This is a genomic window from Kineococcus rubinsiae (genome assembly GCF_011839805.1).
In the GTDB taxonomy this organism is placed as follows: domain Bacteria; phylum Actinomycetota; class Actinomycetes; order Actinomycetales; family Kineococcaceae; genus Kineococcus; species Kineococcus rubinsiae.
The window spans coordinates 1-44,896 of sequence record NZ_VWPY01000036.1; the positions used below are offsets into that span (position 1 = coordinate 1).

A 44,896-nucleotide genomic window follows, 5' to 3' on the forward strand; every position below is an offset into this window, starting at 1 on the left:
CGCCCACCCCGAGCGGCTCGCGCGCCGCCGCGGGGCCGGGGCCTTCACCAGCGCGGGCGGCACGGGCCTCGAGCTCGCGCCGGGCTCGGCCCTGCAGGGCGCGGGCTGGCTGGCCGTGGCCGTCGCGTCCCGGGCGCCGGGGCAGGCGTCCGCTCTGGTCCGCTCGGCGGTCGCCGTCACGGAGGAGCTGGCCCGCGACGTGGCCGCGGCCGACGTCGTCGTCGCCGACGAGGTCGTGTGGCGCGAGGGGGACGTGCGGGCCCGCCGCGTCGAGCGGCTCGGGTCCCTCGTGCTGTCCGAGCGCCCGCTGCGGCAGCCGCCCGCGGCCGCCGTGCAGGCCGCGCTGGCCGACGGCGTGCGCCGCGAGGGGCTCGCCCTCCTGACGTGGACGCCGGCCGCGGAGTCCCTGCGTCGCAGGGTGGCGTGCTGCCGGGGCGCGCTCGGGCCGCAGTGGCCCGACCTCGGCGACGAGGCGCTGCTGGCGCGGCTGCCGGAGTGGCTGGGCCCGGACCTCGCGGCGGCGACCGCGCGCCGCGACCTGGCCCGCGTCGACGTGGCCGCCGCGCTGCGGCGGCTGCTGCCGTGGGAGCTCGCCGGCCGCCTCGCCGAGCTGGCCCCCGAGCACGTGGACGTCCCCACGGGCCGCCGCGCCCGTCTGGACTACGCCGACCCGGCCGCGCCCGTGCTCGCCCTGAAGCTGCAGGAGGCCTTCGGGTGGCGGACGTCCCCGCGCGTCGCCGAGGGCCGGGTGGCCGTCGTCGTGCACCTGCTCTCACCCGCCGGGCGGCCGCTCGCGGTCACCGCGGACCTGGAGTCGTTCTGGCGCGGCGTCTACCCGCAGGTGCGCGGGGAGATGCGCGGGCGCTACCCCCGGCACCCGTGGCCGGAGGACCCGCTCGCCGCCGCGCCGACGGCCCGCCTGAAGCCGAAGCCCCCGCGCTGAAGTCCCGCGCTGAGGCCCCCGCGCTGAGGAGGGCTAGGCGGTTCCGCGCGGCTCCTCGCGCGCGGGGAGGTTCGGCACGGGGCCCTCGGCGGACCACGGGAAGTCGATCCAGCGGTCGGTGCTGCGCCAGGCGTACTCGGGGCTGACCCGGGTCGAGGACTTCTCGTAGACGACGGCCGTGCGGGTGTCGGCGCCCGTCGCGCGGACGAGGGCGACGACCACGGCCAGCGTGCGGCCCGTGTCGGCGACGTCGTCGACCACGAGGACGCGGCGGCCCGCGAGGTCGGCCAGGTCCACCGACGGCGGCAGCACCACGGGCTCGGGCAGCCGGCTGTCGACGCCCGTGTAGAACTCGACGTTGATGGTCGCCGTCGTCTTCACGTCGAGGGCGTAGGCGAGGCCCGCGACCAGGGGCAGGCCGCCGCGCGCGATCCCCAGCAGCACCTCCGGCTCGTAGCCGTCGTCGGCGATGGAGGTGGCGAGCTCGCGCACCGCGGTGCCGAACAGCGACCAGGTGAGGACCTCGCGGGGAGGGGTGTCCGGCGTCACGCGAGGACGGTACCGGCCGCGGTCTCGCCATCGGCGCGCGCCGCGAGCCTCCGGCGACCTACCATCACTGACTGTGACGTCTTGTGCGCGCGGCCGGGAGTGCGGATGAGCCCTGCCCTGACCACGGTCGACGTCGTCGTCATCGGCGCCGGGCAGGCCGGCCTGTCCAGCGCGCACTTCCTGGAGCGCGGCGGGCTCGCGCCCGACCGCGGCTTCGTCGTGCTGGACGCGGGCGACGCCCCGGGCGGGGCCTGGTCGCACCGCTGGCGCACGCTGCGGATGGCCGACGTCAACGGCGTGCACGACCTGCCGGGCTTCCCGCTGGGCGACGTCGACCCGCAGGCGCCGGCGTCGGAGGTCGTGCCCGCCTACTTCGCGGCCTACGAGGAGCGCCTCGGCTTCCCCGTGCGCCGGCCGGTCGCCGTGAGCGCCGTGCGCCGCGCGGGCGGTCGCCTGCTCGTGGACTCCGACGCGGGGACCTTCGCGGCGCGCGCGGTCGTCAACGCGACGGGGACGTGGACGCGGCCGTTCTGGCCGCGCTACCCGGGGCAGGACGAGTTCCGGGGCCGCCAGCTGCACACGGCCGACTACGACGGGCCCGAGGAGTTCCGCGACCAGCACGTCGTGGTGGTCGGGGGCGGCATCTCGGCCGTGCAGCTGCTGGGGGAGGTCTCCGAGGTCGCCGCCACGACCTGGGTGACGCGCCGCGAACCGGAGTTCCGCGAGGACGACTTCGGCGAGGAGCAGCGCCGCGCGGCCGTCGCCCTCGTCGAGCAGCGGGTGGCGGCGGGGCTGCCCCCGGGCAGCGTCGTGTCGGTGACGGGCCTGCCGCTGACGCCCGCGATCGCGGCGCTGCGCGACCGCGGGGTGCTCAAGCGGCACCCGATGTTCGCCCGCCTCGTGCCCGACGGCGTGCAGTGGGCCGACGGCAGCACCCAGCCCGCGGACGCGGTCCTGTGGTCGACGGGGTTCCGCCCGGCGCTGGACCACCTGCGGCCCCTGAAGCTGCGCGAACCCGGCGGCGGCATCCGCGTCGAGGGCTCGCTGGTCGTGCGGGAGCCGCGGCTGCACCTCGTCGGCTACGGCCCCTCGGCGAGCACCATCGGCGCGAGTCGCGCTGCGCGGCAGGCGGTCCGCGAGGTGCTCGCCGGGCGCTGACCGCTGCCTGTCCCACGTGGTGAGACGGCCGTCCCGTATCGTGGACGCCGTGGCAGCGTCGGGCCATGATCGCCGCATGCCCCCGAACCCCGCTCCCGAGGCCGGCTACCTGCACGGCTACGCCCCCGCGGTGCGCGCCTCGCACGGCCGCCGCACCGTCGCGAACTCCGCGCCGCACCTGCTGCCGCACCTGGCCCCCGGGACCACGGTGCTCGACCTGGGCTGCGGCGTCGGCAGCATCACGGCCGACCTCGCGGCGCGCGTGGCGCCGGGCCGGGTCGTCGGGGTCGACGTGTCGGCGGAGGTCCTGGCCACGGCCCGGGCCGCCGCGGACGAGCGCGGGGTCGAGGTCGAGCTCGTCGTCGCCGACGCCCTCGCGCTGCCCTTCGCCGACGGGGAGTTCGACGTCGTGCACGCCCACCAGGTGCTGCAGCACCTGCCCGACCCGGTGGGCGCGCTGCGCGAGGCGCGCCGCGTGACCCGCCCGGGCGGGGTCGTGGCCGTGCGCGACGTCGACTGGGCGACCGTCCACGCGTTCCCGGACCTGCCCGGCCTGCACGCCTGGCGCGAGGCCTACCGCCGCACCGCCCGCGCCACCGGCGGCGACCCCGACGCCGGGTCCCGGCTGCCCGCCTGGGCCCGCGCGGCGGGCTTCACCGACGTGGTGCCCTCGGCCTCGGTGTGGCTGTTCGCGACCCGCGAGGACCGCGACTGGTGGGGCGGCACGTGGGCCGAGCGCACGGGCGCCTCCGGCCTCACGGGGCGGATGCTGGCCACCGGCGCGGCCGACGAGGACGGCGTCGCCGCCATGGTCGGCGCCTGGCGGGAGTGGACCGCCCACCCCGACGGCTGGATGGCCATGACCCACGGCGAGGTGCTCTGCCGGGTCGCCGGGGCGCCGGGTAGCGTCGCGCCATGACCCTCTTCGACGCGCCCCTGCCCGCGCTCACCGGCGGCACCCTCGACCCCGCTGCGCTGCAGGGCAAGGCCGTCCTCGTCGTCAACGTCGCCTCGCGCTGCGGCTTCACCCGGCAGTACGAGGGGCTGCAGGCGCTCCAGGCGCGCTACGCCGACCGCGGCTTCACCGTCCTCGGCGTGCCCTGCAACCAGTTCAAGGGCCAGGAGCCGGGCTCGGCCGAGGAGATCGCCGAGTTCTGCTCGGCCACGTGGGGCACGACGTTCCCCATGACGGAGAAGTCCGACGTCAACGGCGAGGGCCGCACCCCGCTGTTCGCCGAGCTCACCGCGCAGACCGACGGGGCGGGCGAGGCCGGCGACGTGGCCTGGAACTTCGAGAAGTTCCTCGTCTCCCCGGCGGGGGACGTCGTCGCGCGGTTCCGCTCGCGCACCGAGCCCGAGGCCCCGGAGCTCGTCAGCGCGCTGGAGGCGCAGCTGCCGCGCTGACGGGAGCCGCCTCGACCAGCGCGAAGGGCGCCGCGAGCACGCCCCGCGCGGTCGCGACGTGGTACTTCGTCCGGCCCCGCTTGACGATGCGCCCCACCGTGCCGGCGAAGCGGCCCGCGCCGCGCACCCGCACGAGCGTGCCGACGGCCAGCCGGCTGGCCGTCGGCGCGTCCGCCCCGGCGAGGCGCGCCAGCTCGGAGCGGTAGGCCTCGCCGAGGTCGACGAGCCGGCCGTGGTGTCGCCACGTCAGCACGTGCGCGACGTCGAAGGCCGTCCCGCAGACCCCGCAGGCCGTGACGCGCTCGGGCCGGCGGTGCCGGTCGGCGGTGTGCCCGGCGGGGCAGGTCCCCACCCAGGGTGCGGGCGCCCGCGGCGCCGTCACCGCGACCAGCCGCTCGCCTGTGCTGCCGATGCGCCGGGCCGTGGCCCGCCAGCGGGCGTCGTGGCCGTGGCCCGGCCCGGTGAGCGCGTGGGCGACCTCGTGCAGGACGGTCTCGCGGACCTCGGCCTCGGAGTGCAGCGCGGTCAGCTCCCGGCTCAGCCCGATCTGGCGCCGGTCGAAGCGGCAGACGCCCGCGCGCTTCTTCGCGCGGTCCAGCACGACGGTCCAGCCCCGCAGCCCGTGCTGCGCGAGCACCCCCTCGGCCATCGCCACGGCCGCCCCGACGTCCACCCCTGCACGCTCCCGCACTCCGCCACCCCGGCGCTCCCGCACCCGCCGGACGTCCCGGCGAGGGCATCCCACCACCCGCCCCCGACAGCCGGGTCGCAGGGCCGTGCGAGGCTCGGCGCATGGTCGATGCCGTCGTCGTGGGGTCCGGTCCGAACGGCCTGGCCGCCGCGGTCGTGCTGGCCCGCGCCGGTCTCGAGGTCGAGGTCCACGAGCAGGCCGCGACCGCGGGGGGCGGGGCCCGCACCCAGGAGGTCACGCTGCCGGGGTTCCGGCACGACACGGGTTCCGCGGTGCACCCGCTGGCGCTGGCGTCGCCGTTCCTGGCGGCCTTCGACCTGCCCGCGCACGGCGTCGACCTGCTGCAGCCCGACGTCGCCTACGGCCACCCGCTGGACGGGGGCCGCGCCGCGCTCGCGCTGCGCGACCTGGACGCCACGGCGGACGGGCTCGGCCGCGACGGCGAGGCCTGGCGCCGCCTGTTCCTGCCCCTGGTCGAGCGCTGGCGCGACGTCGTCGGCGTGGCGCTGTCGGACTGGCGGACCGTGCCGAGCGACCTGACGGCCACGCTGCGCCTCGGCCTGGCCGTGCTGGAGCAGGCGTCGCCCGCCTGGGGCGCCCGCTTCCGCGGCGAGGAGGCCCCGGCGCTGTTCACGGGCGTCGCGGCCCACGCCATCGCCCCGCCCCGCGCCATCGGCCCCGCCGGGGCCGGGGTGATGCTCGCGACGCTCGCCCACGCCGTCGGCTGGCCCGTGCCGCGCGGCGGCTCGCAGTCGATCACGGACGCGCTGGTCGCCGAGGTCCGTGCGCTGGGCGGGCGGGTCGTCACGTCCTCGCCGGTCGCCTCGCTGCGCGACCTGCCGCGCGCCCGCGCCGTCCTGCTCGACGTGGTGCCGCGCGGCCTGCTGGCGCTCGCGGGCGACGACCTCCCGGCCGGCTACGCCGCCTGGCTGCGCCGCTACCGCCACGTCTCCGCGGCCGCGCCCGTGCACTTCGCGCTGTCCGGTCCCGTGCCCTGGAGCGCGCCGGGGCTCGCGGCCGCGGGCACCGTCCACGTCGGCGGCACCCGGGCGCAGATCGTCGCCGCCGAGGCGGACGTCGCGGCGGGCCGGCACGCCGAGCGGCCCTACGTGCTCCTCGCCCAGCCCGGGGTGGTGGACCCCGACCGCGCGCCGGGCGGGGCGCAGACGCTGTGGACCTACGCGCACGTGCCGCTCGGCTCGACGGTCGACGTGGGCGACGCCGTGCAGGCGCAGGTCGAGCGGTTCGCGCCGGGCTTCTCCGACCTGGTGCTGGCCCGGACCGTGCGCCGCGCGGTCGACCTGGCGGCGGAGAACCCGAACCAGGTCGGCGGGGACATCGCCTCGGGCGCCGTCACCCCGTGGCAGCTGCTGTTCCGGCCCGTGCCGCGCTGGGACCCCTACCGGACGCCGCTGCCCGGCGTGTACCTGTGCTCGGCGGCGACCTCGCCCGGGGCGGGCGTGCACGGGATGTCGGGCGTGCACGCGGCCCGGCGCGCGCTGCGGCACCGCTTCGGCATCCGCGTCGGCGCCGACGGGCTCACGCCAGCAGGGTCGACACCAGCAGCCCCACGATGACGGTGTTGAACACGAAGGCGACGAGCGCGTGGCCCGTGACGACGCGGCGCAGCGCGCGCGTCGTGACCGTCACGTCCGTCGTGCCGAACGTCGTGGACACCGCGGCGGAGAAGTACAGGTAGTCGCCGAAGCCCGTGGGCGGCTCACCCGGGAACTCCAGCCCCGGCGACACCGCCTGCCGGCGGGCGTAGTCGGCCGCGTAGGTCACGACCATGGTCGCCCAGGCGGCGAGCACGAGCAGCGCCGTCATCACGCCCGAGGCGGGCAGGCCGACGTCGCTGCCGCGGGACAGGGCCAGCCACACCGCGGCGGCCATGGCGATGACGGCGTAGCTGGCGGCCATGGACGCGCCGGGCTGCAGCGCCGTGCGGGAGCCGCCGGGGCGCGGGGGGTCCGCGGCGACGGCCGCGCCCAGGTCGGTGCCGAAGGCGACGAGGGTCAGCACGACGTAGGTGAGCAGGGCCAGGCCGTAGACGACGACCAGCGTCACGGCCAGCACCACGGGCAGCGACAGCTCGACCCGCAGCTGCAGGACGGCGGAGACCGCGACGGCCAGGGGGAGGGCGACGGCGAAGGCGCCGTAGTAGCGGCCGGTCTCGGTGCGCAGGACGGACCGGAGACGGCGGGGAGCGCCCGCGGAGCTGGCCACGCGGGGAGCCTAGGTGAGAGGAGGTGCCCCCGGCAGGATTCGAACCTGCGCACACGCCTCCGGAGGGCGATGCTCTATCCCCTGAGCTACGGGGGCTCGGGTGGGCCAACCGTACCAGCGCGTCCCGGTGCCTCCCGACCGCCCGGTGCCCCCCGACCGCCCGGGCCGTCCCGCCGCTGCGCGCGGGGGAGGTGGGGCGCGCGCCGGTAAGCTCGTGCCTCGTGACCCCCGCCGAGCTGTCCCGCGCCCTGACGGACGCCCTGACCGCGGCTGCCGCGGCCGGTGAGCTGACCGTCGACCCCGCCGACGTCCCGGCCGAGGTCCGCGTGGAGCGCCCGAAGAACCGCGACCACGGCGACTGGGCCACGAGCGTCGCGCTGCAGCTGGCCAAGAAGGTCGGCCGGCCCCCGCGCGAGGTCGCCGCGGTGCTCGCCGGGCGCCTCGCGCAGGTCCCCGGCATCGCCGCCGTCGACGTCGCCGGGCCGGGGTTCCTCAACGTCACGCTCGACGCCGCGGCCGCGGGCGGCCTGGCCCGCGACGTCGTCGAGGCCGGCCCCGCCTACGGGCGCGGCACGGCGATCGCGGGCGAGCGCATCGACCTCGAGTTCGTCTCCGCCAACCCCACGGGCCCCATCCACCTGGGCGGGACCCGCTGGGCCGCCGTGGGCGACTCGCTGGCCCGGGTCCTGGAGGCGGCCGGCGCCGAGGTCACCCGCGAGTACTACTTCAACGACCACGGCGCCCAGATCGACCGGTTCGCCCGGTCGCTGCTGGCCCGCGCGCACGACGAGCCGGCCCCCGAGGACGGCTACGGCGGCGACTACATCTCCGAGATCGCGGGCGCGGTGATCGCCAAGGTGCCCGGCCTGCTCGAGGAGCCCCGCGAGGTCCAGCAGGAGACGTTCCGCCGCGAGGGCGTCGAGCTGATGTTCGCCGAGATCCGCCAGAGCCTCGGCGAGTTCGGGGTCCACTTCGACGTCTACTTCCACGAGGACTCCCTGCACGCCTCCGGGGCCGTCGACCGGGCGCTCGCGCGCCTGCGCGAGCTCGGCAACGTCTACGAGGCCGACGGCGCGACCTGGCTGCGCACCAGCGCGTTCGGCGACGACAAGGACCGGGTGGTCGTCAAGAGCGACGGCAACGCGGCCTACATCTCGGGCGACCTGGCCTACTACCTGGACAAGCGCGAGCGCGGGTTCGACCGCGCCGTCATCATGCTGGGCGCCGACCACCACGGGTACGTGGCCCGGATGATGGCGATGTGCGCGGCCTTCGGCGACGTGCCGGGGAAGAACCTCGAGATCCTCATCGGGCAGATGGTGAACCTCGTCAAGGACGGCGTCCCCGTCCGGATGAGCAAGCGGGCCGGCACGGTCGTGACGATGGAGGACCTCGTCGAGCAGGTCGGCGTCGACGCGGCCCGGTACTCGCTCGTGCGCTCCTCCGTCGACACCTCCATCGACATCGACCTCGACCTGCTCGTCAAGCGCAGCAACGACAACCCCGTGTTCTACGTGCAGTACGCGCACGCCCGCACGGTCAACGTGGGCGTGAACGCGGCCGCCGCGGGCGTGCGGCGCGAGGACGCCTTCGACCCCTCCCTGCTCGTGGAGGAGACCGAGTCGCTGCTGCTCGCGGCGCTGGCGGAGTTCCCCGCCGTCGTGGCCCGCGCGGCCGAGCTGCGCGAGCCGCACCGCGTCGCGCGCTACCTCGAGGAGCTGGCGGGCAAGTACCACAAGTTCTACGACGCCTGCCGGATCTCCCCGCGCGCCGACGAGGACGTCACCGACGTGCACCGCACCCGCCTGTGGGTCAACGACGCGACCCGCCAGGTGCTCGCCAACGGCCTCCGGCTGCTCGGCGTCAGCGCCCCGGAGCGCATGTAGTGGCGCGCACCCACGAGGCCGGCTCGATGCACTCCCCGGGGGCGGGCGTCACCGCCATCGTCCCGTCGTGGCTGCAGGCGCCCGCCGACGTTAACGAGCTGCTGCCGCAGCTGTGGTCGAGGACCGTGGGCCGCGACGCCGACGGCGTCCTCACGGTCGGCGGCCTGAGCGCCGCCGAGATCGCCGCGACCCACGGCACCCCCGTGTTCGTGCTGGACGAGGAGGACTTCCGCGCCCGCGCGGTGGCCTACCGCGACGCGTTCGCGGACGCCTTCGCCGACCTGTGCGACGGCGCCGACGTCTACTACGCGGGCAAGTCGTTCCTGGCCACGGGCGTCGCCCGCTGGATCGCCGAGGACGGCCTGCACCTGGACACCTGCAGCAGCGGCGAGTTCACCCTCGGCCTGCGCGGCGGGGTCCGTCCCGACTGGATCGCCTTGCACGGCAACAACAAGAGCCGCGGCGAGATCCGCGCCGCGCTGCAGGCCGGCCTCGGCCGGATCGTCGTGGACTCCCTCGAGGAGATCGAGGTCGTCGCCTCGATCGCCCGCGAGCTGGGCGTCGTCGCGCCGGTCATGCTGCGCGTCACGGTCGGCGTCGAGGCCCACACGCACTCCTACATCGCCACGGCGCACGAGGACCAGAAGTTCGGCCTGTCGCTCGCGGGCGGCCAGGCCGAGCTCGCGGTGGCGCGGGTCGTCGGGCACCCGGAGCTCCAGCTGCGGGGGCTGCACAGCCACATCGGCTCGCAGATCTTCGACATGGGCGCCTTCGAGGTCTCCGCGCGCCGGCTGCTCGGCCTGCACCACGGCGTGCAGCGCGAGCACGGCGTCGAGCTGCCGGAGATCGACCTCGGCGGCGGCTTCGGCATGGCCTACACCTCCGAGCACCAGCCGCTGGGGCCCGCGGAGATCGCGGGCCGCCTCGCCGAGATCGTCGCGCGCGAGTGCCTCTCGCAGGGCATCGCGGTGCCCAAGGTCTCCGTCGAGCCGGGCCGCTCGATCTCCGGGCCGAGCACCTTCACGCTCTACGAGGTCGGCACCACGAAGGACGTGGCCCTCGACGGGGGTGCGCGCCGCCGCTACGTGTCGGTCGACGGCGGGATGAGCGACAACATCCGCACGGCCCTCTACGACGCGGACTACTCCGCGACGCTGGCCTCGCGGGCCTCCACCGCGCCCGGCGTCCTCAGCCGCGTCGTCGGCAAGCACTGCGAGAGCGGGGACGTCGTCGTCAAGGACGAGTTCCTGCCCGCCGACGCGGCGGCCGGGGACCTGCTGGCCGTGCCCGGCACGGGCGCCTACTGCCGCAGCATGGCGAGCAACTACAACCAGCTCCCGCGGCCCGGCGTCGTCTCGGTGCGCGACGGGGCCTCGCGCGTGCTGGTGCGCCGCGAGACGCCCGAGGACCTGCTGGCCCTCGACGCGGGGTGACGCGAACCGGTCGGAGCGGCCGGGACGCGGGTGAGAGGGTGGACGGGGTGTGCAGGTGGACGAGAGGACAGGCCAGGTGGAGCCGGTGAGGGTCGCACTGCTCGGGTGCGGGGTGGTCGGCACCGAGGTGGCCCGGCTGCTGACGAGCCAGGCCGACGAGCTGGCCGCGCGCGTGGGCGCGCCGCTGGAGCTCGTCGGCATCGCCGTGCGCCGGCTCGGCCGCGACCGCGGGCTGGGTCTGGACCCGTCGCTGTTCACGACCGACGCCGAGGAGCTCGTCACGCGGGCCGACGTCGTCATCGAGGTCATCGGCGGCATCGAGCCCGCCCGCGGGCTGATCCTGCGCGCCATGGCGCACGGTGCGGGCGTCGTGACGGCCAACAAGGCGCTGCTGGCCGCCGACGGCCCGACGCTGTACGAGGCCGCCGCCAAGAACAGCGTCGACCTGTACTACGAGGCCTCCGTCGCGGGCGCGATCCCGCTGCTGCGCCCGCTGCGGGAGTCGCTGGCGGGCGACCGGGTCACGCGCGTGCTGGGCATCGTCAACGGCACCACGAACTACGTGCTCGACAAGATGGACTCGACGGGCATGGGCTTCGCCGAGGCCGTCGAGCAGGCGCAGTCGCTGGGCTACGCCGAGGCGGACCCGACGGCCGACGTCGAGGGCTTCGACGCCGCGGCCAAGGCCGCGATCCTCGCCTCGCTGGCCTTCCACACCCGCGTGAGCCTCGACGACGTGCACCGCGAGGGGATCACCGAGGTCAGCGCGGCCGACGTGCGCGCCGCGCAGCTGCAGGGCTGCGTCGTGAAGCTGCTCGCGATCTGCGAGCGCGTCGCCGGCACCGACGCCGAGGGCCGGCCCACCGAGGCCGTGTCCGTGCGCGTGCACCCGGCGATGCTGCCGCTGGGCCACCAGCTCGCGGGCGTGCGCGGCGCCTACAACGCCGTCTACGTCGAGGCCGAGGCCGCGGGCCAGCTGATGTTCTACGGCCCCGGCGCCGGTGGGCTGCCCACGGCGAGCGCCGTGCTGGGCGACGCCGTCGCCGTGGCCCGCCACCGCCTGCTGGGCGGGCGCGGGCCGGGGGAGTCGGCCTACGCCGAGCTCCCCGTCCTGCCCATGGACGACACCATCACGCGCTACCACGTGCGCCTCGACGTGGCCGACAAGCCGGGGGTGCTCGCGCAGGTCGCGGGCGTCTTCGCGGGTCACGGCGTCTCGATCGAGGCGGTGCAGCAGCGCCAGGACGACGCGGGCCGCGCCGTGCTGGTCGTCGTGACGCACACCGCGACGGACGCGGCGCTGTCGGCCACGGTCGACGAGCTCGAGGGCCTCGACATCGTGGACTCGGTGGCGGGCGTGCTGCGCGTGGAGGGCAACAACGACACCGACGGGGGAGCGGACGCCTGATGGCGCACGTGTGGCGAGGACTGATCGAGGAGTACCGCGACCGGCTGCCGGTGACGGCGGCCACCCCGGTGGTGACGCTGGGGGAGGGCGGCACGCCGCTCGTGCGGGCGCCGCACCTGTCGGAGCTGACGGGCTGCGAGGTCTGGCTCAAGGTGGACGGCTGCAACCCGACCGCGTCCTTCAAGGACCGGGGCATGACGATGGCGATGTCGAAGGCCAAGGAGGCCGGGGCCGAGGTCGTCATCTGCGCCTCCACCGGCAACACCTCCGCCTCGGCCGCGGCGTACGCGACGGCGGCGGGCATCCGCTGCGCCGTCCTCGTGCCCGACGGCAAGATCGCCATGGGCAAGCTCAGCCAGGCCGTCGCGCACGGCGCGACGCTGCTGCAGGTCGACGGCAACTTCGACGACTGCCTCACCCAGGCGCGCAAGCTCGCCGAGGCCTACCCCGTCGAGCTCGTGAACTCCGTCAACCCCTTCCGCATCGAGGGCCAGAAGACCGGCGCCTTCGAGGTCGTCGACGTCCTGGGCGACGCCCCGGACATCCACTGCCTGCCCGTCGGCAACGCGGGCAACATCACGGCCTACTGGAAGGGCTACAGCGAGTACGCGGCCGACGGCACCGCCGCGCACCGCCCCCGCATGTGGGGCTTCCAGGCCGAGGGCGCCTCGCCGCTGGTCAAGGGCCACCCCGTCGACGAGCCCGAGACGATCGCCACGGCCATCCGCATCGGCCGGCCCGCCTCGTGGACGGGCGCGACGACCGCGCGCGACGAGTCCGGCGGGCGCATCGACGCGGTCACCGACGAGCAGATCCTCGCGGCGCACCGCTGGCTCTCCGCCAAGGAGGGCGTCTTCGTCGAGCCGGCCAGCGCCGCCGGGGCGGCCGGGCTCATCGCCGCGGCCGAGGCCGGCGAGGTCGACCGGGGCCAGCGCATCGTCATCACGGTGACGGGCCACGGCCTGAAGGACCCGCAGTGGGCCCTCGAGCTGGGCGGGGAGGGCGCCGACGGCGTCCGCCGCGCCGTGCAGCCCGTGCGCGTGCAGCCCGACGCCGTGACCATCGCCCGCGCCCTGCAGCTGGAGGTCTGAGGCCGGGTGACGCTGACGCAGCTGCCCCCCGGCACGTCCGTCGCGGTGCGCGTCCCGGCGACCAGCGCGAACCTCGGGCCCGGCTTCGACGCCTTCGGCCTCGCGCTCGAGCTGCGCGACGAGGTCCGCGCCGAGGTCGTCGCCGCCGGCCTCGAGGTGGAGGTCGAGGGCGAGGGGGCCGGGCGGGTCCCGCTGGACGAGCGGCACCTCGTCGTGCGCGTCCTGCGCGAGGAGCTGACGGCGGCGGGCTTCGCCGCGCCGGGTCTGCACCTGCTGTGCCGCAACGTGATCCCGCACGGACGCGGGCTCGGGTCCTCGGCGTCGGCGATCGTCGCGGGGCTCGCGGCGGCGCGCGGGCTGCTCGCCGCGGCGGGCGTGGTCGATGAGTCCGACGAGGCCCTGCGCCAGCGGGTGCTCGTCGAGGCGACGCGCCACGAGGGTCACCCCGACAACGCCGCACCGGCCGTCGTCGGCGGGTTCACGATCGCGTGGACGCGCGGCGACGATCCGGCCCACCCGGCCGGGGTGCGGACCGTGCGGCTGGAGGTGCACCCGCGGGTGCGCGCGGTCGTGTGCCTGCCGCAGGAGGAGCTCGCGACGTCGCGGGCCCGGGCGCTGCTGCCCGCGACCGTGCCGCACGCCGACGCCGCCCTCACGGCCGGGCGCGCGGGGCTGCTCGTGCACGCCCTGACGAGCGACCCGGACCTGCTGCTGGACGCGACCGTCGACAAGCTGCACCAGGCGCAGCGCGCCCCCGCGATGCCGCGCACCGCCCGGCTGCTGGCCGGGCTGCGCGCCGAGGGGCTCGCCGCCGTGGTCTCGGGCGCCGGGCCGAGCGCCCTGGTGCTCACCACCCCGGAGCGCGTGGCCGACGTCGAGGCGCTCGCGGCCGCGGACGGGGGGTGGCGCGTGCTCGCGTGCCCCGTCGCCGACACGGGCGTGAGCTGGAGTCCCGCAGCGCCTTGAGCGCCGGCGACGCGCCGCGGTGCGCCGAACGGGCGTCCCGGACTGCACCACCGCCCGCGGGTGTTAGCATCGTCAGCAGCACCTCACCGACGGGACCGCGGTCGAGGACCACGGAGTACCGACACCGTCCCGTCACCAGGCGCCTCCCACGACAATCTTGCGCTCCTCCGCGCGCTTCGTGGATCCAGTTCACCTGCCCTCGCTGGGTAGACATCGCGACCGTGCCGCCATCTGCCGGCCGTCGCTGACGAGGGGGAAGGACCTTCGTGACCAACACCACCGAACTCGCTGCCACCGACAGCCCGACCGCCGCTGCGACGGCGGCGCGCGCCGCCGGCAGCCTCTCCGCGCTACGCCTGCCTCAGCTGCAGTCGCTCGCCGCGGAGCTCGGCATCCCGGGCACCGGGCGCATGCGCAAGGTGGACCTGCTCGCGGCCATCCGCGACCACCAGTCCGGCCTGCCCCAGCGGGGCGGGGCGGCCGCGGCACCGGCGCCGCAGTCCGAGACCGTGCAGGACGGCGCCGCCCAGAACGGTGCGGCCCAGAACGGCAGCGCCCAGAACGGTGCGGCCCAGAACGGCAGCGCCCCGAACGGCGCCGCTCAGAACGGTGCGGCCCAGAACGGCACGTCCCACGACGCCCCGGCGCAGGACGCGTCCGCGAGTGTGCAGCCGGAGACCGCGTCGTCCCCGGCCGCCGAGCCCGTCGCCGCGCCGGTCGAGGGGCGCGCGCCCCGCTCGCGCTCCCGCCGCGCCGGTGCTCCCGCGGGGGCCCCGGCCACCTCGGCCCCCGCCGCCGAGTCGGCTCGCGCCGAGTCCTCGCCCACGGAGTCTGCGCCCACCGAGTCCTCGCCCGCCGAGTCCGCCTCCGACGTGCTGGACGGCCTCGCCGCCCCGGCGTCGCCCGCGGCCGAGCCGGTCCGCGAGGACGGCGCGTCGCTCGTGCCGACGCTCGAGGAGTTCACGGGCGGGCGGCCGCCGCGCACCGACCGCTCCGAGCCGCGCACCGACGGCCGGCCCGAGGGCCGCGCCGACGGTGAGCGCCCCTCGCGCCGCGAGCGGGCCCGCCGCGAGCGCGTGCGCGAGCCCGACCAGCAGGTCGAGCTCCCCGTGATGCCCGTCCGCGAGGACGCGGCCGAGCGGACCGAGGCGCGCGGCGACGCGCGTCCCGACCGCCAGCCCGAGGCCCGCGACGACCGCGGCCGCACCGAGCGTCCCGACCGGGGCGAGCGCGGCGACCGGACCGAGCGCGCCGACCGCGGGGACCGCACCGAGCGGGCCGACCGCGGTGACCGGGCCGAGCGCCCGGCCGCCGCGGCCCCGAGCGCCGGCCCCGACGACTTCGACGGCGACGGCAGCCGTCGCGGCCGCCGCAACCGCTACCGCGACCGCAAGGGCCGCCGCGGGACCCGTCCCGACGGTGCCCCCGAGGTCGACGTCGAGGTCAGCGAGGACGACGTCCTGTCGCCCGTCGCGGGCATCCTCGACGTGCTCGACAACTACGCGTTCATCCGCACGTCGGGCTACCTCGCCGGTGCCGGGGACGTCTACGTGTCGCTGGGCCAGGTGAAGAAGAACAACCTGCGCCCCGGTGACGCCGTGACCGGTGCCGTCCGCCAGCCCCGCGAGGGCGAGCAGACGGGGCAGCGCTCGAAGTTCAACGCGCTGGTCCGCGTCGACACCATCAACGGCGCACCGCCGGAGCAGGCCAGGAACCGGCCCGACTTCACCAAGCTGACGCCGCTGTACCCGCAGGACCGCCTGCGGCTCGAGACCGAGCCGAACATCATGACGACGCGGATCATCGACCTGATGTCCCCGCTCGGCAAGGGTCAGCGCGGGCTCATCGTGGCGCCGCCGAAGGCCGGCAAGACGATGGTCATGCAGGCCATCGCCAACGCGATCTCGACGAACAACCCCGAGTGCCACCTCATGGTCGTGCTCGTGGACGAGCGTCCCGAAGAGGTCACGGACATGCAGCGCACGGTGAAGGGCGAGGTCATCGCCTCGACCTTCGACCGGCCGGCGTCGGACCACACGGCGGTCGCCGAGCTCGCCATCGAGCGGGCCAAGCGCCTCGTGGAGCTCGGCAACGACGTCGTCGTGCTGCTGGACTCCCTGACCCGCCTGTCGCGGGCCTACAACATCTCCGCCCCCGCCAGCGGCCGGATCCTCTCCGGTGGTGTCGACGCCTCGGCGCTGTACCCGCCGAAGCGCTTCTTCGGCGCCGCCCGCAACATCGAGAACGGCGGCTCGCTGACGATCCTGGCCTCCGCCCTGGTGGAGACGGGCTCGAAGGCCGACGAGGTCATCTTCGAGGAGTTCAAGGGCACCGGGAACATGGAGGTGCGGCTGTCGCGCCAGCTGGCCGACAAGCGCATCTTCCCGGCCGTCGACGTCCCGGCCTCGGGCACGCGGCGCGAGGAGATCCTCATGTCCCGCGAGGAGCTCGCGACGGTGTGGAAGCTCCGCCGCGTCGTCACCGCGCTCGACGCCCAGGCGTCCATCGAGCTGCTGCTCGACCGCCTGAAGAAGACCCGCAACAACCTGGAGTTCCTGCACCAGGTGCAGTCGTCCACCCCGCTCGTCGAGCGGGACTGACGACCTCGACCCGAGCGACGGACGCCCACGCCCCTGCGGCGTGGGCGTCCGTCGTCCCGCCCCCGGGCGGGGAACACCCGGCCCCGGCGCCGGGTTGAGACCGACGAGCAGCTCCTGTGGGAGACTGCCCCGACCGCAGGTCCCGGCTCACGTCCCGTCAGGGACGACCCGGGGCCGACGACGCGACGAGGAGATCACCATGAAGGCCGGAATCCACCCGGAGTACGTCGAGACCCAGGTCACCTGCACCTGCGGCTCCACGTTCACGACGCGCAGCACCTCGACGACCGGCGAGCTCAAGGCCGACGTCTGCAGCGCCTGCCACCCGTTCTACACGGGCAAGCAGAAGATCCTGGACACGGGCGGCCGCGTCGCCCGCTTCCAGGCGCGCTACGGCAAGAAGACCGCCGACAAGTAGCTCGTCCCAGGCGCCGGTCCTGCTGCCCCTCGAGGGTGGCGGGGCCGGCGTTCTGCTTTCCCCCACCCTTCCCGCGGTGGTCGCGCAGCCCGCCTGCGCGAGCGCCGGCGCCGTCGAGGAGCCCCCGAGTGTTCGAGTCCGTCCTGCCGCTGCTCGCCGAGCACGCCGAGCTGGAGCGCCGCCTGGCCGACCCGTCGGTGCACGCCGACGCGGGGCTGGCGCGCTCGCTGGGCCGGCGCTACGCCGAGCTGGGCCGGGTCGTCGACGCGCACGCGACCTGGACCGCGGCCGTGGACGACGCGGCCGCCGCGGCGGAGCTCGCCGCGGAGGACGAGGGGTTCGCGGCCGAGCTGCCCGGTCTGCGGGCCGCCGCCGACGAGGCCGGCGAGCGCCTGCGCCGCCTGCTCCTGCCGAAGGACCCGGACGACGCCCGCGACGTGATCCTCGAGATCAAGGCGGGGGAGGGGGGCGAGGAGTCGGCCCTCTTCGCCGGCGACCTGCTGCGCATGTACCTGCGCTACGCGGAGCGCCACGGCTGGGGCACGGAGGTCCTGGAGAGCACCGACAGCGACCTCGGCGGGTTCAAGGACGTGTCCGTCGCCGTGAAGACGCGCGGGGCGGCGGCCGAGGGCGTCTGGCACCGGCTGAAGTACGAGGCCGGGGTGCACCGCGTGCAGCGCGTGCCCGTCACCGAGTCCCAGGGCCGGGTGCACACCTCCGCGGTCGGGGTCCTCGTGCTGCCCGAGGTCGAGGAGGTCGAGGTGGCGGTCGACGCGAACGACCTGCGCATCGACGTCTTCCGCTCCTCCGGTCCCGGCGGGCAGAGCGTCAACACGACCGACTCGGCCGTGCGCATCACGCACCTGCCCACGGGCATCGTCGTGTCCTGCCAGAACGAGAAGTCGCAGCTGCAGAACAAGGAGCAGGCCCTGCGGATCCTGCGGGCCCGGCTGCACGCCGCCGCCCAGGAGGCCGCGGACGCGCAGGCCTCGGCGGCCCGCCGCTCGCAGGTCCGCACGGTCGACCGCTCCGAGCGGATCCGCACCTACAACTACGGCGAGAACCGCATCGCCGACCACCGCACGGGCTTCAAGGCGTACAACCTCGACGCCGTCCTGGACGGCGACCTCGACCCGGTCGTGCAGTCGTGCATCGACGCCGACGAGGCCGCCCTGCTCGCGGCGGTCGGCGCCCCCGCCTGACGGAGGCACTACGTCGACCTTACACGAACTACGGATCTGCGTAGTCTCTACGCATGGACGACGAACGCTGGCGACTGTTGGAGAAGCGGCTCGACGCCCTCGAGGCGCGCGTCGCCGACGGTGAGGACCCCCGGCTGCGCGACGACTTCTGGGCGCTGACGGAGCTGCGGCGCCGCGCGGAGGACCGCTCCGCCGTGCTCTTCACGGGGTCCGTGACGCTGCCGGCCGGGGGGCACTACGAGTGGCAGGAGACCGTCCCGACGGCCCCGATGCTGGACGCCGACCTCACCGACGTCGTCGGCGCGCTGTCCGCGCTCGCCCACCCCGTGCGCCTGCAGCTGCTGCGCGGCGTCCTCGCCGGCCGGCACACCGTCGCGGAGCTCTCCGAGGGCCTCGGCACGTCGGGGCAGCTCTACCACCACCTGCGCCAGCTGGTCGCCGAGGGCTGGCTCACGGCGTCCGGGCGCGGCCTCTACGCCGTCCCGCCGGAGCGCGTCGTCCCGCTCCTGACCCTGCTCGCCGCCGCCGGACTGAGGTGACCCGTGACCCTGCCTGAGACGTCCTCCGGCACCCGCACGACGCCGCCCCCCGGCCGACCGCCGCGGCTCCGGCTGCCCCGGCCGACGCGGCGCGCCTGGGTGGTGTCCGCGCTGGTGGCGCTGCTCGCCGCCGCCCTCGCCGTCCCCGCGCTCCCACACGCACCGGCCCTCAGCGCCGACAGCACCGGGGACCCGGCCCTGGTCCAGCGGCTGCGGGCCGCGGCGGGCGACGGCCCCGTGCAGGGCCTCGCGGCGGTGACGGGCCGCGGGGGCGAGACGACCGCGGCCGCCGCGGTCGGTCGCGCCGACGCCCGCCCGGGCCGCGAGCGGCCCCTGACGACCGCCACGCCGCAGGAGATCGGCTCGGTCACCAAGTCCCTCACCGGCCTCCTCCTCGCCGACGCCGTCGAGCGCGGCGAGGTGCAGCCCTCCACCACGCTGGGCGAGGTCCACCCGGACGCGGGCCTGCCCCCCGAGGTCGCGGCCCTCACCCTGGACCAGCTCGCCACCCACACCTCGGGGCTGCCGTCGCTCACCGGCGGTCGCCTCGTGCGGGGCCTGCTGGCCAACGTGACCCACGGCAACCCCTACGCGGGCCAGACGCCGGACGGCGTCCTCGACGAGGCCGCCTCCACGCGGCTCCGGAAGGACCCGGGGGAGTACCGCTACTCCAACCTCGGCGCCTCCGTCCTGGGCCACGCCCTCGCGACGCGCGTCGGGGTGCCCTACCCCGAGCTGCTGCGCTCGCGCGTCCTCGAACCCCTGGGGATGGCGGACACCGCGGCCGCCCCGTCCCGGCCGCCCGCGGGCGCGGCCCACGAGGTCGCCGCCAACGGCGCCGCCGCGACGCCCTGGCTCTCCGCGGGCGGCGCACCCGCGGGGACGGGCGTCTGGTCCACGGCCGACGACCTCGGCCGCCTGCTCGCCGCCGTCGCGGACGGCACCGCGCCCGGTCTCGCGGCCACCGGCCCCCGCACGGGCGCGGGCCAGGAGGACCTGCGCACGGGCTGGGGCTGGCTGACCTACGAGCGCGACGGCCGGACGCTGCTGCTGTTCAACGGCCGCACCGGCGGCGGGGTCTCCTCGATCGCCCTCGACACGGGTTCGCGCGAGTGGGCCGCGGTCACGGCCCCCTCCACCGCCGAGACCCAGACCGTCGCGCTGGGCCTGCTCGGGGTGCGGATGAGCCAGCCGGTCGCGGACCGCTCGTGGCGGAGCCTGCCGGTGCTCGTGACCGTGCTCCTCCTCCTGCTGCCCCTGTCGAGCCTGGCGACCGCGCTGCGCCGCAGCGTGTCCCGGTCCGGGAAGCTCCCCGACCGGCTCGGGGTGCCCACCGAGGCGCTGTCGCTCGCGGCCGTGCTGGTGCTGGCGCGCGCCCTCGGCGCCTGGCAGGTCGTGCCCGCGTCGACGTGGCTGCTCGCGGTGGCCGTCGCGGCGCTGGCGCTCGCCCTGGCGGCGGCGCGCTGGCGCTCGCTGGCGTGGCCCGGCGAGCACGCCGCCCGCCGCTGGCTGGGGGCCGGGGCGGGGGCGGCCGTGAGCGTCGCCGTCGTGGCCGCGGTGCTCACGGGGGCGTCCTGAGTCGGCTCCCCGCCGGCCTGCCGTCCGGCCCCGCCGTGGGAGGGTCGGGACCGTGGACGGGACGGGCACCGCGGTGCGCACGCTGCTGGGCACCGCGACCGACCGGCTCGCCGCGGCGGGCGTGCCCAGCCCGCACGCCGACGCGGAGGTCCTCCTCGCCCACGCGCTCGGGGTCGAGCGGTCCCGGCTGGGCGTGCTCGCGGCCCTCGGGCGCGACGTCGAGCCGGCCGTCGCCGCCCGGTTCGCGGCCCTGCTCGAGGAGCGCGCCGACCGCGTCCCCCTGCAGCACCTGACCGGGCGCGCGGGCTTCCGCGAGCTCGACCTCGCGGTCGGGCCGGGCGTGTTCGTGCCGCGGCCGGAGACCGAGGGCGTCGCCCAGCTCGCCGTCGACGAGGCCCGGCGCCTCGCCGCGCAGGGCGGGCGGCCCGTGGTCGTCGACCTCTGCACGGGCTCCGGCGCGATCGCGCTGGCCGTGGCCGCCGAGGTGCCGGGCGCCCGGGTGCACGCCGTCGAGCTGGACCCGCTGGCGCACGCGTGGGCGCAGCGCAACGCCGAGGAGACCGCCGCCCGCCTCGGCGCGCAGGTCGACCTGCGCCTGGGGGACGCCGCCACGGCGTTCGGCGACCTCGACGGCGGGGTCGACGTCGTCGTCAGCAACCCGCCCTACGTCCCGCCGGGTGCGGTGCCGCAGGAGCGCGAGGTCGCGGAGCACGACCCCGAGGTCGCGCTGTACGGCGGCGGGGACGACGGCCTTGAGGTGCCGCGCCGCGTCGTGGCCGCCGCGGCCCGCCTGCTGCGGGCGGGCGGGCTCGTCGTCGTGGAGCACGCCGAGGTCCAGGAGGCCGGTGCCCGGCGGATGTTCGACGCCGCGTCCTGGGCAGACGTGGAGAGCCACCGGGACCTGACGGGGCGTCCGCGCTCGACCACCGCCCGTCGCCGCTGAGCCGGCCCGCCCCCTCCCGGACCCGCCGGGAGCACCGGGTGCGGGTCCGACTCCGCCCGGCGGTGGGACACTGCCTCGTGTGAGACCCCCCTTCCCGTGCGCCGACCCGAAGCAGCGCGAGCGCGGCCTGGCCGCCGCGCACAGCGCCGTCCAGCGCGGTGAGGTCGTCGTGCTGCCGACCGACACCGTCTACGGCCTGGGCGCCGACGCCTTCTCGCCCGCCGCGGTGCGCCGGCTGCTCGAGGCCAAGGGCCGCGGGCGCGACATGCCCCCGCCCGTGCTGGTGCCCGACGTGCGCACCATCGACGGCCTCGCCTCGGCGATCCCCTTCGCGGTGCGCGAGCTGGTCGACGCCTTCTGGCCCGGCCCGCTGACGATCGTGTGCCGCGCGCAGGCCTCGCTGAACTGGGACCTGGGCGACACCCACGGCACGGTCGCGCTGCGCATGCCGCTGCACCCGGTCGCCCTGGAGCTGCTGACCCGCACCGGCCCGATGGCCGTCTCCAGCGCCAACCTGACCGGCCGCCCGGCCGCGACGACCGTCGAGGAGGCCGTCGAGCAGCTCGGGGAGTCGGTCAAGGTGTTCCTCGACGGCGGCCCGAGCCCGCGCGGGCTGCCCTCGACCATCGTCGACGCCTCCGACGGCGGGCTGCGCGTCCTGCGCGTCGGCGCCCTCAGCGAGGACGAGCTCCGCCTCGCCGTCCCCAAGGGCTGGCGCGAGGAGCCCGAGCCCGCTGCGGAGCCGGTGGGGGAGGCCGTCCCGCAGGAGGAGCAGGAGCCGCCCGCGCACGAGGCCGGCGAGCGCGCGGACTCCGGGGCCGCGGGCGGATGAGGGCCTACCTGCTCGTCATCGTCGTCGCCGCCGCGGTGACGTACCTGACGACCCCCCTGGTCCGGCGGCTCGCGCAGCGGGTCGGTGCGATGACGCCGCTGCGCGACCGGGACGTGCACTCCGTCCCGGTGCCGCGGATGGGGGGCGTGGCGATGCTGCTCGGCGTGGGCGCCGCGCTGCTGGTCGCGAGCAGGACCCCGTTCCTCTCCCGCGTCTTCGAGACCCGCCCGGGGCCCCTGTGGGTGCTCGTCGGGGCCGTCATCGTCTGCGCGGTCGGCGTCGCGGACGACATCGTCCAGCTCGACGCCGTGACCAAGCTCGCGGGGCAGGTGCTCGCGGCCGGGATCATGGGCTGGCAGGGGGTGAGCCTGCTGCAGCTGCCCGTCGCCGGGGTCACGCTGCTGAGCCCGCAGATGATGATGCTCATCACGGTCCTGGTCGTCCTCGTCGCGGTCAACGCCGTCAACTTCATCGACGGCCTCGACGGGCTCGCGGCCGGCATCGTCGGCATCGGCGCCATCGCGTTCTTCCTCTACTCCTACGCGCTGCAGCGCGGCGCGGCCCCCGACGACTACTCCTCGCTGGCGACGCTGATCGCGGCGGTGACGGTGGGCTGCTGCGTCGGGTTCCTGCCCCACAACGCCCACCCCGCCCGCATCTTCATGGGCGACTCGGGGTCGATGCTGCTGGGCCTGCTGCTGGCCTCGGCGACCATCGCGGCCACGAGCACGGTGGACCCCGAGGTCGTGGCCGCGGAGAAGATCGTCCCGGCCTTCTTCCCGCTGCTGCTGCCGGTGGCGGTGCTGCTGATCCCGCTGGGGGACATGCTGCTCGCCGTCGTGCGCCGCACCCGGGCCGGCACCGCGTTCTGGCACCCCGACAAGAAGCACCTGCACCACCGGCTCATGCGGATGGGGCACTCGCACGGGGTCGCCGTGCTGGTCATGTACTCCTGGGCCGCCTTCCTCAGCTTCGGCGCCGCGGCCTCGGCGTTCCTGCCGCTGCCGCAGGCGCTCGGCGTCGCCGTGGCGGCCGGCTGCGTCGTCCTCGCCTTCACGTTCGGGCCGCTGTACTGGCGCCGCTCGCACCGCACCGCGGCCCCCGCACCGGGGCCCGTCGCGGGGGCCCGTCCCGGCGCGCCGACCGCGGTCGGGGAGGGTCCGGCGACCTCGCCGGAACCCTCCTCGGAGGCCTCGCGCACCTGAGCCGGGGCGAGTCCGACGGAGCGTAGGACTTCCCGTTCGTGATAGCTTTCACGAAGTCTCCCCGACCCCCTCGCGTGTGGTCGGGTGGCCGCCGACGAGCCGACATCCCCTCGGACGACCCGCCGACGACAGAGAGCAGTTCCCGTGAGCGACAGCGATGCCGGTACCCAGGTGGAGACCGCCTACCGGTCCCTCCTGCGCCGTGCCCTGCTGGCCGGCGGAGCGGCGGCCGTGGTGTGCGCGGTGGTCTTCGCCCTGACGGGCGGCGGCTCGGGCCTCGTCTCCTCCCTGCTCGGGTCGGTCATCGTCCTGCTGTTCTTCGGCCTGCGGCTGCTCGTGATGCGCCGCACCGCGCGCTCCAACCCGCAGCTCGTCCTGGCGGTCGCGCTGGGCGTCTACACCGGCAAGATCGCGGTGCTGGGCGTCGCGATGATCCTGCTGACGCGCATCTCCTGGGTGGACGGCCCGGCCCTCGGCCTGTCGGTCATCATCACGGCCGTCGTGTGGCTGGCCGCGGAGATGCACGCCTTCGTCAAGCTCCGCATCCCGGTGTTCGCCGCGGCCGCGTCCGAGCGCACGCCCCCCGCCGGCGGGGGGGAGTCGTGAGTCGTTCCACTGCTAGCGTTCAGCTCGCCATGACCGCCGACCCCACTCCCGACCCGACGCCGGACGCCGAGGACCGCGGGCGCCTGGAGGAGTCGCGGGCGTGGAACATCCCGTCCTACCTGCTGGCGGGCGTGCTCGGCTTCGGTGGCCTCGGCTGGCTCCTCGACCACCTGCTCGGCACCGACTTCATCGTCGGGATCGGCATCGTGGGCGGGATGGCGCTGGCCGTCTACTACGTGTGGTTCCGGTACGGTACGCCGTGACGGCCGCAGAGATCACCCTCGAGGTCGTCTGTTCGAGCGCTCTCGCGTCGACGACCCGTTCCCACGATGACGTTCGCACGGAGGAGTACACGTGAGCCTCGGACTGCTGGCCGCTGCAGGCGGTGAGGAAGGCTTCACCGCCCCCGGTTCGCCCGACTTCTGGCAGCCCCTCTTCGGCACCAGCGGGGCCCTCGCGGTGACCCGGCCGGCCATCGTCCTGGTGATCTCCGCGGTCATCATCATGGTCGTGCTGTCGGTCGCGACGCGGCGGCTGAGCATCGTCCCCGGCAAGGGGCAGATGCTCACGGAGGCCACCTACGGGCTGGTCCGCAACTCGATCGCCCGGGACATCATCGGGTCGAAGGACTTCCTCCGGTTCGTGCCGCTGCTGTTCAGCTGCTTCACGCTGATCCTGCTGAACAACCTCTTCGGCATCATCCCGTTCTTCCAGTACCCGACGATGGCGCGCATCGCGTTCCCGCTGGTGCTGGCCCTGGTGATCTTCGTGGTCTACCACTACCTCGGCATCAAGCGCCGCGGTCTCGGTGGCTACCTCGGCAGCCTGCTGCCGCCGGGCCTGCCGGGCTGGATCAAGCCGCTCGTCTTCGTGCTCGAGCTGATCACGTACTTCATCACCCGCCCCGTCACGCTGGCGCTGCGTCTGTTCGGCAACATGTTCGCCGGGCACCTGCTGCTGCTGCTGTTCATCACGGGCGGCGAGTACATGCTCCTGCACTCCGGGAGCCTCGGGCTGCAGATCTTCTCCATCCCCACCTTCGGCATGGGCGTCGTGATGACGGTCTTCGAACTCCTCGTCGAGTTCCTGCAGGCCTACATCTTCACGCTCCTCGCCGCCCTGTACATCGCCGGCTCCCTCGCCGACGAGCACTGACCCAACCCTCAAGCCAGGACCGTCACCGGTCCTGAAACGAAAGGAATGAGAGAGGATCATGGAAGGTAACATCGCGATCCTGGGCTACGGCCTGTCGGCCATCGGCCCCGGCATCGGCGTCGGTCTGATCTTCGCCGCCTACATCAACGGGGTGGCTCGCCAGCCCGAGGCCCGCGGCATGCTGCAGACCATCGCCTTCCTGGGCTTCGCCCTCACCGAGGCGCTGGCCATCTTCGGTCTCGCCCTCGCGTTCGTCTTCCGCTGAGCCGACGACCCCCACTCAGCGAGACAACGCCCCTGTGAGCTCTGAGGAGGAGCCGTGCAGCTAGCAGCGCCGGTGTTCGCCGCCGCCGCCGAGGAGACGACGCCCGGCGACCCGATGTACCCGATCCTCCCCCACCTCGGGGAGCTGATCTTCGGCATCGTCGTCTTCGCGGCGCTCTACCTCTTCGTCGCGAAGAGGATCGTCCCTCGCCTCGAGGCCATGTACGCCGAGCGGCGTGCGGCCATCGAGGGCAACGTCGAGAAGGCGGAGCGCGCCCAGGCCGAGGCCGCGGCCGCGCTCGACGAGTACAAGGCCCAGCTGGCGGAGGCCCGCACCGAGGCCAACCGCATCCGCGAGGAGGCCCGCCAGCAGGGCGCGGCGATCGTCGTGGAGCTGCGCGAGCAGGCCCAGGCCGAGTCGGACCGCATCACTACCGCGGCCCGGCAGCAGATCGAGGCCGAGCGCACCCAGGCCACGGCGCAGCTGCGCCAGGAGGTCGGGCGCCTCGCGACCGACCTCGCGTCGCGCATCGTCGGCGAGTCCCTCCAGGACTCCGCCCGCCAGAGCGGCGTCGTGGACCGGTTCCTCGCCGACCTCGAGCGCGACGAGGCCCAGGGGGTCTCGACCCGATGAGCCACCACCTCGACTCCCTCGCGGCGCGGACCAGCGTGGCCCGCGCCCAGGAGGTGCTCGAGCGGCAGCTCGCCGGGGAGGGTTCCGACGCCGGTCGCACGGGGGAGGACCTCTTCGCGGTCACCACGCTGCTCGACGAGTCCATCGGGCTCCGCCGGGCGCTGACGGACCCGTCGCGCTCCGGTGAGAGCAAGGCGGACTTCGTCCGCCGCGCCCTCGCCGGGCGCATCTCGCCGGCCGCGCTGGAGGTCGTCGCCGCCCTGGCGTCGGGGACCTGGAGCGCCGGGCGCGAGATCGCCGACGCGGCCGAGCACCTCGCGGTGCTGGCCGTCGTCGAGCAGGCGGACCGCACCGGACGGCTGGAGGCGCTGGAGGACGAGCTCTTCCGGTTCTCCCGGACCATCGCGGGCAACGCCGGTCTGCGCGACGCGCTGGCCGACCGCACCTACCCGGCGGAGAACCGGGCCACGCTCGTGGCCCAGCTCCTCGTCGGCAAGGCGTCCCCGGAGACCGTCCAGCTCGTGCGCCGGGTGGCCATGTCGCCGCGCGGTGTGCGCGCCGAGCGGGTGCTGGAGGAGTACGTCGAGATCGCGGCGGCCCGCCGCCAGCAGCTGCTGGCCCACGTCGTCGTGGCCCAGGTCCTGTCGGAGCAGCAGCAGGAGCGCCTGGCCGCCGGGCTGGCCCGCCAGTACGGCCGCCCCGTGCGCCTGAACATCGACGTGGACCCCGGTCTTGTCGGCGGCCTGCGGGTGAGCGTCGGCGACGACGTCATCGACGGCTCCCTCTCGACCCGCCTCGCCGAGGCGCGGCGCCGGCTCGCGGGCTGAGGCCCGTCCCTCCCGCGCACGCTGTGCGCGAACCGCCCGCGCTCCGGTCGACCGCCCTCCCGAGGGCGGGGGATGATGGGGTGCAGGCACGCGAACGACACCGCCGCTCGGCGGTCCGGACCCCGGTCCGGGACCGAGCACCCGAACGAGACGGCAGTACCCGAGAAGGAGAGCAGGGCATCCCATGGCCGAGCTGACCATCCGCCCGGAGGAGATCCGGGACGCGCTCGACGCCTTCGTGGCGTCGTACGACCCGGGCGCAGCCGCGCGCGAAGAGGTCGGTGTCGTGTCCGACGCCGGTGACGGCATCGCCCACGTCGAGGGCCTGCCCTCCGTCATGGCCAACGAGCTCCTGCGCTTCGCCGACGGCACGCTCGGCCTGGCCCTGAGCCTGGACGTGCGCGACATCGGCGTCGTCGTCCTCGGCGACTTCTCCGGCATCGAGGAAGGCCAGGAGGTCCACCGCACGGGTGAGGTCCTCTCGGTCCCCGTCGGTGACGGCTACCTCGGCCGCGTCGTCGACCCGCTCGGTGACCCGATCGACGGCCTCGGCCCGGTCGCCACCGACGCCCGCCGCGCGCTGGAGCTCCAGGCCGCCTCCGTCATGGAGCGCCAGGAGGTCCGCGAGCCGATGCAGACCGGCATCAAGGCGATCGACGCGATGATCCCGATCGGCCGTGGCCAGCGTCAGCTGATCATCGGTGACCGCCAGACCGGCAAGTCGGCGATCGCGATCGACACGATCATCAACCAGAAGGACAACTGGGAGTCGGGCGACCCGAAGAAGCAGGTCCGCTGCATCTACGTCGCCATCGGCCAGAAGGGCTCCACGATCGCGGCCGTCCGCAAGTCCCTCGAGGACGCGGGCGCCATGGAGTACACGACGATCGTGGCCGCCCCGGCGTCCGACCCGGCCGGCTTCAAGTACCTCGCGCCCTACACCGGCTCGGCCATCGGCCAGCACTGGATGTACCAGGGCAAGCACGTCCTCATCGTGTTCGACGACCTGTCCAAGCAGGCCGAGGCCTACCGCGCCGTGTCGCTGCTGCTGCGCCGCCCGCCGGGCCGCGAGGCCTACCCGGGCGACGTCTTCTACCTGCACTCCCGCCTGCTGGAGCGGTGCGCGAAGCTGTCCGACGAGCTCGGCGGCGGTTCGATGACCGGCCTGCCGTTCATCGAGACGAAGGGCAACGACGTCTCGGCGTACATCCCGACCAACGTCATCTCCATCACGGACGGGCAGATCTTCCTGCAGTCCGACCTGTTCAACGCGAACCAGCGTCCCGCGATCGACGTCGGCATCTCGGTGTCCCGCGTCGGTGGTGCCGCGCAGACCAAGGCCATCAAGGGGATCTCCGGGACCCTGAAGCTGGACCTCGCGCAGTACCGCTCGATGCAGGCCTTCGCGATGTTCGCGTCGGACCTCGACCAGGCCAGCCGCAATCAGCTGGCCCGCGGTGAGCGCCTCGTCGAGCTGCTCAAGCAGCCGCAGTACACGCCCTTCTCGGTGGAGGAGCAGGTCGTCTCGATCTGGGCCGGCACCACGGGGCAGCTGGACTCGGTGCCCGTGAGCGACATCAACCGCTTCGAGCGCGAGTTCCTGGACTACGTCAAGCGCGAGAACGCCGATGTGCTGCAGGGCCTCCGGGAGACCAAGCAGTTCTCCGACGGTGCCAAGGACGCGCTGAAGAAGGCGATCGACGCCTTCAAGCCGCAGTTCGGCGCCGCGGAGCCCGAGGCCCCCGCGGACACCGACGAGGGGTCGACCGACCCGGACGACGTGCAGCAGGAGCAGATCACGACCCGCAAGGGCGGGGCGCACGCGTCCCGTCAAGCCTGATCACTCCCGGCGCAGACGGCAGAGGAGCGAGGACATGGCAGGCCAGCTGAGGGCCTACCGGCGGCAGATCCGTTCGGTGCAGGCGACCAAGAAGATCACGCGCGCGATGGAGCTCATCGCGGCGTCGCGGATCGTCAAGGCGCAGGCAGCGGTGAAGGCGTCGTCGCCGTACGCGCGGGCGCTCACGCGCGCCGTGTCGGCGGCGGCGTCGAACAGCTCGCTGGACCACCCGCTGATCACGGAGAAGGCGGACGTCACGCGGGCCGCGGTGCTGCTGCTGTCCTCCGACCGCGGCCTCGCCGGCGCGTACTCCTCCAACGTCCTCCGCGAGGGGGAGCGCCTCACGGCGGCTCTCCGCGCGGAGGGCAAGGAGGTGGCCCCCTACCTGGTGGGCCGCAAGGCGTCGGCGTTCTACAAGTTCCGCCGCCGGACCGTGGCGCAGGAGTGGGTGGGCTTCACCGACAAGCCCGCGTTCTCCGACGCCAAGGAGATCGGCGTCCGCCTCGTCGAGGACTTCGGCAAGGACGCGGGCGAGGGCGGGGTGGACGAGATCCACGTCGTCTACACGCACTTCGTCAGCATGGTGACCCAGGAGCCGCGGGTCATCCGGCTGCTGCCGCTCGAGGTCGTCGAGGGGGTCGAGGCCCCCGGTGACGGCGACCTGGCCCCGCTGTACGAGTTCGAGCCGAGCGCCGACCAGGTCCTCGACGCGCTGCTCCCGCAGTACGTGAACAGCCGGATCTTCAACTGCCTCCTGCAGGCGGCGGCCTCCGAGCTCGCGGCCCGCCAGCGGGCCATGAAGTCGGCGACCGACAACGCCGAGGAGCTCGTCAAGAACCTGACGCGCCTCGCCAACAACGCCCGGCAGGCGGAGATCACCCAGGAGATCACCGAGATCGTCGGCGGCGCGGACGCGCTCGCCTCGGCCGGTTCGACCTCCTGACCCCCGCCCGCCCCCCAGAACCGCTGAACCCCGAGGAGCGATCATGACCGCTACCGCCACCGAAGCGCCGAGCACCACTGACCGTGGCGCGACCGGCCGCATCGCCCGAGTCATCGGGCCCGTCGTCGACGTCGAGTTCTCCGCGTCGACGATGCCCGAGATCAACAACGCCCTGAAGGTCGAGGTCACCATCGGTGACCAGACCTCGACCGTGACGCTCGAGGCCGCCTCGCACCTCGGCGACAACATGGTCCGGGCGATCTCCCTGAACCCGACCGACGGCATGGTCCGCGGCGCCCCCGTCACCGACACGGGCGCCCCGATCTCCGTGCCCGTCGGCAACGGCACGCTGGGCCACGTCTTCAACGCGATCGGCGACTGCCTGAACCTGGAGGAGGGCGAGACCCTCCAGGTCACCGAGCGCTGGCCCATCCACCGCAAGGCGCCCGCCTTCGACCAGCTCGAGTCGAAGACCCAGATGTTCGAGACCGGCATCAAGGTCATCGACCTGCTGACCCCGTACGTCCTCGGCGGCAAGATCGGCCTCTTCGGCGGTGCGGGCGTCGGCAAGACGGTCCTCATCCAGGAGATGATCCAGCGCGTCGCCCAGAACCACGGCGGTGTGTCGGTGTTCGCCGGTGTCGGCGAGCGCACCCGCGAGGGCAACGACCTCATCGGCGAGATGGCCGAGGCCGGCGTCTTCGACAAGACCGCCCTGGTCTTCGGCCAGATGGACGAGCCGCCGGGCACGCGCCTGCGCGTCGCCCTGTCCGCGCTGACGATGGCGGAGTACTTCCGCGACGTGCAGGAGCAGGACGTCCTGCTCTTCATCGACAACATCTTCCGCTTCACCCAGGCGGGTTCCGAGGTCTCCACCCTCCTCGGCCGCATGCCGTCCGCCGTCGGGTACCAGCCGACGCTGGCCGACGAGATGGGCGTCCTGCAGGAGCGCATCACCTCCACCCGCGGTCACTCGATCACCTCGCTGCAGGCGATCTACGTCCCCGCGGACGACTACACCGACCCCGCGCCGGCCACGACGTTCGCGCACCTCGACGCGACGACGGAGCTCTCCCGCGAGATCGCCTCGCGCGGTCTGTACCCCGCGGTCGACCCGCTGACCTCCACCAGCCGGATCCTCGACCCGCTGTACATCGCCAAGGACCACTACGACACCGCGGTGCGCGTCAAGCAGATCCTCCAGCGCAACAAGGAGCTGCAGGACATCATCGCGATCCTCGGCGTGGACGAGCTCTCCGAGGAGGACAAGCTCACCGTCAGCCGTGCGCGGCGCGTGCAGCAGTTCCTCTCGCAGAACACGTACATGGCGGAGAAGTTCACCAGCGTCGCCGGGTCGACCGTGCCGCTGAAGGACACCATCGAGGGCTTCTCGAAGATCGCCGACGGCGAGTTCGACCACGTCGCCGAGCAGGCGTTCTTCAACGTCGGTGGCCTCGAGGACGTCGAGCGCAACTGGGACCGGATCCAGAAGGAGACCTCCCGCTGACGCGGGAGTTCCCCCTCTCACGACAGACGGACCCCCGAGGACAGGAGTAGGACGTGGCGCTGCAGGTCGAGCTCGTCGCCGCCGACCGCCAGGTGTGGTCGGGTGAGGCGTCGATGGTGCGGGCCCGCACGGCGGACGGCGAGATCGGGATCATGCCCGGTCACGAGCCGCTGCTGGCGGTGCTGCAGACCGGTGAGGTCAAGATCATCGGCTCCGGCTCCGAGGGCATCACGGCCCAGGTCGACGGCGGCTTCTTCTCCGTCGACCACGACCGCGTGACGATCGTCGCCGAGGAGGTCGAGGTCGGCCCGGCCGCCTCGCCCTCGTCGGTCCACTGATCACCTGACGGCGAGGCACACCGGGTGCAGGAGCTGCTTCTCTCCCTGGAGGTCGCAGGCGCGTGCGCGCTCCTGCTCCTGGTGTCCCTTGTCGTCATCGTCCTGCGCCGGCGCAAGCTCTCCGGCCGGCTCGGGACGTTCGACTGCTCGCTGCGCCACCCCGAGGCGGGCCGTCGCCGCTGGGCCCTCGGGGTGGCCCGGTACGAGGTGGACCGCCTCGACTGGTACCGGACCTTCTCCTTCTCGCCACGCCCCTCGTGCACGTTCGCACGGGGGGCGCTCGACGTCCTGGACCGGCGCGACCCGGCCGGCGCCGAGGTCCTGGCGGTGCAGCCGGGCGCGATGGTCGTGCAGTGCCGCGTCGAGCGGGAACCCCTGGAGCTCGCGATGAGCACGGACGCCTACACGGGCTTCGCCTCGTGGCTGGAGTCCGCGCCGCCGGGCCAGAACGTCAACGTGGCCTGAACCCGCTCACCGACGTCGCGACCACCGAGGGCTCCTGCGGCGGCGCTCAGGCCGGCGGGCGGCCCTGGCCGTCGAGGATCTGCCGGGCCAGGCCGGCCTGGTCGGGGAAGACCATGACGCGGGGCCCCTCGGTCGTCGGGGCCAGCGTGGCGCGGATGCCGGCGTCGACGAGGGTGCGGCGCTGCACCTCGGCCTCGACGAACGTCGACGGCGCCGAGACGACCTCCAGCAGCCCGTACTCGTCGCTGCTGCCGCGCTCGGGGCGGCGCTCCACGAGGCTGCGGCCGTGCGAGAACGTCCACCGCAGCAGGAGCACGAGGACCGCGACCACGACGAGCGCGACGGTCGGCCCGATGGCGTAGTGGTAGCTGTCCCAGCTCACGTTGTCGTCCGGTGCACGCGCACAGTGTGCCTCGCGTCCCGGGCGTCCTCTCCCCGGAACCGCCGCGAACGCGGGCCGAGGCCCCGGGGAGCCGGTACCGTGGTCGTCGAAGCCGAGAAGCCGTGCTCACCATCCGGTAACGCTCTGGCGATTCTCTCACTCTCCGCGTGCGAGCGATGGCAGAGTGTGCTCACAGGGTTCCCACCCGTTCCTCCCGCCCCACCGCTCCCCGACGCCACCGGCGTCGATCGGCGACGGGGTGCAACCGGAACGGGGGGTCCTGCGTCAGAGCCGGTGACGATGACCGGCGTCCTCGGGGGAGGAACACATGGCGATCCAGGTCGCTGCACGGACCAGCAGGAGCACGAGACCACGCCCGGGAGGCCGGCCCGACGACGACGTCGCGGCTCGCCGCTCCGCCCGCGGGCCCGCGGACGCCGGGGACGGCCCCTCCGGCCGCGTCGTGGAGGAGGCCTTCGGCCAGGTCGTCCGCATCGCGGGGCGTCTCGACGTCCACTCGGTGCCCGACGTGCGCGCCGCGCTGCACGCGGCGCTGGACGCCGGGACGGGCGACCTCCTCGCCCACCTCGAGGGGGCCGTGGTGGCGGACGCCACGGGCCTCGGCGTCCTCGTGGGCGCGCACCGCCGGGCCCAGCGCCTCGGGCGCCGCCTCGTGCTGGACGACGTCCCGCTGCCCGTCCTGCGGCTGCTGCGCGTCACCAAGCTGCACCGCGTCCTCGTCGTCGCGGGCGAGGAGCACCTCCCGGGCGCCGACCGCGGCCCGGGAGAGGCTCAGAACAGCTTGCCGGCCCCGTCGTCCATGCCCCGCAAGGCGTCGTAGTCCAGCGTCACGCAGCGGATGCCGCGGTCCGCGGCCAGCACGCGGGCCTGCGGCTTGATCTCCTGGGCGGCGAAGACGCCGGCCACGGGGCTCAGGTGCGGGTCGCGGTTGAGCGGCTCCAGGTACCGGGTGAGCTGCTCGACGCCGTCGATGTCCCCGCGGCGCTTGAGCTCCACGGCCACCGTGGCGCCGCCGGCGTCGCGGGCCAGGATGTCCACCGGGCCGATCGCCGTCATGTACTCGCGGCGCACGAGCTGGTAGCCGTCGCCGAGGGTCTCGATGTGCTCGGCCAGGAGCTTCTGCAGGTGCGCCTCGACGCCGTCCTTGACCAGGCCCGGGTCGACGCCCAGGTCGTGGGAGACGTCGGAGAGCACCTGGTGGATCGACACCACGAGCTGGTCGTCGCTCTTGAGGTGCTGGACCGTCCACGTCTCCACGACCCCCTCGGCCGCGTCCTCGGCGGCCGGCGCCACCGTGAGGCGCGCGGGCGGGCTCATCCAGTTCAGGGGCTTGTACGAGCCGCCGTCGGAGTGCACGAGGACACTGCCGTCCGCCTTCACCAGCAGCAGGCGCGTGGCCAGCGGGAGGTGGGCGGACAGGCGTCCCGCGTAGTCGACGGAGCAACGGGCGATCACCAGGCGCACGGTCGACGAGCTTAGGCGCTGGCGGCCCGCGCCCCCGCCACCCTCACGCGCCACCGGCACCCCGCGGAGCCGCTCCGCCCACCGCGCGACCGCCGCGCCACGCCGGTGCGCAGGCCGCGTGTAACGAAACCGGGCGCTCCCGCGAAGGGGAGAGCGAACCGGGCGCGGCCACGGTGGTGTGGAGGGGACACCGCCGCGGCACGCGCCCGGCTTGACGTCAGGAGCCGGTCGACCGGCGGGCCCGCGGAGCGCGGTCGTCCCCGCCCCGGCGGGCCCCGGCGCGCGGAGCGGGCAGGATGGTCCCCGTGCCGCGCTCCCACCGACGCCGTCCCGACCCGCCGCCGCGGGGGCTGCTGGGCGCCGGGGTCGACCGCACCGTCTCGGGCCCCGACGGCGACTGGGTCGTCCGGGAGCTGCGCGGGGCCACCTCGACCAAGACCTACCGCTGCCCCGGCTGCGCCCAGGACATCCTCCCCGGCACGCCCCACCTCGTCGTGTGGCCCTCGCGGGGGACGTTCAGCGCGGGCGACGGCGCCTCCGAGCGGCGGCACTGGCACCGGGCGTGCTTCTCCGCCCGCGGCCGCCGCGGCACCTGGTGACCCCGCAGCCCGCCTGAGCCCGCCCGACCCCACCGCCTCGGCCTCGCCACCGGTCCCCGGTCGTCGTGGTGCGCGCCTGGCGGCGACGGTGTCGCCGCCGGTCGGTACCGTCGCGGGGTGTCGACCACCCTCCCCACCTCCGCCGCCGAGGCGGCCCCCGCGCCGGCCGCGAGCCGGCGCCGCCACGACGCCGGCGTCCGCGCCTTCGCCAGCGACAACGCCTCCGGCATGCACCCCGACGTCCTGGCCGCCCTCGTCGCGGCCAACGGCGGCCACGTCGGCAGCTACGGCGGCGACCCGTACACCGCGGCGCTCGAGGCGTCCCTGCGCGAGCACTTCGGCCCGGACGCGGAGTCGTTCCCCGTCCTGACCGGCACCGGCGCCAACGTCGTGGCGCTGCAGGCGCTCACGCAGCGCTGGGAGTCCGTGCTCGTCTCCTCCGACGCCCACGTCCTGCTCGACGAGGGCGGGGCCCCGGAGCACGTCGCCGGCACCAAGCTCATCCCCCTGCCGAGCCCCGACGGGCTGATCGACCCGGCGGACCTCGAGCGGGCGGTCACGGCCGCCTCGAGCCCGATGGCCGCCCCGGTCGGGGCGCTGAGCCTCACGCAGAGCACCGAGCTCGGCACCGTCTACTCCGTCGAGCACCTCACGCAGCTGTGCCGGACGGCCCACCGCCTCGGCTTGCGCGTCCACGTCGACGGGGCCCGCCTGGCCAACGCCGCGGTCTCGCTCGGCACGGACCTGGGCGACATCACCACGGCCGTCGGCGTCGACGCGGTCTCCTTCGGCGGCACCAAGAACGGGGGAGCGATCGCGGAGGTCGTCGTCGTGACCGCGCCCGGTTCCGCGCCCGGCGTGGGGCGGCTGCGCAAGCAGTCGCTGCAGCTGACCTCGAAGGCGCGCTTCGTCTCCGCCCAGCTCCTCGCCCTGCTGGAGGGCGACCTGTGGCAGCGCAACGCCGCGGCCGCCAACACGAGCGCGGCCCGGCTGGCCGCGGGCGTGCAGGCGCTCGACGGGGCCCGGCTCACGCGGCCCGTGCAGAGCAACGGCGTCTTCGCGGAGCTGCCGGCCGCCGTGGCCGCCCGTGCCGCGGCGCGCGTGCCGTTCCACGTCTGGGACGCCCACCGCGGTCCGGACACGGTCGAGGTCCGCTGGGTCTGCAGCTTCGACACCGAGCCCGCGGACGTCGACGGCCTGCTCGCCGTCGTCGCCGAGGAGCTCGCGGCCCACCGGGGCGGCGCGTGAGCGCAGCGCCGGGCGACGGCGCGGGCGAGGAGATCCGGGCCGCGACGGTGCTCCCGGCCCGGCGCAGCGACGTCGAGCTGCACACCGCCGACGGCGTCACCCTGGTCGGGGAGCTGGCGCTGCCCGCCGAGCGGGACCCCGTCGCGACGCTGGTGACCCTGCACCCGCTGCCGACGGCGGGCGGCTTCATGGACAGCCACGTGCTGCGCAAGGCCTCCTACCGGCTGCCGGCGCTGGCCGACCTCGCCGTCCTGCGGTTCAACACGCGCGGCACGACGAGCCCGCGCGGCACGAGCGGCGGCACCTTCGACGCGGGCGGGGCGGAGCGCTACGACGTCGCGGCCGCGCTGGAGTTCGCGGAGTTCTCCGGGCTGCCGCACGTCTGGCTGCTCGGCTGGTCCTTCGGCACCGACCTCGCGCTCGTGCACGGCCGCGACCCCCTCGTGGAGGGGCTGATCCTGCTGTCACCGCCGCTGCGGTGGTCCGCGCCCGCAGACCTCGTCGCGTGGGGCGAGACCGGCCTGCCCGTCACGGCGCTGGTGCCGGAGTTCGACGACTTCCTGCGCCCCGCCGAGGCGCGCGAGCGGTTCCGGCTGCTGCCGCAGGCCGAGGTGGTGGCCGTCGAGGGGGCCAAGCACCTGTGGGTCGGGGAGGCCGCGGTGCGGCGCGTGCTGGACGAGGTCGTCGCGCGCGTCAACCCCGCGCGGGCCCCGCTGCCCACCCGCTGGCCCTGAGGGGCGGGTGGGCGGCGGGAGACCGTCAGCGGCCGGCCCCGTCAACTGATGGCGCCCGTCAGCTGCTGGCGCCCGCCGGCTGGGCCGGCGCTCCCGCGGTCTGCTGCGCGTCGTCGTCGGTGAGGTCGACGACGTCCTGGTGGCCGGACGACTGCGCGTCGCCGCCGCCCTGCCCGTCGCCGCCACCGAGGCCGAGGAGCCCGCGCAGGTCGTCGAGCTGGGCGGTGATCTGGTCGCGCTGGTGCATGAGCTCGTCCACCTCGGACTGCGCCCCCGTGCGGCTGCGCTCGGCCTGCTCGCGCGAGGAGTCGAGCATCTGCTGGGCCCGCGCCCGCGCGTCGCTCAGCAGCTCGTCGGCCTCGCGGCGGGCGGTCTCGGCGCGCACCGCGGCCTGGGCCACGGCGTCCTGGCGGATCGACTCGGCCTGCTCGATGGCGTCCTTCGCGCGCTCCTCGGCGTCCGCCGCGCGCTGCTCCGCCTCGGCGATGCGGGCGCTCGTGCGGGCCGCGGCGACCTCGAGGCGCTGGCGGTCCTCCTCGGCGGCGCGCTCGCGGGCCGCGGCCAGCGCCAGCTCCTGCTCGCGCACGGACGCCTCGGCACCCGAGCGCAGCTCCAGGACCTCGCGCTCGGCCTGCGTGCGGGTCGCCGCCACCTGGCGCTCGGTCGTGGCGAGCGCCTCGGCGACCTCGTGCTCGGCGGCGCGCCGGACCTGCTCGGCGGCCCGGTCGGCGGCCGCGGTGGTCTCGGCGGCCGCACGCTGCGCGGACTCCAGGACGGCGCCGGCCTCGGCCTGGGCGCGCGCGACGATCTCCTGCGCGTCGCGGGCGGCCTCGCCGGTGCGGCGGCGGGCGTCCTCGTCGGCCTGCGAGATCGTCTGCGCCGCCTCGGTGCGGGCCTCCTCGCGCAGCCGGTCGGCGTCGCGGCGGGCGGAGCGCAGGATCTCGCCCGACTGGTCCTCGGCGAGGCGGAGGAGCTTCTCCATCCGCGCGCCGAGGCCCGAGTAGCTGGGCCGCTCGTGCTCGCGCAGCTCGCGCTGCGCCTGGCTGAGCTCGCCCGCCACGCGCAGCGCGCGGGCGTCGGACTCCTCCACGCGGGCGCGCGCCTCGCGCAGGTCCGCCTCGAGGCTGGTCAGGCGGGCTTCGACCTGGGCGCGGTCGAAGCCGCGGACGACGATGCTGAAGGCGTCGTGGGAGTCGCTGGACACGGTCGGGACCTCCGGGGCCGCGGGGGGAAGTGCGTCGCCAGCAGCGTAGTGCGGGCGGGCGCGCATCCCGGAGGGACACGACACGCGCAGTGACCGGACACGCTCTAGCGTGGCGCCGTGCTCATCGCCTTCTCCGTCTCCCCGTCCGGTGGCCCGGCTCCCGAGGGCGGCGCACCCGACTCGGTCGCCGCGGCCGTCGCCGACGCCGTCCTCGTCGTGCGCTCCTCCGGCCTGCCGCACCGCACCGACTCGATGTTCACGACGGTCGAGGGCAGCTGGGAGGAGTGCATGGACGTCGTGCGCCGCGCCTGCGAGGCCGTCGGCCGCCACGGTCCGCGCGTGTCCCTGGTGCTCAAGGCCGACATCCGGCCCGGCCACGAGGGCGAGCTCACGGGCAAGCTGGACCGCCTCGAGGCGGCCGTCGAGCGCGCGCAGGGCGAGGCCGGCCGCGGGCAGTGACCGCGGCGGCCCCGCCCCCCGCCCGCAGGTGAGGGAGCGGAGGGTCAGGCCCTGCGGCGCCCGGCGTCCGCGGACAGGCGCCCGGCCCCGGTGAACGCCAGCGCGAGGCCCGCGGCCCCGAGCAGCAGCGCGTTCTCGCCGTTGACCTGACCCTCGACGAGGAGGCCGTCGGGGCGGTGCACGAGGAACCACACCAGGCCCATCTGCACGAGGACGAGCAGGCCGGCGAGCCGGGTGAGCAGCCCCAGGACGAGCAGCGTCCCGAGGCCCACCTCCCCGGCGATCAGCAGCCAGCCGGCGACGTCGGGGACGGGGACGCCGAGCCCGGCGGCGGCGCCCAGCGTCTGCTCGGGGGCGCTGAGCTTCGGCACGCCGTGCACGAGCAGGAGCCCGCCCGCGACGAGGCGCAGCAGGAGCAGGCCCACCGAGGAGGTGGCGTCGGGGCGCGCCGTGCGGGGGCGCGGGAGCGTGCTGGTGGACGTGGTCATCGGTCGGTCCTCTGCGTCGGGGGAGGGTCCGGCGGACCCTGGGCGGGACGAGCTGGCGCGGCCGTGCACCGCCTCCCGCGGCCCCGCCGCGCGCCCCTGCGGAGGGGTCGGCGGCGGTCGGGGAGGCGACCGGGACCGACGCTACCCAGCGGGCCGGGACGGCGGAACCCGCCCCGCAGCGTGGTTAGGGTGTCCTCCGACACACGCTCCGCTGAACCCTCCGGTGGAGTGCTCACGAGGAGCGGAGGACGACGTGAAGCGTGTGCTGGCCTGGTTCCTGCTGCTCGCGGGCCTGGGCTGCGCGGTCGCCGGGACGCTGCTGCTGACCGTCCTGGCCCCCCCGACGCAGCTCGCCGTGACCGAGCGGGCGCAGGACCCGGGCACCGCCGTCGTCACCGCCCCGGGCCTGCTCGAGCTCACCGGCCCGCAGGCCTCGCTGCGCGCCACGGGCACCGCCCAGCAGCAGGTGTTCCTCGGCATCGCGCGCGCCTCCGACGTCACGGCCTGGCTGGGCGACGCCTCCCGCACCGAGCTCACCGGCGTGCGGGGGGAGCTCGACGCCCCCGCCTTCACCACGCGGTCCACGACGGGACCCGCGGCCACCGACCCGCGGGTCGCGGACATCTGGCTCGCGACCGCCTCGGGCGCGGGCAGCGCCGCGCTCGACTGGCCGCGCTCCTCGAGCGCCGAGGTCGAGGGCGGGGTGGTGGCCCTCGCGGCCACCGACGGGTCCGCCGCGGCCCCGGGCACCGTGTCCATCACCTGGGCGCTGCAGGGCGAGCAGGCCGAGCACCCCTCCGCCGTGCCCCTCGTCGTCGCGGGCGCCGTGCTGCTCGTGCTCGGTGCCGTCGCGGTCCTGCTCGCCGGACGGAAGGCCTCCTCGTGACCCGCACCCCCCGCTCCCGCACCGCCCTCCTGGTCACCGCGCTCGCCGGCTCCGCGTCGCTGCTGGCCGGCTGCGCGACGCTGCCCGTCGCGAGCACCCCGGCGGCGCCCGCGCGCACGCCGATCGTCGTCGAGCCCGCGCAGGCCGCGCGCATCGTCACCGCGGCCTCGGACGCCCTCCTCGCCGCGGACACCGCGGGCGACCCGGCGCTGCTGCCCGCGCGCGTGCAGGGCCCCGAGCGGGACCTGCGCGCCGCGGCCTTCGCCATCCGCGCCGCCGGGGCGCAGCCGGCCGGCACGGGGGCCGCCGACGAGCTGGCCCCGCTGACCTCGATGCTGCCCCGCCAGGAGGCCTGGCCCCGGTTCTTCTTCACCGTGACCGAGCCGGGCGCCGACCAGAAGCCGTCGCTCGTCGTCCTGCGCTCGGAGTCGGCCCGGGAGCCGTACCGCGTCTGGGGCACCCCCTCGCTGCTGCCCGGCGTGAGCCTGCCGCCCACCGACGCCCCCGCGGCCGGCGTGGACGTCGTCGCGGCGGGGGAGACGACGAACCTCGTCGCGGCCCCGCAGGCCGTGGCCGAGCACTACGCCGACGTCCTGACGAAGGGCGGCGCGAGCGAGTTCGCCGGGCAGTTCGCCGACGACGCCTACCGCGGTGAGGTCGCGGCGTCCACGGCCGCCCAGACCGCGGCGCTGACCGGCGCAGGCGGCACCCTCACGCAGACCCACACCTTCGAGCCGGGGACCGTGCTCGCCGTCCGCACCCGCGACGGGGGCGCCCTCGTCGTGGCTGCGCTGCGCTGGGAGAGCACCTCCAAGGGCCCGGCGGGCGGTCGCCCCGGCACGCTCGACCCGGTCCTGGCCGCCCTCGCGGGCCGCCAGCAGGCCACGACGGCGACCGTCGTGCGCGAGGAGGTCGTGGCCTTCGCGGTGCCGCCGACCGACGGCGGTCCCGTGCGGGTCCTGGCCGCCGAGAGCGGTCCGGTGTCCGTCACCGCTGCGTGAGAAGCTGACCGCCATGACGCAGCCCACGCCTCCCGGCGCGAACCTCAACCTGCGCGGAGCGGTCGACCTCGGTGCGCTCGCCGCCCGGAACACCCGCCGCGAGGAGGTGGCCCGCCGCGCGGCCACCGACCCCGCCGCCGTCGCCCCGAGGTCGCCCTACGCCGTCGACGTCACGGAGGAGACCTTCGCCGACGTCGTCCAGCAGTCCCTCGAGGTCCCCGTGGTCCTCGACCTCTGGGCCGAGGGGTACGAGACCGGCGCCGAGGCGCTGCAGACGCTCGCCACCGAGCTCGACGGCCGCATCCTCCTGGCCCGCATCGACGCGCAGGCCAACCCCTCGCTGGCCCAGTCCCTCGTGCAGTCGCTGCAGGCGCAGGCCGTGCCGATCGTCGCCGCCGTGGTCAAGGGGCAGCCGATCCCGCTGTTCACCGGCAGCTACCCGGCCCTGGAGGAGATCCGCGGCGTGCTCGAGGAGCTGCTGCGGGTCGCCGAGGCCAACGGCGTGACCGGGCGCCTCGCGCCGATCGAGCAGGCCGCCGCCGAGCCCGCGGCCCCGCCGGTGCCGCCGCTGCAGGCCGAGGCCCAGGCCGCGCTCGCCGCCGGGGACCTCGACGCGGCCGCGGCCGCCTACCAGCGGGCCGTCGCGCAGGACCCGCGCGACCCCGAGGCCGCCGCCGGGCTCGCCCGCGTCGGCGTGCTGCGCCGCGTGCAGGGCGTCTCGCTGGAGGAGGCCCGCGCCGCCGCGGCCGCCGCCCCCGACGACGTCGCCGCGCAGGTCGTCGTGGCCGACCTCGACCTCGTGGGCGGGCACGTCGAGGACGCGTTCGCGCGCCTGCTGCGCATCGTCTCCACCACGGTCGGCGAGGACCGGGACACGGCCCGCACCCACCTGCTGGAGCTCTTCGCCGTGGTCGGCACCGACGACCCGCGCGTCACGACGGCCCGCGCCGCGCTCTCCCGCGCCCTCTTCTGAGCGGTCCTGCCTGAGCTGAACGGCCTGAGCTGAACGGCCTGAGCTGAACGGCCTGAGCTGAACGGCCTGAGCTGAACGGCCTGAGCTGAACGGCCTGAGCTGAACGGCGGGGCGCCCGGGAGGCGCCCCGCCGTCCAGCGCTGCCCGTGTCAGCGCGCGGGGGTGAGGACGAGCTCGTCGCCGGTCCAGCGCCGGCGGAACCACCGGTCGTGGCTCACGACGACGACGGCCCCCGGGAAGGCGTCGACGGCGTGCTCGAGCTCCTCGACCAGGCGCGGGGCGAGGTGGTTGGTCGGCTCGTCCAGCAGCAGGACGTCGTGCGGGTCGGCCAGCAGCCGCGCCAGGTCCAGGCGCCGGCGGCCCCCCGTCGAGAGCGCCGCCACGGGCTGCGCGAGCTGCTCGGGCGTGAGGAGGCCCAGCGCGAGCAGCCGGGCGATCTCCTCCTCCGGCGGGCCGCCGCGGTCCGCGGTGAACGCGCGCAGGACGGTGCGCCCGGCCGGGTGCGGCTCCGGGTCCTGGCGCAGCAGGCCCAGCGAGCCGCCGCGCTGCACGGACCCCGCGGCCGGGGTCAGCACCCCGGCGAGGACGTCGAGCAGCGTGGACTTGCCCGCGCCGTTCGGGCCCGTCACGAGCAGCCGCCCACCCGCCTCCAGGCGCAGGCCCACGGGTGCCAGCCGGCCGGGCACCGCGACGCCGTCGGCGGCGAGCAGCACGCCGTCGGGCACCTCGGGGGCGTCGGTGGCGGCCGGCACCGTGAAGCGCAGCGGCTCGGGGGGCAGGGGGGCCGGGTCCGCCTCCAGGCGGCGGACCTTCCCGGCGACGGCGCGCACGCGGCCGGAGACCGCGCTCTGCACGCGGGCGGCCTTGGCGTCGTAGCCGACCTTGTCGTTGTCGGTGCGGTCGCGGTCGTGCGCCACGCGGCGCGCGGTCTCGTCACCCTCGCCGCGCAGCCGGTCCAGCTGCTCCTGCCACGCCGCGCGCTCGGCGAGCGCCTGCCGCCGCTCAGCCGCCGTCGCCCGCAGGTAGTCGCCGTAGCCGCCGGGGTAGCGCGTGACGCCGTGGGTGTCGGCGTCGACCTCCAGCAGCTCGGCGGCGACCTCGTCGAGGAACGTGCGGTCGTGGGTGACGACGACGGTCGTGCCGCGCCGGGCCAGCAGGTCGCGCTCCAGCCACGCGGCCGCGTCGGGGTCGAGGTGGTTGGTGGGCTCGTCGAGCAGCAGCACGGCCGGGTCGGCGGCCAGCAGCGCGGCGAGGTGCCAGCGGGAGCGCTCGCCCCCCGACAGGGTCGCGAGCGTCCGCTCGCGCGGCAGGTCCCCGACGCCGAGCGCCTGCGCGGCGGCGTCGACCCGGGCGTCGGCCGCGTAGCCGTCGCGCGCCTCGAACGCGGAGAGCACCTCGCCGTACTCGGCCAGCAGCGGTTCGAGGTCGGCGTCCGCCACCCCCATCGCGGCCTCCAGCTCGCCCATCCGCCGCTGCTGGGCCCGCAGGTCGGCGAGGGCGTCGTCCACGAGCTCGGCGAGCGTCCAGGTCAGCGGGGCGGGGGAGTCCTGCGGCAGGTAGCCGGTGCTGCCCGCCGGGGCGAGCACGGTGCCCTCGTCGGGGTCCTCGACACCGGCCAGCAGCCGCAGGAGCGTCGACTTGCCCGAACCGTTCTCCCCGATGACGCCCGTGACGACGCCGGGGGCCAGGGCGAGGGTGACGTCGAGCAGGACGTGGCGGTGCGCGTAGCCGTGGGCGACGCCCAGCAGGACGGGTGAGAGCGGCGGTTCGCCGTCCGGGCCGACGGGGTCGGGCAGCCGCGGCGGCAGCGCCTCGGGGCGGGGGTTGCGCCGTCGCTTCGACGACGGCGACGTGGCGGGGACGGGGTCGGGCACGGGAGCTCCTGGGGGCAGCGCGGGAGGACCGCCCGGGGGGCGGTGGGGCCTCGGTGAGGGCGGACAGCGGGACTGTCCTCAGCTGCGCACGCAGCCGATCCTGCGGTGCGCGCTCGGCGCCGGTCAAACCGGTTGCGGCCCCGCGGGGCCGGGCGCTCAGCGCTCCACGTGCTCCCAGCTCTCGACGAGGGCCTCGTGGGCCTCGAGGCGCGCCTGGGTGCGCTGCGGGTCGCTCGCCGCGACGGCGTCCAGGAGGCTCATCGCGAGGACGACGGCGGCGGCGTGACTGTCGAACACCAGCCCGCGCCCGACGGGGGCGACCAGCAGGACGTCGGCGTCGGCGGCGAAGGGCACCAGCGGTGTGTCGGCGACGACGACGGTCGCGAGCCCGAGCGCCCGGGCCTGCCGCAGCGCGCGGACGGTGGCGGCCGGGTAGCGGGGCAGGGTCAGGACGAGCAGCGCCGTGGCCCCGTCGGCGTGCAGCTGCAGGACGCCGTCCTCGGCGGTGGAGCCGTCGGTCAGGACGCGGACGCCCGGCAGCACGCGGCGGGCGAAGTAGCCGAGGTGCTCGGCCAGGGCCGCCGAGGCGCGCAGGCCGAGGACGCCGAAGGGGCGGGTGCCGGCCAGCAGGGCCACCGCGGCGTCGAGACCGCCCCCTCCGACGCTGCGGCGCAGCGTCTCCAGGTTCGCGCGCTCGTCGTCGAGGGCGGCCACGCGGTGGTCGAACGGCTCGTCGGGGGCGGGGACGGGCCCCGCGGCGGCCGGGGCGGCGAGCACCACGTCGCGCAGGGCCGCGCGGAACTCCGACCAGCCGCGGTGGCCGAGGGCGTGCGCGAAGCGGGTCACGGTCGGCTGGCTCACCCCGGCCTGCTCGGCCACCTCGGCGGCCGACAGGAACGCCACCCCGGGCAGCGCGTCGAGCAGGCACTGCAGGACGCGGCGCTGGGTGGGTGACAGGCGCTGCTCGCGGCCGCGCGCCAGCAGCCACGCCTGCGGGCCCTCGGGCTCGGGCACGGGCTCGGGGCGGTTCACGGGAGGACTCTGGCACGCGGGCGCGGACCCAGCCGCACGCTCCGGCCGCACCGCGCGGGCGTGCGAGCATCCGGGGAGGACGAGCGAGGGAGCACCGTGGGCACCGAGGACCACCCCGACGGGCCCGGGCGGGCCCCGGCCGGGCCCGAGCTGGTGCTCCGGCAGCCGGGCGACCTCGACGCCGACGCGGTGCTGGCCCTCGCGGACCGCCGCGTCACGGTCGTCCTCGGCGAGGGCCTGCGCGCGCGCCTGGGCGCCTCGCGCGCCGCGACGCTGGCCGCGCTGCGGACCGCGGGCCCGGTCTACGGCGTCACCACGGGCATGGGGGCGCTGGCCGGGGTGACGCTCGACGCGGCGGCGCAGGCCCGCCACCAGGACGCGCTCGTGGTGGGGCGGGCCGTCGGCTCGGCGCCGTGGCTGACCTGCGCCGAGACGCGGGCGCTGCTCGCCGTCCGGCTGCGCACCCTCCTGCACGCCGAGGCCGGGGCGTCCCCCGAGCTCGCGGACCGGCTCGTCGCGCTGCTCCGGGCCGACGTGCTGCCGGCGGTCCCCGCGCGCGGCACGGGCGTCGCGGGGGAGATCGTGCCGCTCGCCCACGCGGGCGCGGTCGTCCTCGGCGGCGGGCGGGTGCTCGCCGGGACGGCTGAGGCGGACGCCGACGGCTCGGCGGACGGGGCGGCGGCGCTCGCGGCCGCCGGGCTGGGGCCGGCCGGCTTCGGCCCCAAGGAGGGCGTGGCCTTCCTGGAGGGCGTCCCGGCCGCGACCGCCCTGGCGCTGCTGCGCGTCCGCGAGGCGCGCGTGCTGCTCGCCCAGGTGCCCGTCGTGCTGGCCGCCTCGGCCGCCGTGGTGGGCGCGAGCCACGACCCCGTGCACCCCGCGC

Annotated in this window: 47 protein-coding genes and 1 tRNA gene; 38 read left to right on the forward strand and 10 right to left on the reverse strand. The window is 75.8% G+C overall.

Annotated features, from left to right (window positions below; all coding sequences use genetic code 11):
• The coding region (locus F1544_RS15945; RefSeq protein WP_280114862.1) for an ATP-dependent helicase C-terminal domain-containing protein at positions 1-943 on the forward strand (943 nt) is incomplete at its 5' end.
• Positions 944-976: 33 nt separating this feature from the next.
• Here F1544_RS15945 and F1544_RS15950 read toward each other — a convergent pair.
• The gene (locus F1544_RS15950; protein ID WP_167587067.1) at positions 977-1,492 is read right to left on the reverse strand and encodes a phosphoribosyltransferase; all 516 of its coding nucleotides are present in this window, start codon (positions 1,490-1,492) and stop codon (positions 977-979) included.
• A 105-nt stretch (positions 1,493-1,597) separates the two neighbouring features.
• On the opposite strand from F1544_RS15950, the gene F1544_RS15955 reads away from it, so the two are divergent.
• From F1544_RS15955 to F1544_RS15965, 3 genes are all read left to right on the forward strand, one after another.
• Positions 1,598-2,650: an NAD(P)-binding domain-containing protein gene (locus tag F1544_RS15955; RefSeq protein WP_167587068.1), complete on the forward strand. Its 1,053-nt coding sequence runs from the start codon at positions 1,598-1,600 to the stop codon at positions 2,648-2,650.
• 76 nt (positions 2,651-2,726) lie between these two features.
• Positions 2,727-3,569 carry a methyltransferase domain-containing protein gene (locus tag F1544_RS15960; RefSeq protein WP_167587069.1) on the forward strand — a complete coding sequence of 281 codons (843 nt, stop codon included), beginning with the start codon at positions 2,727-2,729 and terminating at the stop codon, positions 3,567-3,569.
• Entirely contained in the window at positions 3,566-4,054 is a 489-nt protein-coding gene (locus tag F1544_RS15965) for a glutathione peroxidase (protein WP_167587070.1), read from the forward strand. Before F1544_RS15960 ends, F1544_RS15965 begins: the two co-directional genes overlap by 4 nt.
• On the opposite strand, the gene F1544_RS15970 is transcribed toward F1544_RS15965, so the two are convergent.
• The gene (locus F1544_RS15970; RefSeq protein ID WP_167587071.1) at positions 4,023-4,727 is read right to left on the reverse strand and encodes a SprT-like domain-containing protein; all 705 of its coding nucleotides are present in this window, start codon (positions 4,725-4,727) and stop codon (positions 4,023-4,025) included. The genes F1544_RS15965 and F1544_RS15970 overlap by 32 nt on opposite strands.
• A 119-nt stretch (positions 4,728-4,846) precedes the next feature.
• On the opposite strand from F1544_RS15970, the gene F1544_RS15975 reads away from it, so the two are divergent.
• Positions 4,847-6,322, forward strand: a complete 1,476-nt coding sequence (locus F1544_RS15975) for a phytoene desaturase family protein (protein WP_167587072.1) — start codon at positions 4,847-4,849, stop codon at positions 6,320-6,322.
• Here the strand turns inward: F1544_RS15975 and F1544_RS15980 are convergent.
• Entirely contained in the window at positions 6,285-6,971 is a 687-nt protein-coding gene (locus F1544_RS15980; RefSeq protein ID WP_167587073.1) for a DUF1345 domain-containing protein, read from the reverse strand. The two genes, F1544_RS15975 and F1544_RS15980, sit on opposite strands and share 38 nt — an antisense overlap.
• A gap of 24 nt (positions 6,972-6,995) precedes the next feature.
• Positions 6,996-7,067 (reverse strand) — tRNA-Arg (locus tag F1544_RS15985).
• A gap of 125 nt (positions 7,068-7,192) precedes the next feature.
• Here F1544_RS15985 and argS point away from each other — a divergent pair.
• The 24 genes from argS to F1544_RS16105 all read left to right on the forward strand — a co-directional run bounded on the left by argS (position 7,193) and on the right by F1544_RS16105 (position 31,651).
• On the forward strand, positions 7,193-8,857 hold the full coding sequence (gene argS, locus F1544_RS15990) for an arginine--tRNA ligase (RefSeq protein ID WP_167587074.1): 1,665 nt from the start codon (positions 7,193-7,195) through the stop codon (positions 8,855-8,857).
• A 26-nt stretch (positions 8,858-8,883) separates the two neighbouring features.
• Positions 8,884-10,290: a diaminopimelate decarboxylase gene (lysA, locus tag F1544_RS15995; protein ID WP_167587104.1), complete on the forward strand. Its 1,407-nt coding sequence runs from the start codon at positions 8,884-8,886 to the stop codon at positions 10,288-10,290.
• A 76-nt stretch (positions 10,291-10,366) separates the two neighbouring features.
• Positions 10,367-11,698, forward strand: coding sequence for a homoserine dehydrogenase (locus F1544_RS16000; protein WP_373368090.1), 1,332 nt, complete (start codon positions 10,367-10,369; stop codon positions 11,696-11,698).
• Entirely contained in the window at positions 11,698-12,789 is a 1,092-nt protein-coding gene (gene thrC, locus F1544_RS16005; protein ID WP_167587076.1) for a threonine synthase, read from the forward strand. The genes F1544_RS16000 and thrC overlap by 1 nt, the downstream gene beginning before the upstream one ends.
• 6 nt (positions 12,790-12,795) lie before the next feature.
• Positions 12,796-13,755, forward strand: coding sequence for a homoserine kinase (gene thrB, locus F1544_RS16010; protein ID WP_308470119.1), 960 nt, complete (start codon positions 12,796-12,798; stop codon positions 13,753-13,755).
• Positions 13,756-14,021: 266 nt separating this feature from the next.
• On the forward strand, positions 14,022-16,355 hold the full coding sequence (rho, locus tag F1544_RS16015; RefSeq protein ID WP_167587077.1) for a transcription termination factor Rho: 2,334 nt from the start codon (positions 14,022-14,024) through the stop codon (positions 16,353-16,355).
• A gap of 199 nt (positions 16,356-16,554) precedes the next feature.
• Positions 16,555-16,773, forward strand: a complete 219-nt coding sequence (gene rpmE, locus F1544_RS16020; RefSeq protein ID WP_167587078.1) for a 50S ribosomal protein L31 — start codon at positions 16,555-16,557, stop codon at positions 16,771-16,773.
• Positions 16,774-16,901: 128 nt separating this feature from the next.
• The gene (prfA, locus tag F1544_RS16025; protein ID WP_167587079.1) at positions 16,902-17,975 is read left to right on the forward strand and encodes a peptide chain release factor 1; all 1,074 of its coding nucleotides are present in this window, start codon (positions 16,902-16,904) and stop codon (positions 17,973-17,975) included.
• A gap of 53 nt (positions 17,976-18,028) precedes the next feature.
• Positions 18,029-18,514 (forward strand): ArsR/SmtB family transcription factor, encoded by a 486-nt coding sequence (locus F1544_RS16030; protein ID WP_167587080.1) that lies wholly within the window; start codon positions 18,029-18,031, stop codon positions 18,512-18,514.
• Positions 18,515-18,517: 3 nt separating this feature from the next.
• Positions 18,518-20,092, forward strand: coding sequence for a serine hydrolase domain-containing protein (locus F1544_RS16035; protein ID WP_167587081.1), 1,575 nt, complete (start codon positions 18,518-18,520; stop codon positions 20,090-20,092).
• 52 nt (positions 20,093-20,144) lie between these two features.
• Positions 20,145-21,035 (forward strand): peptide chain release factor N(5)-glutamine methyltransferase, encoded by an 891-nt coding sequence (gene prmC, locus F1544_RS16040; RefSeq protein ID WP_167587082.1) that lies wholly within the window; start codon positions 20,145-20,147, stop codon positions 21,033-21,035.
• 79 nt (positions 21,036-21,114) lie between these two features.
• Positions 21,115-21,867 carry an L-threonylcarbamoyladenylate synthase gene (locus F1544_RS16045; protein ID WP_167587083.1) on the forward strand — a complete coding sequence of 251 codons (753 nt, stop codon included), beginning with the start codon at positions 21,115-21,117 and terminating at the stop codon, positions 21,865-21,867.
• Positions 21,864-23,072, forward strand: a complete 1,209-nt coding sequence (locus tag F1544_RS16050) for a glycosyltransferase family 4 protein (protein WP_167587084.1) — start codon at positions 21,864-21,866, stop codon at positions 23,070-23,072. Before F1544_RS16045 ends, F1544_RS16050 begins: the two co-directional genes overlap by 4 nt.
• Before the next feature lie 144 nt (positions 23,073-23,216).
• Entirely contained in the window at positions 23,217-23,678 is a 462-nt protein-coding gene (locus tag F1544_RS16055; protein WP_167587085.1) for a Cg1360 family ATP-synthase-associated protein, read from the forward strand.
• Between the two features lie 29 nt (positions 23,679-23,707).
• Positions 23,708-23,941 carry an AtpZ/AtpI family protein gene (locus tag F1544_RS16060; RefSeq protein WP_167587066.1) on the forward strand — a complete coding sequence of 78 codons (234 nt, stop codon included), beginning with the start codon at positions 23,708-23,710 and terminating at the stop codon, positions 23,939-23,941.
• Positions 23,942-24,032: 91 nt separating this feature from the next.
• Positions 24,033-24,833, forward strand: coding sequence for a F0F1 ATP synthase subunit A (gene atpB, locus F1544_RS16065; protein ID WP_167587086.1), 801 nt, complete (start codon positions 24,033-24,035; stop codon positions 24,831-24,833).
• A gap of 58 nt (positions 24,834-24,891) precedes the next feature.
• The gene (atpE, locus tag F1544_RS16070) at positions 24,892-25,098 is read left to right on the forward strand and encodes an ATP synthase F0 subunit C (RefSeq protein WP_167587087.1); all 207 of its coding nucleotides are present in this window, start codon (positions 24,892-24,894) and stop codon (positions 25,096-25,098) included.
• 114 nt (positions 25,099-25,212) lie between these two features.
• Complete coding sequence (locus tag F1544_RS16075; protein WP_167587106.1) at positions 25,213-25,731, forward strand: F0F1 ATP synthase subunit B; 519 nt, start codon at positions 25,213-25,215, stop codon at positions 25,729-25,731.
• Positions 25,728-26,558, forward strand: coding sequence for a F0F1 ATP synthase subunit delta (locus F1544_RS16080; protein WP_167587088.1), 831 nt, complete (start codon positions 25,728-25,730; stop codon positions 26,556-26,558). Before F1544_RS16075 ends, F1544_RS16080 begins: the two co-directional genes overlap by 4 nt.
• Positions 26,559-26,742: 184 nt before the next feature.
• Positions 26,743-28,398: a F0F1 ATP synthase subunit alpha gene (atpA, locus tag F1544_RS16085; RefSeq protein WP_167587089.1), complete on the forward strand. Its 1,656-nt coding sequence runs from the start codon at positions 26,743-26,745 to the stop codon at positions 28,396-28,398.
• Between the two features lie 34 nt (positions 28,399-28,432).
• The gene (locus tag F1544_RS16090) at positions 28,433-29,341 is read left to right on the forward strand and encodes a F0F1 ATP synthase subunit gamma (protein WP_167587090.1); all 909 of its coding nucleotides are present in this window, start codon (positions 28,433-28,435) and stop codon (positions 29,339-29,341) included.
• A 43-nt stretch (positions 29,342-29,384) separates the two neighbouring features.
• Positions 29,385-30,848: a F0F1 ATP synthase subunit beta gene (atpD, locus tag F1544_RS16095; protein ID WP_167587091.1), complete on the forward strand. Its 1,464-nt coding sequence runs from the start codon at positions 29,385-29,387 to the stop codon at positions 30,846-30,848.
• A 113-nt stretch (positions 30,849-30,961) separates the two neighbouring features.
• On the forward strand, positions 30,962-31,186 hold the full coding sequence (locus tag F1544_RS16100) for a F0F1 ATP synthase subunit epsilon (protein ID WP_244308808.1): 225 nt from the start codon (positions 30,962-30,964) through the stop codon (positions 31,184-31,186).
• A 33-nt stretch (positions 31,187-31,219) separates the two neighbouring features.
• The gene (locus F1544_RS16105; protein ID WP_167587107.1) at positions 31,220-31,651 is read left to right on the forward strand and encodes a DUF2550 domain-containing protein; all 432 of its coding nucleotides are present in this window, start codon (positions 31,220-31,222) and stop codon (positions 31,649-31,651) included.
• 46 nt (positions 31,652-31,697) lie between these two features.
• Here the strand turns inward: F1544_RS16105 and F1544_RS16110 are convergent, their stop codons facing one another.
• Positions 31,698-32,033, reverse strand: a complete 336-nt coding sequence (locus F1544_RS16110) for a hypothetical protein (RefSeq protein WP_167587093.1) — start codon at positions 32,031-32,033, stop codon at positions 31,698-31,700.
• A 463-nt stretch (positions 32,034-32,496) separates the two neighbouring features.
• Here F1544_RS16110 and F1544_RS16115 point away from each other — a divergent pair, with 463 nt between their 5' ends.
• On the forward strand, positions 32,497-32,874 hold the full coding sequence (locus F1544_RS16115) for an STAS domain-containing protein (RefSeq protein WP_373368091.1): 378 nt from the start codon (positions 32,497-32,499) through the stop codon (positions 32,872-32,874).
• On the opposite strand, the gene nucS is transcribed toward F1544_RS16115, so the two are convergent.
• Positions 32,826-33,518 (reverse strand): endonuclease NucS, encoded by a 693-nt coding sequence (nucS, locus tag F1544_RS16120; RefSeq protein ID WP_167587095.1) that lies wholly within the window; start codon positions 33,516-33,518, stop codon positions 32,826-32,828. The two genes, F1544_RS16115 and nucS, sit on opposite strands and share 49 nt — an antisense overlap.
• Before the next feature lie 296 nt (positions 33,519-33,814).
• On the opposite strand from nucS, the gene F1544_RS16125 reads away from it, so the two are divergent.
• The 3 genes from F1544_RS16125 (at position 33,815) to F1544_RS16135 (ending at position 36,099) form a co-directional block, all read left to right on the forward strand.
• Positions 33,815-34,117: an Rv1322 family protein gene (locus tag F1544_RS16125; RefSeq protein WP_208972003.1), complete on the forward strand. Its 303-nt coding sequence runs from the start codon at positions 33,815-33,817 to the stop codon at positions 34,115-34,117.
• Between the two features lie 117 nt (positions 34,118-34,234).
• Positions 34,235-35,365: a threonine aldolase family protein gene (locus F1544_RS16130; protein ID WP_308470122.1), complete on the forward strand. Its 1,131-nt coding sequence runs from the start codon at positions 34,235-34,237 to the stop codon at positions 35,363-35,365.
• Complete coding sequence (locus tag F1544_RS16135; protein WP_167587097.1) at positions 35,362-36,099, forward strand: alpha/beta hydrolase; 738 nt, start codon at positions 35,362-35,364, stop codon at positions 36,097-36,099. The genes F1544_RS16130 and F1544_RS16135 overlap by 4 nt, the downstream gene beginning before the upstream one ends.
• 58 nt (positions 36,100-36,157) lie before the next feature.
• Here F1544_RS16135 and F1544_RS16140 read toward each other — a convergent pair whose 3' ends face one another.
• Positions 36,158-37,303, reverse strand: a complete 1,146-nt coding sequence (locus F1544_RS16140) for a coiled-coil domain-containing protein (protein ID WP_167587098.1) — start codon at positions 37,301-37,303, stop codon at positions 36,158-36,160.
• 117 nt (positions 37,304-37,420) lie between these two features.
• Here F1544_RS16140 and F1544_RS16145 point away from each other — a divergent pair, with 117 nt between their 5' ends.
• A complete protein-coding gene (locus F1544_RS16145) occupies positions 37,421-37,762 on the forward strand; it encodes a thiamine-binding protein (protein ID WP_167587099.1) in 342 nt (113 codons plus the stop codon).
• A 44-nt stretch (positions 37,763-37,806) separates the two neighbouring features.
• Here F1544_RS16145 and F1544_RS16150 read toward each other — a convergent pair whose 3' ends face one another.
• Positions 37,807-38,250, reverse strand: coding sequence for a DoxX family protein (locus F1544_RS16150; protein ID WP_167587100.1), 444 nt, complete (start codon positions 38,248-38,250; stop codon positions 37,807-37,809).
• 253 nt (positions 38,251-38,503) lie between these two features.
• Between F1544_RS16150 and F1544_RS16155 the strand changes: the two genes are divergently transcribed.
• From F1544_RS16155 to F1544_RS16165, 3 genes are read left to right on the forward strand one after another with little or no spacing between them, the layout of a single operon-like run.
• The gene (locus tag F1544_RS16155) at positions 38,504-39,136 is read left to right on the forward strand and encodes a hypothetical protein (RefSeq protein ID WP_167587101.1); all 633 of its coding nucleotides are present in this window, start codon (positions 38,504-38,506) and stop codon (positions 39,134-39,136) included.
• Entirely contained in the window at positions 39,133-40,137 is a 1,005-nt protein-coding gene (locus F1544_RS16160; RefSeq protein WP_167587102.1) for a DUF8094 domain-containing protein, read from the forward strand. Before F1544_RS16155 ends, F1544_RS16160 begins: the two co-directional genes overlap by 4 nt.
• A 13-nt stretch (positions 40,138-40,150) precedes the next feature.
• Positions 40,151-41,110 (forward strand): co-chaperone YbbN, encoded by a 960-nt coding sequence (locus F1544_RS16165; protein WP_167587103.1) that lies wholly within the window; start codon positions 40,151-40,153, stop codon positions 41,108-41,110.
• A gap of 149 nt (positions 41,111-41,259) precedes the next feature.
• Here F1544_RS16165 and F1544_RS16170 read toward each other — a convergent pair whose 3' ends face one another.
• Both F1544_RS16170 and F1544_RS16175 read right to left on the reverse strand, forming a co-directional pair.
• Positions 41,260-42,906: an ABC-F family ATP-binding cassette domain-containing protein gene (locus F1544_RS16170; protein WP_373368092.1), complete on the reverse strand. Its 1,647-nt coding sequence runs from the start codon at positions 42,904-42,906 to the stop codon at positions 41,260-41,262.
• A 234-nt stretch (positions 42,907-43,140) separates the two neighbouring features.
• Complete coding sequence (locus tag F1544_RS16175) at positions 43,141-44,016, reverse strand: MurR/RpiR family transcriptional regulator (RefSeq protein ID WP_208972004.1); 876 nt, start codon at positions 44,014-44,016, stop codon at positions 43,141-43,143.
• A gap of 96 nt (positions 44,017-44,112) precedes the next feature.
• Here F1544_RS16175 and F1544_RS16180 point away from each other — a divergent pair.
• A partial coding sequence (locus F1544_RS16180) for an aromatic amino acid lyase (protein WP_208972005.1) occupies positions 44,113-44,896 on the forward strand: 784 nt, incomplete at its 3' end.

What these genes read in the sequence shown, in the direction of transcription:
- F1544_RS15955 (WP_167587068.1), top strand. Translation starts at nt 1,598, where the DNA reads ATGAGCCCTGCCCTGACCACGGTCGACGTCGTCGTCATCGGCGCCGGG.
- F1544_RS15960 (WP_167587069.1), top strand. Translation starts at nt 2,727, where the DNA reads ATGCCCCCGAACCCCGCTCCCGAGGCCGGCTACCTGCACGGCTACGCC.
- F1544_RS15965 (WP_167587070.1), top strand. Translation starts at nt 3,566, where the DNA reads ATGACCCTCTTCGACGCGCCCCTGCCCGCGCTCACCGGCGGCACCCTC.
- F1544_RS15975 (WP_167587072.1), top strand. Translation starts at nt 4,847, where the DNA reads ATGGTCGATGCCGTCGTCGTGGGGTCCGGTCCGAACGGCCTGGCCGCC.
- lysA (WP_167587104.1), top strand. Translation starts at nt 8,884, where the DNA reads ATGCACTCCCCGGGGGCGGGCGTCACCGCCATCGTCCCGTCGTGGCTG.
- thrC (WP_167587076.1), top strand. Translation starts at nt 11,698, where the DNA reads ATGGCGCACGTGTGGCGAGGACTGATCGAGGAGTACCGCGACCGGCTG.
- rpmE (WP_167587078.1), top strand. Translation starts at nt 16,555, where the DNA reads ATGAAGGCCGGAATCCACCCGGAGTACGTCGAGACCCAGGTCACCTGC.
- F1544_RS16030 (WP_167587080.1), top strand. Translation starts at nt 18,029, where the DNA reads ATGGACGACGAACGCTGGCGACTGTTGGAGAAGCGGCTCGACGCCCTC.
- F1544_RS16050 (WP_167587084.1), top strand. Translation starts at nt 21,864, where the DNA reads ATGAGGGCCTACCTGCTCGTCATCGTCGTCGCCGCCGCGGTGACGTAC.
- F1544_RS16060 (WP_167587066.1), top strand. Translation starts at nt 23,708, where the DNA reads ATGACCGCCGACCCCACTCCCGACCCGACGCCGGACGCCGAGGACCGC.
- atpE (WP_167587087.1), top strand. Translation starts at nt 24,892, where the DNA reads ATGGAAGGTAACATCGCGATCCTGGGCTACGGCCTGTCGGCCATCGGC.
- F1544_RS16075 (WP_167587106.1), top strand. Translation starts at nt 25,213, where the DNA reads ATGTACCCGATCCTCCCCCACCTCGGGGAGCTGATCTTCGGCATCGTC.
- F1544_RS16080 (WP_167587088.1), top strand. Translation starts at nt 25,728, where the DNA reads ATGAGCCACCACCTCGACTCCCTCGCGGCGCGGACCAGCGTGGCCCGC.
- atpA (WP_167587089.1), top strand. Translation starts at nt 26,743, where the DNA reads ATGGCCGAGCTGACCATCCGCCCGGAGGAGATCCGGGACGCGCTCGAC.
- F1544_RS16090 (WP_167587090.1), top strand. Translation starts at nt 28,433, where the DNA reads ATGGCAGGCCAGCTGAGGGCCTACCGGCGGCAGATCCGTTCGGTGCAG.
- atpD (WP_167587091.1), top strand. Translation starts at nt 29,385, where the DNA reads ATGACCGCTACCGCCACCGAAGCGCCGAGCACCACTGACCGTGGCGCG.
- F1544_RS16100 (WP_244308808.1), top strand. Translation starts at nt 30,962, where the DNA reads ATGGTGCGGGCCCGCACGGCGGACGGCGAGATCGGGATCATGCCCGGT.
- F1544_RS16125 (WP_208972003.1), top strand. Translation starts at nt 33,815, where the DNA reads ATGGTCCCCGTGCCGCGCTCCCACCGACGCCGTCCCGACCCGCCGCCG.
- F1544_RS16150 (WP_167587100.1), bottom strand. Translation starts at nt 38,250, where the DNA reads ATGACCACGTCCACCAGCACGCTCCCGCGCCCCCGCACGGCGCGCCCC.
- F1544_RS16165 (WP_167587103.1), top strand. Translation starts at nt 40,151, where the DNA reads ATGACGCAGCCCACGCCTCCCGGCGCGAACCTCAACCTGCGCGGAGCG.